Annotated in this window: 47 protein-coding genes (2 of these 47 running past the window's edge); 24 read left to right on the plus strand and 23 right to left on the minus strand. The window is 69.4% G+C overall.

The features are described 5' to 3' along the window. The 3 genes from CNE_RS28560 to CNE_RS28570 form a co-directional block, all read left to right on the plus strand. A protein-coding gene (locus CNE_RS28560) for an amino acid permease (RefSeq protein WP_013953774.1) crosses the window boundary here: on the plus strand, nt 1–309 show its 3' portion. It extends 1,071 nt beyond the left edge of the window; 309 of the gene's 1,380 nt are visible here — the last part of the coding sequence; its start codon lies off the left edge, out of view; it ends in the stop codon at nt 307–309. 81 nt (nt 310–390) lie between these two features. Then, nucleotides 391–1,380 (plus strand): hypothetical protein, encoded by a 990-nt coding sequence (locus tag CNE_RS28565; RefSeq protein ID WP_013953776.1) that lies wholly within the window; start codon nt 391–393, stop codon nt 1,378–1,380. A gap of 9 nt (nt 1,381–1,389) precedes the next feature. Beyond that, the gene (locus CNE_RS28570) at nt 1,390–2,532 is read left to right on the plus strand and encodes a glycosyltransferase (RefSeq protein ID WP_013953777.1); all 1,143 of its coding nucleotides are present in this window, start codon (nt 1,390–1,392) and stop codon (nt 2,530–2,532) included. A 15-nt stretch (nt 2,533–2,547) separates the two neighbouring features. Here the strand turns inward: CNE_RS28570 and hpnA are convergent, their stop codons facing one another. Further along, nucleotides 2,548–3,555, minus strand: coding sequence for a hopanoid-associated sugar epimerase (gene hpnA, locus CNE_RS28575; RefSeq protein WP_013953778.1), 1,008 nt, complete (start codon nt 3,553–3,555; stop codon nt 2,548–2,550). A 207-nt stretch (nt 3,556–3,762) separates the two neighbouring features. On the opposite strand from hpnA, the gene ispH reads away from it, so the two are divergent. The 6 genes from ispH to CNE_RS28605 are packed head-to-tail and all read left to right on the plus strand — an operon-like array spanning nt 3,763 to nt 10,410. Continuing rightward, nucleotides 3,763–4,776 carry a 4-hydroxy-3-methylbut-2-enyl diphosphate reductase gene (ispH, locus tag CNE_RS28580; protein WP_013953779.1) on the plus strand — a complete coding sequence of 338 codons (1,014 nt, stop codon included), beginning with the start codon at nt 3,763–3,765 and terminating at the stop codon, nt 4,774–4,776. Between the two features lie 21 nt (nt 4,777–4,797). Next, nucleotides 4,798–5,967: an adenosyl-hopene transferase HpnH gene (gene hpnH / locus CNE_RS28585; protein WP_013953780.1), complete on the plus strand. Its 1,170-nt coding sequence runs from the start codon at nt 4,798–4,800 to the stop codon at nt 5,965–5,967. An 11-nt stretch (nt 5,968–5,978) separates the two neighbouring features. Further along, entirely contained in the window at nt 5,979–7,133 is a 1,155-nt protein-coding gene (gene hpnI, locus CNE_RS28590) for a bacteriohopanetetrol glucosamine biosynthesis glycosyltransferase HpnI (RefSeq protein ID WP_013953781.1), read from the plus strand. Continuing rightward, on the plus strand, nt 7,130–8,554 hold the full coding sequence (hpnJ, locus tag CNE_RS28595; protein WP_013953782.1) for a hopanoid biosynthesis associated radical SAM protein HpnJ: 1,425 nt from the start codon (nt 7,130–7,132) through the stop codon (nt 8,552–8,554). The genes hpnI and hpnJ overlap by 4 nt, the downstream gene beginning before the upstream one ends. Before the next feature lie 38 nt (nt 8,555–8,592). After that, entirely contained in the window at nt 8,593–9,396 is an 804-nt protein-coding gene (gene hpnK / locus CNE_RS28600) for a hopanoid biosynthesis-associated protein HpnK (RefSeq protein ID WP_080569609.1), read from the plus strand. Between the two features lie 9 nt (nt 9,397–9,405). Further along, complete coding sequence (locus CNE_RS28605) at nt 9,406–10,410, plus strand: lysylphosphatidylglycerol synthase domain-containing protein (RefSeq protein WP_013953784.1); 1,005 nt, start codon at nt 9,406–9,408, stop codon at nt 10,408–10,410. A 13-nt stretch (nt 10,411–10,423) separates the two neighbouring features. Here CNE_RS28605 and CNE_RS28610 read toward each other — a convergent pair whose 3' ends face one another. Continuing rightward, entirely contained in the window at nt 10,424–11,068 is a 645-nt protein-coding gene (locus tag CNE_RS28610) for an MlaC/ttg2D family ABC transporter substrate-binding protein (RefSeq protein ID WP_013953785.1), read from the minus strand. Nucleotides 11,069–11,237: 169 nt separating this feature from the next. On the opposite strand from CNE_RS28610, the gene hpnN reads away from it, so the two are divergent. Then, on the plus strand, nt 11,238–13,874 hold the full coding sequence (hpnN, locus tag CNE_RS28615; RefSeq protein ID WP_041228716.1) for a hopanoid transporter HpnN: 2,637 nt from the start codon (nt 11,238–11,240) through the stop codon (nt 13,872–13,874). Between the two features lie 40 nt (nt 13,875–13,914). Next, nucleotides 13,915–14,709, plus strand: coding sequence for an MlaA family lipoprotein (locus tag CNE_RS28620; RefSeq protein ID WP_013953787.1), 795 nt, complete (start codon nt 13,915–13,917; stop codon nt 14,707–14,709). A 9-nt stretch (nt 14,710–14,718) separates the two neighbouring features. On the opposite strand, the gene CNE_RS28625 is transcribed toward CNE_RS28620, so the two are convergent. Continuing rightward, a complete protein-coding gene (locus CNE_RS28625) occupies nt 14,719–15,171 on the minus strand; it encodes an FKBP-type peptidyl-prolyl cis-trans isomerase (protein ID WP_013953788.1) in 453 nt (150 codons plus the stop codon). Between the two features lie 217 nt (nt 15,172–15,388). On the opposite strand from CNE_RS28625, the gene CNE_RS28630 reads away from it, so the two are divergent. From CNE_RS28630 to CNE_RS28640, 3 genes are all read left to right on the plus strand, one after another. Next, nucleotides 15,389–16,717 carry a tetratricopeptide repeat protein gene (locus CNE_RS28630; protein ID WP_013953789.1) on the plus strand — a complete coding sequence of 443 codons (1,329 nt, stop codon included), beginning with the start codon at nt 15,389–15,391 and terminating at the stop codon, nt 16,715–16,717. A gap of 61 nt (nt 16,718–16,778) precedes the next feature. After that, nucleotides 16,779–17,150 carry a DUF6152 family protein gene (locus tag CNE_RS28635; protein ID WP_013953790.1) on the plus strand — a complete coding sequence of 124 codons (372 nt, stop codon included), beginning with the start codon at nt 16,779–16,781 and terminating at the stop codon, nt 17,148–17,150. A 15-nt stretch (nt 17,151–17,165) separates the two neighbouring features. Beyond that, complete coding sequence (locus CNE_RS28640; RefSeq protein WP_013953791.1) at nt 17,166–17,678, plus strand: DUF6644 family protein; 513 nt, start codon at nt 17,166–17,168, stop codon at nt 17,676–17,678. An 11-nt stretch (nt 17,679–17,689) separates the two neighbouring features. On the opposite strand, the gene copD is transcribed toward CNE_RS28640, so the two are convergent. From copD to CNE_RS28660, 4 genes are read right to left on the minus strand one after another with little or no spacing between them, the layout of a single operon-like run. After that, nucleotides 17,690–18,622, minus strand: a complete 933-nt coding sequence (gene copD, locus CNE_RS28645) for a copper homeostasis membrane protein CopD (RefSeq protein WP_013953792.1) — start codon at nt 18,620–18,622, stop codon at nt 17,690–17,692. Further along, nucleotides 18,623–19,009 carry a copper homeostasis periplasmic binding protein CopC gene (copC, locus tag CNE_RS28650; protein ID WP_013953793.1) on the minus strand — a complete coding sequence of 129 codons (387 nt, stop codon included), beginning with the start codon at nt 19,007–19,009 and terminating at the stop codon, nt 18,623–18,625. 35 nt (nt 19,010–19,044) lie between these two features. Continuing rightward, a complete protein-coding gene (locus CNE_RS28655; protein ID WP_041228717.1) occupies nt 19,045–20,043 on the minus strand; it encodes a copper resistance protein B in 999 nt (332 codons plus the stop codon). A 26-nt stretch (nt 20,044–20,069) separates the two neighbouring features. Continuing rightward, nucleotides 20,070–21,905 carry a copper resistance system multicopper oxidase gene (locus CNE_RS28660; RefSeq protein ID WP_013953795.1) on the minus strand — a complete coding sequence of 612 codons (1,836 nt, stop codon included), beginning with the start codon at nt 21,903–21,905 and terminating at the stop codon, nt 20,070–20,072. A 165-nt stretch (nt 21,906–22,070) separates the two neighbouring features. Between CNE_RS28660 and CNE_RS28665 the strand changes: the two genes are divergently transcribed. Further along, nucleotides 22,071–22,766, plus strand: coding sequence for a heavy metal response regulator transcription factor (locus tag CNE_RS28665; RefSeq protein ID WP_013953796.1), 696 nt, complete (start codon nt 22,071–22,073; stop codon nt 22,764–22,766). Continuing rightward, a complete protein-coding gene (locus CNE_RS28670) occupies nt 22,763–24,136 on the plus strand; it encodes a heavy metal sensor histidine kinase (RefSeq protein WP_013953797.1) in 1,374 nt (457 codons plus the stop codon). Before CNE_RS28665 ends, CNE_RS28670 begins: the two co-directional genes overlap by 4 nt. Before the next feature lie 256 nt (nt 24,137–24,392). Here the strand turns inward: CNE_RS28670 and CNE_RS28675 are convergent, their stop codons facing one another. The 10 genes from CNE_RS28675 to CNE_RS28720 form a co-directional block, all read right to left on the minus strand. Then, the gene (locus CNE_RS28675) at nt 24,393–26,828 is read right to left on the minus strand and encodes a CHASE2 domain-containing protein (RefSeq protein ID WP_013953798.1); all 2,436 of its coding nucleotides are present in this window, start codon (nt 26,826–26,828) and stop codon (nt 24,393–24,395) included. Continuing rightward, a complete protein-coding gene (locus tag CNE_RS28680; RefSeq protein WP_013953799.1) occupies nt 26,803–28,494 on the minus strand; it encodes a FecR domain-containing protein in 1,692 nt (563 codons plus the stop codon). Before CNE_RS28680 ends, CNE_RS28675 begins: the two co-directional genes overlap by 26 nt. Continuing rightward, nucleotides 28,487–29,215: a response regulator transcription factor gene (locus CNE_RS28685; protein ID WP_013953800.1), complete on the minus strand. Its 729-nt coding sequence runs from the start codon at nt 29,213–29,215 to the stop codon at nt 28,487–28,489. The genes CNE_RS28680 and CNE_RS28685 overlap by 8 nt, the downstream gene beginning before the upstream one ends. 310 nt (nt 29,216–29,525) lie before the next feature. Beyond that, nucleotides 29,526–30,896, minus strand: a complete 1,371-nt coding sequence (gene pelG, locus CNE_RS28690) for an exopolysaccharide Pel transporter PelG (RefSeq protein WP_013953801.1) — start codon at nt 30,894–30,896, stop codon at nt 29,526–29,528. 2 nt (nt 30,897–30,898) lie between these two features. Next, a complete protein-coding gene (gene pelF / locus CNE_RS28695; RefSeq protein ID WP_013953802.1) occupies nt 30,899–32,497 on the minus strand; it encodes a GT4 family glycosyltransferase PelF in 1,599 nt (532 codons plus the stop codon). After that, nucleotides 32,494–33,480, minus strand: coding sequence for a tetratricopeptide repeat protein (locus CNE_RS28700; protein WP_013953803.1), 987 nt, complete (start codon nt 33,478–33,480; stop codon nt 32,494–32,496). Before CNE_RS28700 ends, pelF begins: the two co-directional genes overlap by 4 nt. Next, a complete protein-coding gene (locus tag CNE_RS28705; protein ID WP_013953804.1) occupies nt 33,473–34,912 on the minus strand; it encodes a PelD GGDEF domain-containing protein in 1,440 nt (479 codons plus the stop codon). Before CNE_RS28705 ends, CNE_RS28700 begins: the two co-directional genes overlap by 8 nt. Nucleotides 34,913–34,978: 66 nt before the next feature. Next, nucleotides 34,979–35,545, minus strand: coding sequence for a transporter (locus tag CNE_RS28710; RefSeq protein WP_041228943.1), 567 nt, complete (start codon nt 35,543–35,545; stop codon nt 34,979–34,981). A gap of 59 nt (nt 35,546–35,604) precedes the next feature. Continuing rightward, nucleotides 35,605–39,693 carry a tetratricopeptide repeat protein gene (locus tag CNE_RS28715; RefSeq protein ID WP_013953806.1) on the minus strand — a complete coding sequence of 1,363 codons (4,089 nt, stop codon included), beginning with the start codon at nt 39,691–39,693 and terminating at the stop codon, nt 35,605–35,607. After that, nucleotides 39,656–42,541, minus strand: a complete 2,886-nt coding sequence (locus tag CNE_RS28720) for a bifunctional glycoside hydrolase 114/ polysaccharide deacetylase family protein (RefSeq protein WP_013953807.1) — start codon at nt 42,539–42,541, stop codon at nt 39,656–39,658. The genes CNE_RS28715 and CNE_RS28720 overlap by 38 nt, the downstream gene beginning before the upstream one ends. A 1,042-nt stretch (nt 42,542–43,583) precedes the next feature. Between CNE_RS28720 and CNE_RS28725 the strand changes: the two genes are divergently transcribed. The 4 genes from CNE_RS28725 (at nt 43,584) to CNE_RS28740 (ending at nt 47,645) form a co-directional block, all read left to right on the plus strand. Continuing rightward, the gene (locus tag CNE_RS28725) at nt 43,584–43,787 is read left to right on the plus strand and encodes a cold-shock protein (protein WP_010810931.1); all 204 of its coding nucleotides are present in this window, start codon (nt 43,584–43,586) and stop codon (nt 43,785–43,787) included. A 227-nt stretch (nt 43,788–44,014) separates the two neighbouring features. Further along, nucleotides 44,015–44,884, plus strand: coding sequence for a presqualene diphosphate synthase HpnD (gene hpnD / locus CNE_RS28730; protein ID WP_013953808.1), 870 nt, complete (start codon nt 44,015–44,017; stop codon nt 44,882–44,884). A gap of 59 nt (nt 44,885–44,943) precedes the next feature. Further along, nucleotides 44,944–46,962 carry a squalene--hopene cyclase gene (gene shc, locus CNE_RS28735; protein WP_013953809.1) on the plus strand — a complete coding sequence of 673 codons (2,019 nt, stop codon included), beginning with the start codon at nt 44,944–44,946 and terminating at the stop codon, nt 46,960–46,962. Further along, entirely contained in the window at nt 46,959–47,645 is a 687-nt protein-coding gene (locus tag CNE_RS28740) for a phosphorylase (RefSeq protein ID WP_013953810.1), read from the plus strand. Before shc ends, CNE_RS28740 begins: the two co-directional genes overlap by 4 nt. 17 nt (nt 47,646–47,662) lie before the next feature. Here the strand turns inward: CNE_RS28740 and CNE_RS28745 are convergent, their stop codons facing one another. Further along, the gene (locus CNE_RS28745) at nt 47,663–48,922 is read right to left on the minus strand and encodes an Hsp70 family protein (RefSeq protein WP_013953811.1); all 1,260 of its coding nucleotides are present in this window, start codon (nt 48,920–48,922) and stop codon (nt 47,663–47,665) included. A 251-nt stretch (nt 48,923–49,173) separates the two neighbouring features. Here CNE_RS28745 and nfsB point away from each other — a divergent pair, with 251 nt between their 5' ends. From nfsB to CNE_RS28760, 3 genes are all read left to right on the plus strand, one after another. Then, entirely contained in the window at nt 49,174–49,818 is a 645-nt protein-coding gene (nfsB, locus tag CNE_RS28750) for an oxygen-insensitive NAD(P)H nitroreductase (RefSeq protein ID WP_041228718.1), read from the plus strand. A 145-nt stretch (nt 49,819–49,963) separates the two neighbouring features. Beyond that, nucleotides 49,964–51,163 carry a CaiB/BaiF CoA transferase family protein gene (locus tag CNE_RS28755; protein WP_013953813.1) on the plus strand — a complete coding sequence of 400 codons (1,200 nt, stop codon included), beginning with the start codon at nt 49,964–49,966 and terminating at the stop codon, nt 51,161–51,163. After that, nucleotides 51,160–52,044, plus strand: coding sequence for a citryl-CoA lyase (locus tag CNE_RS28760; protein ID WP_013953814.1), 885 nt, complete (start codon nt 51,160–51,162; stop codon nt 52,042–52,044). Before CNE_RS28755 ends, CNE_RS28760 begins: the two co-directional genes overlap by 4 nt. A 5-nt stretch (nt 52,045–52,049) precedes the next feature. Here the strand turns inward: CNE_RS28760 and CNE_RS28765 are convergent, their stop codons facing one another. Beyond that, nucleotides 52,050–53,303, minus strand: coding sequence for a GGDEF domain-containing protein (locus CNE_RS28765; RefSeq protein ID WP_013953815.1), 1,254 nt, complete (start codon nt 53,301–53,303; stop codon nt 52,050–52,052). 204 nt (nt 53,304–53,507) lie between these two features. Continuing rightward, entirely contained in the window at nt 53,508–54,257 is a 750-nt protein-coding gene (locus tag CNE_RS28770) for an IclR family transcriptional regulator (RefSeq protein WP_013953816.1), read from the minus strand. Between the two features lie 450 nt (nt 54,258–54,707). On the opposite strand from CNE_RS28770, the gene CNE_RS28775 reads away from it, so the two are divergent. After that, nucleotides 54,708–54,941: a hypothetical protein gene (locus CNE_RS28775; RefSeq protein WP_010810922.1), complete on the plus strand. Its 234-nt coding sequence runs from the start codon at nt 54,708–54,710 to the stop codon at nt 54,939–54,941. A gap of 276 nt (nt 54,942–55,217) precedes the next feature. Here the strand turns inward: CNE_RS28775 and CNE_RS28780 are convergent, their stop codons facing one another. The 3 genes from CNE_RS28780 to CNE_RS28790 all read right to left on the minus strand — a co-directional run. After that, nucleotides 55,218–55,988 (minus strand): class I SAM-dependent methyltransferase, encoded by a 771-nt coding sequence (locus tag CNE_RS28780; RefSeq protein WP_013953817.1) that lies wholly within the window; start codon nt 55,986–55,988, stop codon nt 55,218–55,220. Between the two features lie 67 nt (nt 55,989–56,055). Further along, entirely contained in the window at nt 56,056–56,937 is an 882-nt protein-coding gene (locus CNE_RS28785; protein WP_013953818.1) for an ABC transporter permease, read from the minus strand. 16 nt (nt 56,938–56,953) lie between these two features. Then, nucleotides 56,954–57,671: the 3' portion of an ABC transporter ATP-binding protein gene (locus CNE_RS28790; protein WP_013953819.1), read on the minus strand. Its footprint extends 119 nt past the window's final position; 718 of the gene's 837 nt are visible here — the last part of the coding sequence; its start codon lies beyond the right edge, outside the window; it ends in the stop codon at nt 56,954–56,956.

Below are 57,671 nucleotides of genomic sequence, written 5' to 3' on the forward strand. Positions count from 1 at the left end.
TTTGTCTGGGTGACGGCGATCTCCACCTTCGGCGCGGTCTGGACCTGGGCCATCATCCTGGTCACGCAGATCAACTTCCGCCGCAGCCTGTCGGCGGCCGAGCGCAAGGCGCTGGCCTTCCGCATGCCGTTCTGGCCGTATGGCTCCTACATCGCGCTGGCCTTCCTGGCGCTGGTGGTGGCGCTGATGGCCTACTTCCGGGAGACCCGCGTGGCGCTGTACGTGGGCCCGGGCTGGCTGGTCCTGCTGACGGTGTGCTACTACGCGCTGGACATGCGCTCGCGCGGGCCGGTCAGCTACCGCGCCTGACCTTGCCGTAGCCTGCGGGGTGCGCCGGCCGGCGCGCCTCGCTACAATGACCCCCGGGCAATCCAACGCCAGGGGGGCCGAATGTCCGAGACCACTGAGGTTGCTGGCAACGCGGCGGCCGCGCCGCCGCGCAACAGCGCCGCCGATGCCGAGGCCCGCGCCATCGCGGTTGCCGATACGGTCGCTCGCACTGCCGTCGAGCAGGCCGACCATACCATGCGCCACTGGACCGACCCCACCCCGGGGCCGGTGCGCATCGGCTCCCCGCAGCACCTGCAGATGTTCTGCAATATGCTGCTGCAGACCCACAATCCCTACAAACCCACCGTGATCGACTGGCCGAAGCTGTCGCCGGAGGCCCTGCACCGCGTCACCTCGCTGCCGATCTGGGACATCGCCGTGCAGACCGAGGGCCGCGCCTCGATCCGCGTCAAGACCTTTGCCGATACCGTCGGCGATCCGCTGCTGCGCAGCGCGCTGGAAATGGACGGCGGCGAGGAGGCGCGCCACAAGGTGGTGCTGTCGAAGCTGGTCGAGGCCTATGGCATCGCGCTCGCGCCCGAGCCTGACTACCCGCCACCTGACGATCCGGAATGGGGCTGGCTGGTCACCGGCTACAGCGAGTGCATCGACAGCTTTTTCGCCTTCGGCCTGTTCGCCGCGGCCAGGCGCTCGGGCTTCTTCCCCGCCGAGCTGGTCGAGACCTTCGAGCCGGTGATCCAGGAGGAAGGCCGCCATATCCTGTTCTTCGTCAACTGGGCCGCCTGGTACCGGCGCAACCTGCCGTGGTGGCGCCGCCCGCTGTTTGCGCTGAAGGTGGCGCGGGTGTGGGCCTTCCTGGTCTGGGAGCGCATCGGCATTGCGCGCGGCATCGACACCGACGGCGTGGCCCAGGACGCCAACTTCACCATGAACGGTTCCGCGGCGCTGGGCGAAGCCCTGACGCCGGGCGCGATGATCGACCTGTGCCTGGCCGAGAACGACCGGCGCATGGCCGGCTACGACGCGCGCCTGCTGCGCCCGGAAACCGTGCCGCGGCTGGCCCGGCTGGCGCGGCGCTTCGTCAAATAGGGCCGGCCCATGCACCTTGCGTTGGCGTTGTCACTGCTGTCGCTGGCGGTCTGGCTGGTGCTGATCTTTGCCCGTGCCGGCTTCTGGCGCGTGCGCAAGCCGGCTGCCGCACCGGATCCCGCGGCCTGGCCAGACGTGGTCGCGGTCATCCCAGCCCGCAACGAGGCCGAGGTGATCGGCCGCGCCGTGGCCGGCGTGCTGGGCCAGCGCTACCCGGGCCGGCTGGCGCTGGTGGTGGTGGACGACCACAGCCAGGACGGCACCGCCGATATCGCCCGCGCCGCCGCCGCGGCCACCGCGCGCCCGCGGGGGCTGACCGTGATCGGCGCCCGCGAGCTGCCGGCCGGCTGGAGCGGCAAGGTCTGGGCCCAATCCGAAGGGCTGGCCGCGGCCGACCGCATCGCCGCGCAGGCCCGCTACGTCTGGCTGACCGATGCCGATATCTGGCACGGCCCCGGCGTGCTGGCCGCGCTGGTGGCGCGCGCCGAGCACGAGCGGCGCGACCTGGTCTCGCTGATGGTGCGGCTGCGCTGCGAATCCGCCTGGGAACGGCTGATCGTGCCGGCCTTTGTCTTCTTCTTCGCCAAGCTCTACCCCTTCGCCCGCGTGCGCGATGGCCGCAGCCGCGTGGCCGCCGCGGCCGGGGGCTGCATGCTGGCCAGCCGGGCGGCGCTGGCGCGCATTGGCGGCTTTGCCGCCATCCGCGGCGAGCTGATCGACGACTGCAGCCTGGCCTCGCGCATCAAGCCCGGCGGCGCGATCCGCCTGGACCTGGCCGACGACAGCGTGTCGTTGCGGCCCTACAACGACTGGCGCAGCCTGTGGGACATGATCGCGCGCAGCGCCTACACCCAGCTGCGCTATTCGCCGCTGCTGCTGGGCGGCGCGGTGGCGGGCATGGCGCTGACCTACCTGGTGCCGCCGGTGCTGGCGCTCGGCTGGCGGCTGTGGCCGGCATGGCTGGCCTGGGGCGCGATGACCCTGGCCTACCTGCCGATGCTGCGCGAATACCGGCAGCCGGCGTGGCTGGCGCCGCTGCTGCCGGTCACGGCGCTGTTCTACCTGGGGGCGACCATCGACTCGGCACGGCGCTACTGGCTGCGGCGCGGCGGGCAGTGGAAGGGCCGGGCGCAGGCGCCGGTGCGGTCCTGAGCGTGCCGTACCAGCTTAGCGCTTGTCGAGATACCCCTGCGCCCGGAACCACTCCAGCGCGTCCCGCAAGCCCTCCTGGTATGGCCGCGGCTGATAGCCCAGCACCTTGCGCGCCTTGTCTGATGTAAAGAACATCCGGTACCGGGACATATTGAGTCCATCTACAGTGATGAACGGCTCCTTGCCGGTAAAGCGCGCCGCCGCCTCCGCCCCGTACGCCAGCGGGTACAGCGGCCAGCGCGGCAGCTGCATGGTCGGCGGGCGCCGGCCGCACATCTGCGCGATGTCGCGCAGCATCTGCTGCAGCATCACGTCCTGGCCGCCCAGGATGTAGCGCTCGCCGGCCTGGCCGCGTTCCAGCGCCAGGAAATGCCCTTCGGCCACGTCATCCACATGCGCCAGGTTCAGGCCGGTATCGACAAAGGCGGGGATCTTGCCCGTGGCGGCCTCGACGATGATGCGCCCGGTCGGCGTCGGCCGCACGTCGCGCGGGCCGATCGGGGTGGACGGGTTGACGATGACCGCCGGCAGGCCACGCTCGGCCACCAGCTTTTCGACCACGCGCTCGGCCAGCACCTTGCTGCGCTTGTAGGCGCCGATGGCCTCGTGCGGGCGCAGCGCCGCGGTCTCGTCCACCGGCGCCCGCGCGCCGGCCACGCGCAGCGTCGCCACGCTGCTGGTATAGACCACCCGCTCGACGCCGGCCTGCTGCGCAGCCTCCATCACGGCCAGGGTGCCGTCGACGTTGGTGCGCACGATGTCCTCGGGGTCCGGCGCCCACAGCCGGTAGTCGGCGGCCACATGGAACAGGTAGCACACGCCCTGCAGCGCGGCGGCCACCGCGCCGGCGTCGCGCATGTCGCCTTCCGCCACGGTCACCGGCAGCCCGGCCAGGTTGGTCCGCGGGCTCTGCGGGCGCACCAGCACGCGCACCCGGAAGCCGCGTGCCAGCGCCCTGCGCGCCACCGCCGAGCCCAGAAAGCCCGAGGCGCCTGTCACCAGCACGTCATCGTTTTTCGTCATAAACCCGTTTTCCCGTGAGGCGGAGTCGCCTTGGCCAGCCTCGCGCTGGCCAAGGCGACTCCAGACAAAGCCGGCGTGTCGGGTATATAGTAACCACCGTGCGACGGAAATGTGATCTGCGGTGGATCTCCGGTGGTTGCCGGTGCATTTCCCGTCCCGCCATCCCAAACACTGACACCCGTTGAAAAGGGTCGGGGGGCTTACTCTATGCAGGTGATTCTTGCTCAGCCCCGGGGCTTCTGCGCCGGCGTGGTGCGCGCGATCGAGATTGTCGACCGCGCCCTCGTCAAGCATGGCGCCCCGGTGTTCGTGCGACATGAGATCGTGCACAACAAGCACGTCGTAGAGGGACTGAAGGACAACGGGGCGCGCTTCGTCGAAGAACTCGACGAAGTCCCGACCGGCGCCGTGACCATCTTCAGCGCGCACGGGGTCTCGCGCGAGGTCATCGCCGATGCCAGCCAGCGCCAGCTGCATGCCATCGACGCCACCTGCCCGCTGGTGATCAAGGTCCATACCCAGGGCCGCCAGTACGCGGCCAGCGGCCGCACCGTGATCCTGATCGGCCATGCCGGCCACCCGGAGGTGGAAGGCACCATGGGCCAGATCCCGGGCAAGGTGATCCTGGTGCAGAACGAGGCCGAGGTCGCGCAGCTTGACCTGCCCGCCGACACCCCGGTCGCCTACGTCACGCAGACCACGCTGAGCGTGGACGACACCCGCAATATCATCGCCGCGCTCGGGCGCCGCTTCAGCAACCTGGTCGGTCCCGATACGCGCGACATCTGCTACGCCACGCAGAACCGCCAGAGCGCGGTGCGCGACCTGTGCAAGCTGGCTGACGTGATCCTGGTGATCGGCGCGACCAACAGCTCCAACTCCAACCGCCTGCGCGAGATCGGCACGGAAAGCGGCGTGCCCAGCTACCTGATCGCCGAGGGCAGTGAACTGGACCCCGCCTGGGTGCGCAACGCCAACGTGGTGGGCATCACCGCCGGCGCCTCCGCCCCCGAGGAAATGGTCGAGGACGTGATCAACGCCCTGCGCCGGCTGGGCCCGGTGGATGTCACCACCATGGCCGGGCGCGAGGAACATGCCGAGTTCCGGCTGCCGGCCGAGCTGGCCGACGTGAAGCCGAGACCGGCCCCGCGCAAGGCCGGCAAGGAAACCGCCGCAGCCGCGGCCGTACCTGCCACCGCCAACGAGAATATCGCCGGCTGAACCCAACCAGAGGAAGTTGCCTTGGCTATTCCGCTACTGCAGGTCGCCCGCGTGGGCGCCTACATCGTCGGCAAGCATCTGTCGCGACAGAAACGCTATCCGCTTGCCCTGATGCTGGAACCGCTGTTCCGCTGCAACCTGGCGTGTTCAGGCTGCGGCAAGATCGATTATCCGGACCCCATCCTGAACCAGCGCCTGTCGGTGCAGGAATGCCTCGGGGCGGTGGATGAATGCGGTGCCCCGGTGGTGTCCATCGCCGGCGGCGAGCCGCTGCTGCACAAGGACATGCCGGAGATCGTGCAAGGCATCATCGCGCGGCGCAAGTTTGTCTACCTGTGCACCAATGCGCTGCTGATGGAAAAGAAGCTGGACCAGTACCAGCCCAGCCCGTATTTCATCTGGTCGGTGCACCTGGACGGCGACCGCGAGATGCATGACCGCTCGGTGTGCCAGGAAGGCGTGTACGACCGCTGCGTCGAGGCGATCCGGCTGGCCAAGGAACGGGGTTTCCGCGTCAATATCAACTGCACGCTGTTCAACGATGCCCAGCCCGAGCGCGTGGCGAAGTTCTTCGACTCGGTCAAGGCGCTGGGCGTGGACGGCATCACCGTGTCGCCGGGCTATGCCTATGAACGCGCGCCGGACCAGCAGCACTTCCTGAACCGCGGCAAGACCCGCCAGCTGTTCCGCGACATCCTGAGCCGTGGCCGCGCCGGCAAGAACTGGGCCTTCAGCCAGTCGACGCTGTTCCTGGACTTCCTGGCCGGCAACCAGACCTACCACTGCACCCCGTGGGGCAACCCGGCGCGCACCGTATTCGGCTGGCAGCGTCCGTGCTATCTGGTGGGCGAGGGCTATGCCGCCACCTTCCGCGAGCTGATGGAAGAGACCGACTGGGACGCCTATGGCACCGGCAACTACGAGAAGTGCGCCGACTGCATGGTGCACAGCGGCTATGAGGCCACCGCCGTGGCGGACACCTTTGCCCATCCGCTCAAGGCGCTGGGCGTGAGCCTGCGCGGCGTGCGCACCAGCGGGCCGATGGCGCCCGATATTGCGCTGGACAAGCAGCGGCCGGCCGACTACGTGTTTTCGCGCCACGTCGAGATCAAGCTCGAGGAAATCCAGCGCGCGAAGCCGCCCGCCAACCGGCCGCGGCCGGCCAAGGCCAACGCCGCGGCCACGCACTGACTGCACTGCCGATGGCCGCCGAACTTGCCGCCACCCTCCCGGGCGCTGCGCTGACCTGCGTGTCGGCGGGCTATGCGCTGGCCGCCGCCTGGCTGTCGCGCCGCGCGCCTGCGGCAGGCGGCGGCGCGGCAACGACACCGGTCAGCGTGCTCAAGCCGCTGTGCGGCGCCGAGCCCCGGCTGTACGAGAACCTGGCCACGCTGTGCCGGCAGCGGCATCCGTCGTTCCAGCTGGTATTCGGCGTGCGTGCCGCAGACGATCCCGCCATCGCCGTGGTTGAACGGCTGCGCCGCGACTTCCCGGCGTGCGACATCGCGCTGGTGGTCGATCCGCAAGTGCACGGCACCAACCTGAAAGTCAGCAACCTGATCAACCTGTTCGCGCAGGCCAGGCACGATGTGCTGGTGATCGCCGACAGCGATATCGCCGTGCCGCCCGAATACCTGGCGCGCGTGACCGCGCCGCTGGCCGACGCCGGCGTGGGCGTGGTCACCTGCCTCTACCGCGGCAAACCGACTGGCGGGCTGTGGTCGCGCATTGGTGCGCAGTTTATCGACGACTGGTTCGCGCCGTCGGTGCGCATCGCCCACGCGGGCGGATCGCAACGCTTTGCCTTTGGCGCGACCATTGCGCTGCGCCGCAATGCGCTGGAAGCCATCGGCGGCCTCGCAGCCTTGTCCGGCCGGCTGGCCGACGACTACTGGCTGGGTGAGCTGACGCGGCAGCAAGGCTTGCGCACGGTGCTGTCGGAGGTGGTGGTCACGACCGACGTCACCGAGGACCATTTCACCGACCTGTGGCGACATGAGCTGCGCTGGCTACGCACGATCCGTTCGCTGAATCCACCGGGCTTTGCCTTTACCTTCATCACGTTCACCTGGCCGATGCTGGCGCTGGGTGTGCTGCTGGCACCGCTGCCGCTGGTACTTGCGGTGGCGGCCGCCGGCGCGCTGGCGCGCAGCGTGCTGGCAGGCAGCGTCGCCGCCGCACTGCGCGCACCGTTGCGCGATGCGCTGCTGCTGGCCGGCTGGGCATTTGCGCTGGCAGGCAAGCGCGTGCAGTGGCGCGAGCAGGTGCTGTCGGTGCGCGATGCCCTGCACACCAGTCCTGCGCTGACCCCGAACCAACCTTCATCCACCGGCATCCATCCCCAGAGGCCGCTATGAAAAAAACCCTTTTCCTCCAGGCCCCTTCCTTCGACGGCTTCGACGGCGGCGCGGGCTCGCGCTACCAGGCCAAGCGCGAGATCAAGTCGTTCTGGTACCCGACCTGGCTGGCGCAGCCCGCCGCGCTGGTGCCGGGCAGCCGCGTGCTGGACGCACCGGCCGACGGCCTGACCGTGCAGCAGTCGCTGGATATCGCCGCGGACTATGAACTGGTCATCATCCACACCAGCACGCCCTCGTTCCCCACCGACGCCAAGTTCGCCGAGGAACTGAAGAAGCGCAAGCCGGATGTGATGATCGGCATGGTCGGCGCCAAGCCCGCGGTCGATCCGGGCGGCACGCTGGGCGCGAGCGAGGCCATCGACTTCGTCTGCCGCGAGGAGTTCGACTACACCTGCCAGGACGTGGCCGCGGGCAAGCCGCTCCAGGACATCCTGGGCCTGTCCTACCGGCTGCCGGACGGCTCTCTCGAACACAACGGGCAGCGCCCGATGATCGAGAACATGGACGAGCTGCCCTTCGTGGCGCCGGTCTACCAGCGCGACCTGAAGATCGACAACTACTTCATCGGCTACCTGAAGCACCCCTATGTGTCGATCTACACCGGCCGCGGCTGCCGTTCGCGCTGCACCTTCTGCCTGTGGCCGCAGACCGTGGGCGGGCACCGCTACCGCACGCGCTCGGCCGAAAGCGTGATCGCCGAGGTCAAATGGATCAAGGAGAACATGCCCGAGGTCAAGGAGATCATGTTCGACGACGACACCTTCACCGACTTCAAGCCGCGCGTGGAAGAGATCGCGCGCGGGCTGGGCCAGCTGGGCGTGACGTGGTCATGCAATGCCAAGGCCAACGTGCCGTACAGCACGCTCAAGATCATGAAGGAGAACGGCCTGCGCCTGCTGCTGGTGGGCTATGAGTCCGGCGACGACCAGATCCTGCTGAACATCAAGAAAGGCCTGCGTACGGACATTGCGCGCCGCTTCACCGAGGACTGCCGCAAGCTGGGCATCCAGATCCACGGCACCTTTATCCTGGGCCTGCCGGGCGAGACGCGCGAGACCATCGAGAAGACCATCGAGTACGCCAAGGAAATCAACCCGCACACCATCCAGGTGTCGCTGGCCGCGCCCTACCCCGGCACCACGCTGTACCGGCAGGCGGTGGAGAACGGCTGGCTCGAGGAAAACAAGGTCATCAACCTGGTCAACGACCAGGGCGTGCAGCTGGCCGCGATTAGCTATCCGCACCTGTCCAAGGAAGACATCTACCACGGCGTGGAGACCTTCTATAAGCGCTTCTACTTCCGCCCCGGCAAAATCTGGGAAATCGTGCGCGAGATGCTGGGCAGCTGGGACATGATGAAGCGGCGCCTGCGTGAAGGCGTCGAGTTCTTCCGCTTCCTGCGCTCGCACGAGGCCTGATCCTGGCCCACGCGCTTTCCTGTGCCTCGCAACGCGCGCTGATCGTCACCGCCGACGACTTCGGGCTGCACCCCGCCGTCAATGAGGCGGTGGAGCTGGCCCACCGCGACGGCGTGCTCAGCGCCGCCAGCCTGATGGTGGGCGCGCCCGCCGTGGCGGACGCGGTCGAGCGCGCGCGCCGGCTGCCGTCGTTGCGCGTGGGGCTGCACGTGGTGCTGGCCGACGGCCCGGCCACGCTGCCGCGCGCGCAGATCCCCGACCTGGTCGACGCCGGAGGCCGCTTCGGCTCGGCCATGGCCCTGGACGGCTGCCGCTTCTTCTTCCTGCCGCGGGTGCGCCGCCAGCTGGCGGCGGAGATCCGCGCGCAGTTCGAAGCCTTTGCCGCCACCGGCCTTCCGCTGGACCACGTCAACACACACAAGCATTTCCACCTGCACCCGACGGTGCTGTCGCTGATCCTGTCGATCGGGCGCGACTACGGCCTGCGTGCGATGCGCCTGCCGCGCGAGCATGGCGCGCCGTTGCTGCTGCGCCCCTGGCTGGCGCTGCTGCGCCGGCGCCTGGACCGCGCCGGCATTGCGCACAATGACTACGTGGTTGGCATCGCGCGCAGCGGCCAGATGGACGAGGCAGCCCTGCTGCAGGCGCTGGCGCAGTTGCCCGCGGGCGTGGGCGAGATCTACCTGCACCCGGCCGTGGTCTCTGGCGAGGCCATCACCGCATCGATGCGCGGCTACCGCCACGCCGACGAACTGGCCGCGCTGCTGTCGCCGCGCGTGCGCGCCGCGCTGGAGCGCGCGGCCAACCGGCGCGGCGGCTTTGCCGACGTGCTGGTGCCCTGACTTTTCAACATGAAACGCATTGCTTACCTGACCGGCCTGATCGGGCTGCTGGCGCTCACCGCGCTGGTGATCCACCAGGGCGCCAGCGATATCGCCGCCATCGTGGCGCAGGGCGGCTGGCTGCTGCTGTTGCTGGTGCCCCTGCACGCACTGCCGCTGCTGCTCGACGCGCAAGGCTGGCGCGTCCTGCTGACCTCGGCCGACCCCGAGGAGAAGGCGGGGATCGGTTTCCTGTGGTGGGTCGCCACGGTGCGTGAAGCGGTCAACCGCCTGCTGCCAACGGTGGGGGTCGGCGGCGAACTGGTCGGCATCCGCCTGACGCGGCTGCGCATCCGCGACACCACCGCGGTGACTGCCAGCATTGTGGTCGAAGTGATGCTGACGCTGTTCTCGCAGTACCTGTTCTCGGCCATGGGGGTGCTGCTGCTGGTGGCCGCGCTGCAGGACAGCGGCGGGGCCTGGGTCATCTTGGCCGGGCTGTTGCTGTCATTGCCGGTGCCGGTGCTGTTCGCGATGTCGCTGCGGCATACCGCGATTTTCGAGAAACTGGAAGGCGCGGCGCGCAAGCTGTTTGGCGAAGATCACCGCATTGTCGCGATGATCGACGGCGCGCGGCTCGATGCCCATATCCGCGCGCTCAACCGGCGCCGGCGCGAGCTGCTGGCGGCGCTGGGCTGGCAACTGGCAGGGCTGGTCAGCGGCACGCTGGAGATCTGGCTGGCGCTGATGCTGCTGGGCCATCCGGTGCCTGTCTGGCAGGCGCTGGCGATCGAATCGCTGACCCAGGCCGCGCGCCAGGTGGCCTTCTTCGTGCCCGCCGGGCTGGGCGTGCAGGAAGCGGTGGTAATGCTGCTGGGGCAGGTGCTGGGGATCGATGCACAGGTCTCGCTGGCGCTGGCGCTGGTCAAGCGCGCGCGCGAGATCCTGTTCGGCGTGCCCGCGCTGCTGTCATGGCAATGGGTGGAGTTGCGCCACTGGCGGCGCAGCCGGGACACCGGTCACGCCGCGCCCTGATGGCGTGCGGCGCTCAGGCGTCAGACGCCTGGCGCGCGTTGTGGGTGGTCAGGTACTTCACCAGCCCGTCGACCCCGCTGCGCGCGACGATATCCGCAAACTGCTTGCGGTACACCTCGATCAGCCACGCCCCCATCATATTGATGTCATAGATCTTCCAGCCGTTGGCAGTGCGCTGCAGCCGGTAGTCGATCTGCATCTCGTCGGCATTGTTGATCACGCGCGTCTGCACCACCACGTCGGTGGCGCCGCTGCCGGACTTGACCGGCTGGTAGCGGAACTTGACGTTCTGCTCGCGCAGCTGCGCCAGCGACACCGCATAGCTGCGCACCAGCAGCATCTGGAACTGCTCATGGAGCTGTTGCTGCTGCTCCGGCGTGGCGGTGCGCCAGGCACTGCCCACCGCCAGCCGCGTGGTGCGCTGGAAATCCGTGTAAGGCAGGAACTGCTTCTGCACGACAGCGGTGATCTTGCCGAGGTCGCCGGCGCGGGTGTCGGGATTGGACTGGATAGTGCCGATCACGCCCTCCACCGCGGCCTGCACCAGCCGCTCGGGGCTGGCGCGCAGGTCGCCGGGCTGGACAGCCTGGGCGTGCGCTACGGAAACCATGGCCACCGCTGCAAGCGGCACCAGGGGAAGCAAACCGTGAATCGTCATGGATGTGAGAGCCAGGAAGGACTGTGAAGCGGCGCCGGCGCTGCAGCGCCGGCGCCAGGCTGACAGTTTATAGCGGATCGGCCTGAATCGCGGATGCCCGGGCCGCGCATGCCGCATGCGCCACGCTGCCAGCCGATATACTCGCGGTTCGTGCTCCTTGGATCCGCCCATGCTGACTTCGCTGCTGACACGCATTGTCCGGCTTGCCACCGCCTGGCCGTGGCGCGTCATCATTCTGGCGGCATTGCTGACCGCCGCCAGCGGCGTCTACGTGGCCCGCAACTTTGCGATCAACACCGATATCGGCCGCCTGCTGGAATCCGACGCCCCCTGGGCGGTGCGCGACGCCGCCATCGGCGACGCCTTTCCCCAGCGCAACCAGTTGATCCTGGCGGTGGTGCAGGCGCCCGCGACAGAGCTGGCCGACGCCGCCGCCGACGCGCTGGCCGAGGCGCTGCGCCGCCAGCCGGCACGCTTCACCGCGGTCAGCCAGCCCGGCGGCGGCCCGTTCTTCGCGCGCAACGGCTTGCTGTTCGCCAGCAACGATGAAGTGCGCCAGCTCACGCAGCAGCTCGTGCAGGCGCGTCCGCTGGTCAACGCGCTCGCGCATGACCCGACCCTGCGCGGCCTGTCCGATCTCCTCACCACCACGCTGACGCTGCCGCTGCAGATGGGGCAGGTAAAGCTGGGCGACATGGCCAGGCTGCTGGGCAGCAGTGCCCAGACACTGGACCAGGTGCTGGCCGGCAAGCCCGCCGCGCTGTCCTGGGCAGGGCTGCTTGACGACAGCCTCAAGCCTGGGCCCGATGGCCAGGTCTACAGCTACCTCGCGCTCAGCCCGGTGCTGGACTACAGCGACCTGCAGGCCGGGGCCGCCGCCTCGCGCGCGATCCGGCAGGCAGCGGCCGACCTGCAGCTGGCACAGCGCTACCAGGCCACGGTGCGCTTGACCGGCCCGCAGGCGCTGGCCGACGATGAATTCGCCTCGGTCAGCGACGGCGCCGTGCTCAACGGCGTGCTGACGGTGCTGGTGGTGGTCCTGATCCTGTGGCTGGCCTTGCGCTCGGCGCGGCTGATCGTGGCGGTGCTGGCCAGCCTGTTTGCCGGGCTGCTGATCACCGCGGCGCTGGGGCTGGCCATGGTCGGTTCGCTGAACATGATTTCGGTGGCGTTCGCGGTGCTGTTCGTCGGGCTGGGGGTGGATTTCGGCATCCAGTTCGGCGTGCGCTACCGCGCCGAGCGCCATGACCGCGACCATATCGTCGAAGCGCTGGGGCTGTCCGCGCGCGGCGTGGGCGCGCCGCTGGCCCTGGCCGCCGCGGCCACGGCGGCGGCATTCTTCTGCTTCCTGCCCACCGACTACCGCGGCGTGGCCGAACTGGGGCTGATCGCCGGCGTGGGCATGATGGTGGCATTCGCCACCACCTTCACGCTGCTGCCGGCGCTGATCTGCGTGCTCAAGCCCGGCGGCGAGCCCGAGGCGCCGGGCTTCGCGTGGCTGGCGCCCGCGGACCGGTTCTTCGACCGCTATCGCAAGCCGGTGCTGCTGGTCACCCTGCTCGCGATCCTGGCAGGCGCGCCGCTGCTGCCGCACCTGCGCTTTGACTTCGACCCGCTGCACCTGAAGGACCCCAAATCTGAATCGATGGCCACGCTGCTGGCGCTCAGGGACGCGCCGCAGGCCGGCACCGACGATGTCAGCGTGCTGGCGCCTTCGCTGCCGGCCGCACGCGATCTCGCCGGCAAGCTCGCGGCGCTGTCCGAGGTGGCACGCGCGGTCACGCTGCAGACCTTTATCCCCGGCGACCAGCCGCCCAAGCTGCAGGCCATCGGCCAGGCTTCGGCCGCGCTGATGCCGGCGCTGACGCAACCCACCGCCACGCCCGCCACCGACAGCGTGCGCGTCAATGCGCTGCGCAATGCCGCGCGGCAGCTGGCCATCGCCGCCGACGAGCATCCCGGTCCGGGTGCGGCTGAAGCCGCGCACCTGTCCGCCGCGCTGAAGAAGCTGGCCTCCGTCGACGCCGCCACGCGCGACCGCGCCGAGCGCGCCATCGCCGTGCCGCTGCAGCTGGCGCTGGCACGGCTGAAGCTGGCGCTGGACCCGCAGCCTGTCAGCCAGCAGACGCTGCCGCCCGAACTGGTGCGCGACTGGATCACGCCGGACGGGCGCGCGCTGGTCAGCGTCAGCCCGAAGCTGCCGCCGCCCGCCAGCGCGCAGCGCGAGGCCGCGCTGGACCGCTTCATCACCGCGGTGCAGCGCGTGGCGCCGACCGCCACCGGCGGGCCGATCGCGATCCGCGGCTCGGCCGATACCATCATGGCCGCCTTTACCCAGGCAGGCGCGTGGGCGGTGGTGTCGATCACCATCCTGCTGTGGATCACGCTGCGCCGTTTCGGCGACGTGCTGCGCACGCTGATACCGCTGCTGGTTTCGGCCATCGTCACGCTGGAGTTGTGCGTGCTGTTCGGCATTGCGCTGAACTTTGCCAACGTGATCGCGCTGCCGCTGTTGCTGGGCGTCGGCGTCGCGTTCAAGATCTATTACGTGATTGCCTGGCGGCACGGCAAGACCCAGCTGCTGCAGTCCAGCCTGACGCACGCCGTGCTGTACAGCGCGGCCACCACCGCCACCGCTTTCGGCAGCCTGTGGCTGTCGCAGCATCCCGGCACCGCCAGCATGGGCAAGCTGCTGGCGCTGGCGCTGGCGTGCACGCTGGTTGGGGCCGTGTTCTTCCAGCCGATCCTGATGGGCCGCCCGCGCGAAGGCGCCCATCACAAACATGACAAGGCTGCCCGGTCATAATCACAAACCCGACGCGGCCGACCCCGAACCCCTTCGTACGATGCCTTTACGCCAGCGCGCTACATCCGTTGCCACCACCGCCATTGCCGCCACCCTGCTCGCCGGCTGCGCCACCGGCCCGCAAGCCAATCCCGACGATCCGTTCGAGCCCATGAACCGCGCGGTCTTCACCGTCAACGACAAGCTCGACCAGTACGTGGCCGTGCCGGTGGCCAAGGGCTACAAGGCGGTCACGCCGGAGCCGGTGCGCACCGCGGTCACCAATTTCTATTCGAACATCGCGGACATCGGCAACTTTGCCAACAACCTGCTGCAAGGCAAGGGCGTTGAGGCCGCGGAGAGCTTCATGCGGGTCGCGATCAATTCCGTGCTGGGTATCGGCGGACTGATCGACATCGCCACGCCCGCCGGCCTGCAGAAGCATTCGCAGGATTTCGGCCTGACGCTGGGCACGTGGGGCGTGCCGTCGGGACCCTACCTGGTGCTGCCGCTGTTTGGCCCCAGCTCATTCCGCGACGGCGTGGGCCTGTATGTGAATTTCCAGTTCGACCCGACCACTTATGCCGAGCCGGCGGTGCGCAATTCGCTGTTCGGGATGAACGTGGTGGACGTGCGCACCAACCTGCTGGGCGCCACCGACCTGCTGAAGCTGGCGGCGCTGGACAAGTACACCTTTGTGCGCGATGCCTACGTGCAGCGGCGCCGCTACCTGCTGGGAGAGAGCACGTCGCTGCCGGACTACGACGAAAACGACGACAGCGGCGCGGCCGCAGCGCCCGCCGCGGAGGCGCCGGCGGGCACGCCTGCGCCCGCGCAGCCGCAGGCGCCGCGCTGATGCGGGCTCTTAGCCGCCGATCCCCAGCAGCACCACCTCGAAGGTAAGCGTGGCGTTCGGCGGGATCGTGCCCGGCACGCCGCGCGCGCCGTAGGCCGTGGCCGGCGGGCAGGTCAGCTTGGCCTTGCCGCCCACCTGCATCGCCTGCACCCCTTCGGTCCAGCACGGGATCACGCGGTTGAGCGGGAACGAGATCGGCTGGCCGCGCTTGTACGAGCTGTCAAACTCGGTGCCGTCGGCCAGCGTGCCGCGGTAGTGGACCTGCACCGAGTCGGTGGCCTTGGGCGAGGCGCCATTGCCCTTGATCAGGTGCTGGATGGTCATGCCCGACGCCAGCGTCTGCGGCGCCGCCGCGGGTGCGGCAGGGGCGGCCGGGGCGGCCGGGGCCGAGGCAGCCGGGGCGGCCGCGGATGCGGCGCAGGCGAAGGTCAGGGTGCCGAGGAAAAGCGCAAGTGTTTTCATGGGAAACCTGATGGTTAGGTCGTGATTGGGGATGCGGCAGTTTAACCGACACACGGCAACGATATGGCGGCAGCGGCATATAGCGCACAACGCACCCCGGCCATGCGCCTTGTGGCGGGCATGGTGCGGCGCACCCCGCCGCATCCGTTACACGGGGCGTTTTGCCGTCTACGATGGTTCGTGACAGCCCCGCTGCCGCGGGCGCACGGAGATTGCCATGGCACTCACGGATTCACGGGATCTTCCGGTCTCGACCCAGAACGCCCGCTCGGTCGAGCAGTATGAGACCGCCCTGCAACTGCTGAACAGCTACTACGGCAACCCGCTCGCCGCCATTGACACGGCGCTGGCCGCCGACCCCGGCTTCGCCATGGGCCACGCGCTGCGCGCCGCGCTGATGGTCACCTCTGGCGACGGCACCGCCGAGCCCATGCTGCGCCAGAGCGTCGAAGCCGGCGAAGCCCTGCACACCAGCGCCAACGACCGCGAGCGCCGCCATATTGCCGCGGCACGCGCCTGGCTGGACGGCGAGTTCGAGCGCTCGGTCCGGCTCTACGGCGATATCGTGATCGACTATCCACGCGACTTGCTGGCGATCCAGACCGCGCATCTCGAAGACTTCCTGCTGGGGCAGTCATCGATGCTGCGCGACCGCGTGGCGCAGGCGCTGCCGCACTGGGATGCCGGCATGCCGGGCTACGGCTACCTGCTCGGCATGCATGCCTTCGGCCTGGAGGAAACCCAGCTCTACGAGCGCGCCGAGGAAAGCGGCCGGCGCGCGCTGGAGCTCAATCCGCGCGACCCATGGGCCGTGCACGCGGTGGCGCACGTGATGGAGATGCAGGGCCGCCTGGCCGACGGCATCGCCTGGCTGGACGGGCGCCGCGACGACTGGTCCGACGACAATATGCTGGCCGTGCACAACTGGTGGCACCTGGCATTGTTCCAGCTGGAAGACGGCAGGACCGACGAGGTGCTGGCGCTGTACGACCGCTGTATCAAGCGCCCCGCGCCGGCGATCGCGCTGGACCTGGTGGATGCCTCAGCGCTGCTGTGGCGGCTGCACCTGCGCGGCGTGGATGTGGGCCGGCGCTGGCAGCCGGTGGCGGACGACTGGCTGGGCCGCGGCGCGGCCGGCTACTACGCCTTCAACGATGTCCATGCCGTGATGGCCAGCCTGGGCGCGCACCGGCCCGCGGCCGCCGACCAGGTCCGTGCCGCGCTGGAGCGCGCCGCCCTGGGCAACGGCACCAATGCCATGATGTCGCGCGATGTGGGGCTGCCGGTGGCCGATGCCCTGATCGCGTTCGACCAGGGCGATTACACCACTGCCATCGACCTGCTGACGCCGGTGCGCCTGATCGCCCACCGCTTCGGCGGCAGCCATGCGCAGCGCGACGTCATCAGCCTGACCCTGCTCGAGGCGGCGCTGCGCGGCGGCCGCAGCAACCTGGCGATTGCGCTCACGGCCGAACGCGCCGCGCTCAAGCCCATGAGCCCTAGCCTGCACCGGCTGGTGCAGCGCGCAGACTCGTGCCGCGCATAGGTCTCACTGCCACGGTCGGGATCGGCGCCTATACTGCACCTGTCCTGACCGGAGACCACCCATGCCCAGCATCCGCGCCCTGTTCCGCCCCGCCCTCTTTGCCGCCAGCGCCGCGCTGGCGCTGGCCGCAGTGCCGGCCATTGCCCATCACGGCTGGTCCACCTATGACGAGACCAGGCCGCTGACGCTGACCGGCAAGATCGTCGAAAGCCACTACGAGAACCCCCACGCGCATATCCGCATCGACGCCGGCGGCAAGCGCTGGCTGGCCGTGCTGGCACCGGTGTCGCGGATGGAGGCGCGCGGCGCCACCGCCGACAAGGTCGCCGTGGGGCGCGAGGTCACGCTGGTCGGCTATGCCAGCAAGGAAAAGGCCGACGAGCTGCGCGCCGAGCGCATCACCATGGACGGCAAGACCGTCGAGTTGCGCTGAGCCGGCTCGCGCCGCATGTCGGTGCTGTTCGCGCAATGGACGGAATGGGCCGGCGCGCTGGCGCGGCTGCCGTTCCCGATGGCCCTGCGCAGTTCGGCCTGGGCCTATCCCGCAGTGGAGATCGTCCACCTGGCCGGCATGGCGCTGCTGTTCGGCTCCATCTTCGTGGTCGACATGCGCCTGGCCGGACTCGGCCGGCGGCTGCCGGTGAGCCTGCTGTTGCGCCATGCGCTGCCCTTCACCGCCGGCGCCTTCGTCGCGGTCGCGGCCAGCGGCGTGCTGCTGTTCCTGGCCCATGCCGATGAGCTGGCCGTCAATCCTGCATTCCTGGCCAAGCTGTGCCTGATCGCGCTGGCGCTGGCCAATGTGCTGTGGTTCCACCTGGGGCCATATCGCAGCCTGCATGCCGGGCAACGGGGCTGGGACAGCGGCGTCGCGCCGCCAGCCGGCGCGCGGATCAGCGCCATTGTCTCGATGGTGACGTGGTCGCTGGTAATCTGTGCCGGGCGTCTGATTGCCTATGTCTGATCGCGCCGGCCTCATATCGGCGCCGGAGACAGCATCCCCAGCATGGCCACCAGGGCCATCACCAGCGCGGCGGCGCCGGCCTCCAGCAGCAGGCTGCGCCGCAACGCCAGCGCCGCCACCCGATGGTCCCCGGCCTGCACCGCCAACGCCAGCTGCGGGCTCAGGCGGAAGCGGTTCGCGGCAGCCATGCCAAGCATCGCCACGAACAGCGCGAGCTTGGCGGCCAGCAGCCCGCCATAGGACATCGGCGCAACATCGGGCAGCGCCGGGCCCACGATGAACCAGTAGTTGAGCACGCCGGTCAACAGCAGCGTGGCAACAATAATGGTGCCGACGCGGGCGAAGCCGTTCGAGGTGCGGCTCAGCAACGCCACGGCCGCCTGGTCCGATCCCGGCCGCGCCAGGGACAACAGCACGAACGCGGCCAACGCGCCAACCCATGCGCCGGCGGCCAGCAGGTGCGCCACGTCGGCGCTCAGGTGGACATAGCGCAAGGCGCCCTCATGCATCGCGCCGTGGCCGCCCCAGGCCAGCGTGGCCAGTGCAATCCCGCCGAACCCGGCCAGCGCAGCGCAGCGCGCGCCCGGCCGCCTGCGCCAGGACACGCCGGCCAGCACGCAAAGCAGCAGGGCCATCAGGCGCACCGACCAGGCCAAGCCGAAATCCGTGCCCGTGACGATCATCGCGAAGACGTGGCCCTGCAACGAAGCGTAGTCGGACACCCCCGTCATCGCCCGGGCCATCACGACGAGGGCGCCCAGCGAGAGCACGATGCCCGCTACGGCACAGCCCAGCGCAAGTGCCTGGCATCGCATGGCAAAGCGTGAGGCCCGTTCACCCCGATGCAGCGCATAGGTGCAGAACAGCGGCAGCCCGAACAGCAAGGCCAGGTCGACATAGAGCGCCAGGCGCAGCCCGGCGGCCACCCAGTCCGGTTGCGGCAATTACTTCACCGTGAAGGCGATATTGCCGTTGACGGGATGGGTATCGGATGACACCGCCCGCCAGTCCACCCGATAGCTGCCAGCCGGCAGCGGCTGCGCCGGCGTGATCACCATGGCCTTGGGGTCGTCGCTGCCGGAGACTTTCGCGGCCATTTTCATCGGCGCATGACTGGCCATGCCCGGCATGCCGGTCATCACCAGACTGGCGCCGGAAAACTGGGTGACCAGGGTCTCGGAGAACTGCAGTTCGATCTTCTGCGGCGCCGCCACTTCGGCCTTGTCCGCCGGCGTGGACGACACCAGCTTCGGGTGCGCGAAGGCGATGCTGCTGGCCAGCGCGGCGCTGGCGGCAAGCAGGGTCTGGATCAGGGGGCGATTGGCATGCATGGTTATCTCCGCTTGGGGATGATGAAGTTGTGGTGTCAGAACCAGACCCGGACACCGGCGACGAAACGCGTTTCGCCCGCCTTGCCGCCAGAGGTCCGGATCATGTCGGCGGTATTGCCGAAGGCCTGGTAGCGCTCCACGCCGATATACGGCGCAAACTGCCGGCTGAACTCATAGCGCAGCCGCAGCCCCACGGTGCCGTTGGACAAGCCGCTGCCGATGCCCACCTCCGGGTCGTTCTTGCCATAGAGGTTGGCTTCGATGCGTGGTTGCAGGATCAGGCGCTGCGTCAGCAGCAATTCGTATTCGGCGGACAGCCGCAGCGCGGTGCGGCCGCTGGTGCCGACATAGGCAGTGGCATCTACCTCGAACCAGTACGGCGCCAGCCCCTGCACGCCGAAGGCCAGCCAGTTGCGGGCCGGGCGGCCGCTGCCGGCGTCGTTGCGCAGGCCCAGCTGGGTATCCCAGTAGCTGGCCACGGCGTGGCCCCACAGCAGCTCGGTGCGGGCCTCGTGCATCTTGCCCTTCGACGCTTCGCCCTCGGCCTTGAGCACCAGCTTGTCGTAGCTGTTGCCGAACCATGCCTGCATCTCGTAGGCGGCGGCATTGCTGCCGTTGGCGTGGGCCCATTCGAGGCGGTCGACCAGCACCGAGGCGAACAAATGCTCGTCCGCCATCACTAGCTGGCGCTTGTCGCCGAGCGCGTACTTGCCGACGCCCAGCTGGTAGCCGCCGGAATAGGCATGCGGATCGCGGGCGTCGGGCGGCGCGCTGCCGCCCTGCATCTTCATGTCGCCGTGGTCCATGGCGGGGGCGGCCATGCCCTGCATGTCCGGCACCGGCGCGCCGCCACCGTCCATGGTCTGGATCCCGTCCTGCTCCATGCCCTGCATCTGGCCATGGTCCATGCCCTGCATGGCGGCCGGGGCATCGTGCTTGTGCGCATGGCCGGCATGCGGGTCCTGCGCTTGGGCTGCGCCGATTGCGGTCAAGGCCAGCGCCGCGGCCAGTATCGTCTTCGTGTGCCTGTGCATGGAGATTGCGAATTCAGGTTGAGCCATCACGCCACCACCACTTCGCGGAACATGCCCGCATCCATATGCAGCATCAGGTGGCAATGCCAGGCCCAGCGCCCCAGCGCATCGGCGGTGACCAGGAAGCTGATGCGCTGCGCCGGCTGCACGGGGATGGTGTGGCGCCGCGCCTGGAAGCTGCCGTCCGGCGCTTCCAACTCGCTCCACATGCCGTGCAGGTGCATGGGGTGGGTCATCATGGTGTCGTTGTGCAGAATCACGCGCAGCCGTTCGCCGTGCTTGAAGTAGATCGGCGTCGACTTGCCGAACTCGACGCCGTCGAAGGACCAGGTGTAGCGCTCCATATTGCCGGTCAGGTGCAGCTCGACCTCGCGCCCGGGGCCGCGCGCATCCATGGCGCCGCCGATGGTGTGCTGGTCGGCCAGGGTCAGCACGCGCCTGCCGTTGTTGCGCAGGCCGATGCCGGGATCGTCCAGGTTGGTGCGGGCCATGTCGACGCGCATGTCGGTGCCCGGACCGTATTCGGTGCGGGCGTGGCGGGCGGTCTTGCTGGGGACCTTGAGCGGATCGGCGGCGGCCATGGCGTGCTGGCTGTGATCCATGCCGGCGTGGTCCATGCCCTGCATCGGCATCGCGCCGTGCTGCATGCCACCGTGTCCGCCATGCCCGCCGTGGCCTGTCATCGCGCCCATCATGTCGGTCATGGTCAGCCATTCGGCCTGGTCGAGCGCGGGCACCGGCGCCGCCAGCCCTTCCCTGACCGCCAGCGAGCCGCGCGCATAGCCGGTACGGTCCATCGACTGCGCGAACAGGGTGTAGGCGTCGTCGCGCGGCTCGACGATGGCGTCGCAGGTCTCGCCGGGGCCGAAGCGGAATTCGTCGACCGTGACCGGGTCGATATTCTGGCCATCGACCTGCACCACCCGCAGCTTCAGTCCGGGGATGCGCACGTCATAGAAGGTGTTGCCCGAGCCGTTGATAAAGCGCAGCCGCACGGATTCGCCGCGCCGGAACAGCCCGGTCCAGTTGCCGGCCGGGGTGACGCCGTTGGCCAGGTGCGTCAGCGTGGCGCTGGACAGGTCCGCCAGGTCGGTCGGGCTCATCCGCATCTGGTTCCACATGCTGCGCTTGTCCAGCGCCTGCTTCAGCCCGTCGCGCGAGACGTCGCGGAAGAAGTCGACCACCGTCGGCTGGTTGTAGTTGTAGTAGTCGCCCTGGATCTTGAGCTTGGTCAGCACCCGCATCGGGTCTTCGTCGGTCCAGTCCGACAGCAGCACTGTGTGGTCGCGGTCGGCCCGCACGGTTTCCTGCCCAGAGGCCGGATCGATGACGATGCCGCCGTACACCCCGGTCATTTCCTGGAAGCCGGAATGCGAGTGGTACCAGTAGCTGCCGGTCTGCGCGACCTTGAAGCGGTAAGTGAAGGTCTCGCCGGGCGGAATGCCGGCAAAGCTGATGCCCGGCACGCCGTCCATCTCGTACGGCAGGATGATGCCGTGCCAGTGGATCGAGGTGGCCTCGCGCAAGCGGTTGGTCACGCGGATGGTGACCGTGTCGCCCTCGCGCCAGCGCAGCGTCGGGCCGGGCAGCATGCCGTTGATGGTGGTGGCGATGGCCGGCTTGCCGGTAAAGTTGACCAGCGACTCGCCGATCACCAGGTCGAACTCGGTGCCGCGCAGGACCGGCGCCGAGCCGGAGCCGGCCGGGGCAGCCTGCCCGGCGCGCTGGCCCGCATGCTGCGCCCACGCGCTGCCGCCAACGCCGGCAAGGCTGGCCACCACGCCGCCGGCAACCAGCCCTTGCACGAAGCGGCGGCGGGGTAAATCGGGCAGCACAAGGCCGGTACTGGGGTGGCGTCGCATGTCATCAGTCCTGGTTGAAAGCATGCCAAGCGTAGCGAAGGCCACCCTACGCACGTCTGACTGGAACATGACATTCCGGTAATCTTCCGGTCATGTTGGCGCCCGCGTTACCGGCGTAGAGTTGCCGGACCCTGCCCAAAGGGCCGATCGATCAAGGAAAGTGCTGTGAAACTGCTAGTGGTGGAGGACGAGTCCAAGACCGGCGAATACCTGCGCCAGGGGCTGACCGAGGCGGGCTTTGTCGTCGACCTGGTGGCCAACGGGCTGGACGGCCAGCATCTGGCGATGACCGAGCCCTATGACCTGGTCATCCTGGATGTGATGCTGCCGGACGTCGACGGCTGGCGCATCGTGCAGGCGCTGCGCGCCGCGGAGAACGCCGTGCCGGTGCTGTTCCTGACAGCGCGCGACAGCGTGGCCGACCGCGTCAAGGGGCTGGAGCTGGGTGCGGACGACTACCTGGTCAAGCCCTTCGCCTTTTCCGAGCTGCTCGCGCGGGTGCGCACGCTGCTGCGCCGGGGCACGGCACAGATGGCGCTGGACCGCATCCAGGTGGCCGACCTGATGCTGGACCTGGGCCGCCGCCGGGCCACGCGCGCCGGTCGCCGCATCACGCTGACCAGCAAGGAGTTCGCCTTGCTGGAACTGCTGGCACGCCGCCGCGGCGAAGTGCTGCCGCGCTCGCTGATCGCCTCGCAGGTGTGGGACATGAACTTCGACAGCGACAGCAATGTCATCGACGTCGCCATCCGGCGCCTGCGCGCAAAGATCGACGATGAGTTCGAGCCCAAGCTGATCCAGACCGTGCGCGGCATGGGCTATGTGCTGGAAGCCCCCGAGGCAGCGGAGGACGCTGAATGAAGGGCCGGATGTCGCTGACGGCACGGCTCACCATCCTGTTCTCGCTGTCGTCGGCCGCGGTGCTGCTGGGGCTGGGCGTGCTGATCTGGCTGGCGATCGACAATCATTTCGCCGACGAGGACTACGCCGTGCTGGGTGACAACGTGCGGCTGATCCAGAAGATCGCGGCCAAAGGCCCGGCAGCGTCGCTGCCGCAGCGCCTGGGCCCGGTGCTGGAACACCATGCCGGCTTCGTCGCCGAAGTGCGCGCCGCCGACGGCAGGCGCCTGTATGCCACGCAGGACTTCGACTTCGGCATCGCACTGGCTGCAGCCGCGCAACTGCCGGCGCAGCGGCATGCCTTCACCTGGGAACAGGGTGGCCAGACCTACCGCGGCATGCGTGCGCTGGCCCAGGTGGCGCCCGGGCAGCCGGGGCCGCTGCAGGTCGTGGTCGGCATGGACACGGCGCTGCATGCCCACTTCATGCACGCCTTCCGCCAGTCGCTGGCCTTCTACACCGCGCTGGCCGCGCTGGCGAGCGGGCTGCTGGGCTGGTGGGCCGCGCGCCGGGGGCTCTGGCCACTGCGCACCATGGCCTCGCGCGCGCGCGCCGTCACCGCGCACAAGCTGGACGAGCGCATGCCGGTCGATGCCGTGCCGGTGGAAATGGCCGACCTCGCCGCGACGCTCAACGCCATGCTGGAACGCCTGCAGCGCGATTTCGCGCGCCTGTCGGAGTTCTCATCGGACCTGGCGCACGAGCTGCGCACGCCGATCACCAACCTGATGACGCAGACCCAGGTGGTGCTCTCGCAGCCGCGCGATGCGGACAAGTACCGCGACGTGCTGGCGTCCAACGTGGAAGAGCTGCAGCGGCTGTCGCGCATGGTGTCGGACATGCTCTACCTGGCGAAGATGGAGCACGGCATCACCCTGCCGAACGCCGAGCCGATCGAGGTCGCTGATGAGGTGGCTGCGCTGTTCGATTTCTACGATGCGTTGGCCGAGGACAAGGGCGTGCGAATGGCCGTGCGCGGCAGTGGCCGCATCACCGGTGACCGGCTGATGCTGCGGCGGGCGTTGAGCAACCTGCTGTCGAATGCGCTGCGGCATACGCCGGCGGGCAAGGGCATTGTGGTGGAGATTTTGCGCTCGGCCGAAGGGGTGACGGTGGTCGTCGAGAACGAAGGCGACACCATCCGGCCGGAATTGCTGCCATCGCTGTTCGACCGGTTCTTCCGTGCCGACAAGTCGCGAGCGCGGCCCGAGTCCGATGGTGCAGGGCTGGGGCTGGCGATTACGCAGGCGATTGTGGCTGCGCATGGCGGGGGAATCGGGGTGGAGTCGGAGGGGGGAAGGACGCGCTTTGTCTTGACGTTCAGGGGATAGGCCGGGCTGCGTGTCTGTCGCTGCACCCGCACCTGTGCCGGCGAGAGAGCGCTCCGCGTTGTCGCGAAGCCGTACCCGCTGCCAACCCCAAAAAAAGCCGCCCACGCCAGTTACGGCCATTGGGGGAGCTGGCGTGGGCGCGAAAACCACCGGATGCGGCTCCAGCGGCGATCCGATGCTACGCAAATCCGCCTGTGACGACTGCCAACAATTGTGTCGGCGGCCGCAACACGCCTAGCGGCAATTTCCGTGCCGCTCAGGCCACAGGCAATTCGATGCGGAACACCGCCCCCGCGCCAGCCGCACTGCGCACGCTGGCCTTGCCGCCATGCCGCTCGGCCACGGCCCGCACCAGCACCAGCCCCAGGCCCGCGCCTTCCGGCGCGCCCTGCTGTCCCTCATGCAGGCGCGCGAACGGTTCGAACAATCGAGCCTGGTCGGCCTCGGCAATCCCCGGCCCGTGGTCCTGCACTGCAACGACAAAGCTGCCCGGCTCACGCGTGAGCGAGACCGTCACGGTCTCCCCTTGCGGGCTGAACTTGATCGCATTGCTGACCAGGTTGGCGATGGCGCGTGCCAGCAGCGTCGGTTCACCCTGCAGCACCGCGGGGTCGTCAGGCAGGTCGATCTGCAGCGTCACGTCGCGGGCCTTGGCCAGTGCCCAGAGCTGGTCCGTCGCATCCAGCACCAGGCCACCCAGTTCCACTTCCATGAACGCCAGGGTCTTCGACTCCGCGCGCGCGACGCTGATGAAGTCGTCGGCCAGCGTCATCGTGCGGCGTGCATGCGCGGCGATACGGGCCAGCACGCTGCTGTCCGTGGCGACATCGCCGGTGGCTGCGCCATCGCGCCGCGCGCGGCGCTCATGCAGCTCGATCAAGGCCAGGATCGAGGCCTGCGGCGAGCGCATGTCGTGCGACAGGAAGCGCAGCATCTGCTCGCGCTGGCGCTCGGCAATGCGGATCGCAGTGATGTCGATCACGCTGACGATCAGGCCGGCCACGGCGCCGGCCTCGGCATGCAGCGGCGCACCATGCAGCAGGTAGCGGCGGTCGCCGCGCCCGGCCACCTCGATGCCGCCGTCGGGGACCGGGGCCGGGGCGATGCGGGCGCCGGCGTGGCGGTCGTGCAGCGCCTGCCAGTACGCCAGGGCCGGTGCCGGCGCGGGAAAGAGCGCCTCGATCAGCGCGTGGATGGCCGGCCGCGGCGGCCCGGCCTCGCCCGGCGCGCGCGCGGGCTCGCCGTCCAGCACGGCGGGCGCCAGCGCCACGCAGCGCCGGTTGGCCAACATCACGCCGCCATCCAGGTCGCAGATCGCGGTGGCATCGGGCAGACTTTCCAGGCCATCGGACAGGAAGCGGCGCGTGCCGCGCAGCTGCGCGCTCATGCCGTAGACGGCGCGCATGCGGCTGTCGAGCGTGGCGCCGGTATGGCGCGGCGCGGCAATCAGGCCGGGCTCGCGTTCCAGCCGCGCCAGTTCGTCGGTAAGGAAGCGCAGGGCCGCCTCCTGGCGCAGCCAGCTCCACAGCGGGTAGAACAGCACGCAGCCCAGCGCCGCGGCGGCGGGCGCGAACCACAGCCGCGCCAGCGCCAGCAGCAACAGCGAGCCGCCCAGCAGGGCGGCCAGCAGCAGCCCGGTGGCCACCAGCGCGCCGCGCGGGGGCAGGCGCAGCGCGGCCAGTGCGGCCAGCAGCACCGCCAGCAGCGTGCCGCCGACCTGCCACGCGCGCGGCACCGCCACGATGGCGTCGCCGTCGGCCAGCGCCTGCACGGTATTGGCCAGGATCTCCACCCCGCTCATGCCGCGGCCATCGCGCGACACCGGCGTCGGCAGCACGTCGCCCATGCCGGTGGCCAGCGCGCCGATCAGCACGGCCTTGCCGGCGAAGATGGCGGGATTGGAGCGGCCGTCCAGCACGTCGCTCGCCGACACGCGGGCAAAGGTGCCGGGCGGGCCGGCATACGGGATGCGCAGGCGGCCGCTGCGCTCCCAGCCGTTGGCCTCGGTGATCCGGGCCGGCTCCTGGCGCGCGATGCCGGGCGGCTCTCCGGCGTGCCCGAACGCCGCCATCACCGCGGCCAGGTGCGGCACGCCGGCGGCGGCCACCGGATGAGGCCCCTCGCTCAGATAGACCTGGCGCGCCACGCCATCGGTGTCGACCACCATGTTGATATGGCCCACCGCGGCGCCCAGCCCGGCCAGCGGGTAGCGCACCAGCATGCCGGCGGGGCCGGATTCGGCCACCACCGGCAGCACCACGTTGCCGGCCTGGGCCAGGCTGCGGGCCAGCACGGCGTCGTCTTGCGGATAGCGGGTGTCGCGCTCGGACAGGATCACGTCCACGCCGATCACGCGCGGCCGGCCGGCGGCGATGCGCTCGACCAGTTGCGCCAGCACCGCGCGGCGCCAAGGCCAGCGGCCGATGGCGGTGATGCTGGCGTCATCGATGCCGACAATGACGATGTCGTCGCGGGCCGGATGGTGCTGCGCGCTGATGGCGATATCGTAGGCGGCCAGGTCGGCGCGCTCGGTCCAGCCATGGCGCGCGGCCAGCACCACCAGCGCCAGCACGGCCGCAAGCAGCAGGCACCATTCGATCCGCGTGCGCCGCCCGAAAGCCCGCCCGCCTGCCCGCGTAGGCGCGGCCGGTGGCGAGCCTGGCGCGTCAGTTGAGCCGGACGCGGCCACCACCGTCCGGCCGGTCGCCCGACCCGATCGCGCCGCCCTGCGAGTCGCGCAGGAAGGCAGAGACCTCGATGCGCTGCGGCGCGGAGAACGCCGCCGGGTCAGGCGTCACCCCCGGCGCCGCACGTGCCACGCGGATGAAATAGACGCCGGGCGCGGGGCGCGGCAGGTCAATGGTGTTGGTGGTGGTGTGCTCGTCGGCCAGCAGCGTGGCAAAGCCGGCATCGGCCGACACCTGAACCCGGTAGCCCGCGCCGGCACCACTGCCCTCGGGCCAGCCGATATGCAGCGCGCCGCCGTCGTCCTGCAGGGTCGGCACGGGCGGCTTGGGCTCGACGCTGAACGGGACCGCATCCGACCACGGGCCCGGCCGGCTCGCCGCATCGACGCTGCGCACGCGCCACCACCAGCGGCCCGGCACCAGCGCTTGCGCGGCGGCGGGCCCGGAGGCCGCCTGCACCACGGCATCGCGCGTAAAGGCGGGATCGGCGGCCAGCGCCAGTTCGTAGCGCGCAGCACTCGGCACGGTGGCCCATTCGAAGGCGACGGCGTCGGCATAGCGCACCGCATCCGCGGCAGGCTGCCGCGTGAACGGCGCCGGCGGGTTCAGCCGCACCGCCACCGGCGCCTGCGCGCCGTGCCCGGTCAGCTGGTGCTTGTCGATGGCGCTGACGCTCAGGTACAGCGTGCCCTCGGGCAGCCCGTCTACACGGGCGGTCGTGGCCTTGGCGCCACTGACGATGCCGGTCCAGGCCAGTTCGCTCAGCGCCGCATCGCGCGCCACCAGCACGCGGTAGGCGGTGGCGCCCGGCACCGGCTGCCAGGCGGCCTCGAAGGACGGGCCCAGCACGGTATCGGCCGGGGGCAGCAGGGCCGGCGCCGGCAGCAGCGCCACCGGCTGCGACAGCTTGCCGCCGGCCGACACGCCGATGCCATAGCCGGCACCGACCGAAGCCGCCGCGGTCATGGCGCGCTCCGCTGCCGGCCGGGCGCGGGCGCCCCGCGCCGCGCTGACGCCGACGCGCCCTTCCAGCACCTCGCTGCGGCTTCCCGCGGTGTCGGCCGAGACCCGGTAGCGGGTGCCGCGCACGCCGGTCACCATCATCGGCGTATGCAGCTCGAAGCGGCCGACGCCGCCGCCCGTGGGCGCCACGCGCGTATCGGCGGTGCCCTTGTCGATGCGGATCACGGTGTCGGTCAGGCCGCTGCGCGCGAACGTGCGCAGCCGGCTGACCGAGAGCCTGGTGGTCGGCGGCACCGTGACGCGGCTGCGGTCCGGCAGCTCCAGCGTGACCGAGCCGCCCGCGGGGGTCTCGATGCGCGCGGCTTCGTCCAGCGTCATGCCGGCCTGCACCGGCCGGCCATTGGCGCGGACCTCGCCGGCCACATAGACCACGCGCGCCGAGGCGGCCTGTTCGGGAATCTGGCTGAGCGGGATGCGCAGGCGCGAGCCGGGCACCAGCCGGTACGGATCGGCCACGCCGTTCAGGCGCTGCAGCGTGCGCCACCCCTGCTCGGACGCCATGTAGCGCGAGGCCAGGCCGATCAGCGTATCGCCCGGCTCCACCAGGTAGATAAAATCGGCGCCTTCCGCGCCCGCGGGCCCGGCGTGCGCCGGAACCGCCACGCCGGCCAGCAGGGCCAGCGCGACACCACCCATCACCTTACGCATCCGCCCCGGCCTCATCCGCTTCCGCGTCAGCCGCGGAAGCCTCTTCAAAGCGATAGCCGTGCGAATACACGGAGGTCAGCCGCACGCCGTTCTCGGGGCGCAGCGCCAGCTTCAGGCGCAGCCGCGAGATATGCGTATCCAGCGTGCGCGAGCCCGCCCCCATGGCGCGGCCCCAGACGGCCTGCTCCATCACCTCGCGCGCCAGCAGGCGCCCGGTATTGCGGAACAGGAACAGGGCCAGCTCATATTCGCGCGGCGACAGCAGCGCCGGCTCGCCGCCGACGGTGATGGTGCGCGCGTGGGTATCGACGGTGTAGTTGCCGCGCCGGATCAGCTCCACTTCCTGCGCGGCCTCGGGGTAGGCGCGGCGCAGCAGCGAGCGCACGCGGGCGATCAGCTCGCCGGCGCGGATAGGCTTGAGCATGTAGTCGTCGGCGCCCACCGTCAGGCCGTCGACGATATCGGATTCAGCGGTGCGGCTGGTGACGAACAGGATCGGCGGCATATTGCCGGACTTCTGCCGCACCCAGCTGACCAGCTCATAGCCGCTGGTGCCCGGCAGCTGCCAGTCGACCAGCAACAGGTCATAGGCGCGCTCGCGCAGCGCGCGCAGCAAGTCCGCACCGTTGGCGAAGGACTCGCACTCGAAGCCGGCTTCGCTCAATATCTGCCGGATCAGTTCGGCCTGATCCGGATCATCCTCCACGGAGGCAATACGCATACCTCTACATCCTTCTGCCAGCTTCCGACTGCAACTGCGGTCTCTGCCACGGCATGTCGACGGCTCGGCCGGCAAGTCATTCCTCATATTCACCCCCAGGGGGGCGCGGCCGTCGATCTGATCCGACGGGCCAGGCCGAAGCCCGCCGGCTGCCTCCATGTTACCCAATCGCGGGCCCATTCGTCGAGATGCCCCGACGAGGGGTGGCGGCGGTAACTGCGCCGATCCCTCCGCGATCGTCTTTCGATCTGCGCCCTCCTTGCCGCCATCGCGCTGCTCGGGGAGCCGGGCGGCGCGGCCCCGGCAGGACCTATTGCAGCATGTAGGTCTCGTACTCCAGCCGGTCCAGCTTGCGGTCCAGCAGGTACAGCGCCAGCGCCACCACCACCAGCAGCGACACCGCAAATCCGTAGCCGTACCACGCCGGTCCCAGGTGCAGCGTCAGCAGCGTCAGCGCGAAGTTCAGCACCACGAAGGTCGCGGTCAGCAGCAGCACCTCGCGGCGGCGGTCCAGGTAGAAGTAGATATTGAGCACCCCCAGCAGCACCACCTGCAGGCTGGCGCCGATCACGTCCACGTACAGCAGCGGCAGGTACAGCTCGGAAATGCCCAGCAGCCGCAGCACCCACACGCCCACCGCAAACAGCAGCAGCGCGGCGATGGCCTGCACCTTGACGATCTCGTACAAACCCAGCCGGATGGTCTGGACCATGGTGTTGCGCATGTCCTCGATATGCTCGAGCGAGCTGCCGCCGCGCACCGCGTTGTAGAACGCGTCGTAGTACTCGACGAAATCGGTCTCGATGCGCACCAGGAACACCGCCATGCCGGGGATGATCGCCAGGTAGGCCAGGAACACCGGGATGTCGTAGATGATCGACGCATGCAGCGGTCCGATCACCTGCTGCCCCGTGGAGGGCGCGTACCAGAACATGAACTTGTCGATCCAGATACCCAGGTTGTACAGCAGGCCGATCGCGACCAGGCTGGGGTAGGCATAGCGGCGCTGGAACACCTCGAACGACATGAACTGGCGGCTGGTGTAGTTGCGGTAGATCAGCGTCACCATGCCGGTCAGCAGGCACAGCTGGCCGGCGGCGAAACCGCCCAGCAGCCCTTCCAGCCCGTGGCCGCGCAGCGCCAGCGCGGCCCCGACCGAGATCGCATAGCCCAGCAGGAAGGTCCACACGATGGCCTTGTACTGCTTCATGCTCGACAGGAAGATCGCGGCAATCCAGATATTGCTCAGCACCACGAACCCCGCCACCATCAGCAGCCGGTACAGCACCGACTGCTCGCCGAAGCTGAACACTGCGCACGCCACGCCGATGCCGCCCGACAGCACCGTCGCCAGCAGCGCCACCGCGTGGTAGTTGCTCAGGACCAGGTGGTCGCGCTTCTCGAACAGCCGGTCCGAGGTGAAGCGCGTGAACGCCAGCTGCATCGGCCCGGTCAGGATCAGGCTGCCGGCGATCAGGTAGGTCACCGACACCTGGAACTGCGTGATCAGCGAGCCCGGCACCACGAAGGGCAGGCTCAGCATGCCGATCAGCAGGATGCCGACGATCGACAGGATCCACGGCCCGGAGCTGATGATGCCGGCATACGCGTAGGCGCTCAGCATGCCCGACAGGTTGTCCCGCCGCAGCATCTTGCGCAGCTCGAATCCAATGCCAGCCATGCTCAGGCTCCTCCGTGGACCGGGCAGCGCGCGGGGTTGCCGCCGCCCTGCCGCTCAGGTCCGCCATGCCCGGCGCCGTCTGGTTGCGCCATCAGCCGTTGATACAGTTCGCGGTAGCTGCCCACCATGCGGTCCTGGGTGTAGTAGCGCTCCACGCGCGCCACGCCGGCGGCCTGCGCCGCCTGCCAGCGCGCCGGGTCCTGCAGCAGCCCTAACGCCGCCGCGGCCAGTGCCGCAGGGTCGGCAATGCGCACCACCTCGCCGGCCGAGCCCAGCGCGGCATCCTCGCCGGGCAGGCCGAACAGCAGCTCGCGGCACGAGCCCACGTCGGTGGTCACGCACGGCACGCCGGCGGCAAAGCCTTCCAGCACCACCAGCGGCAGCGCCTCGCTGATCGAGCTCAGCACCAGCACGCCCACCTGCGGCAGCAGCGCGTCGATGCGCTGGAAGCCCAGGAACTTGACCTTCTGCCCCAGGCCCAGGCTTTCGGCCAGGCTGCGGCATTCGCGCGCGTAGTCGGGATCCTCGTCCTCGGGCCCGGCGATCCAGCCTTCTGCATCGGGGTACTCGCGCACCACCGTCAGCATGGCGCGGATAAAGGTCTTGACGTCCTTGATCGGCACCACCCGGCCGATCAGGCACAGCACCGGCGGCACGCCCGGCTTGCGGCGCGCGCGCAGCGGCGCCAGGCGCGGCAGGTCGATGCCGTTGGGGATGCTGCGCGTGCGCGCCTCAGGGGCGCCGTCCTGCACCTGGCGGCGGCGGTTGCCCTCGTACAGCGCGACGATGTCGTCGCCGGCGTCGTAGCAGACCCGGCCAATGGTCTCGAAGAAGCGCACCCACAGTTCGCGGAAGTAGCTGATCTGGGAGATGTCGCGTTCGAACACATTGCGGTTGTCGCGGATCCACTGGCTCTGGAACAGGTCGATCTTGCGTTCCTTGGTGTAGATGCCGTGCTCCGACACCAGCAGCGGGCGCTGGTTGCGGTGGCGCAGCAGCGCCCCGAGAAAGCCCGCATAGCCGGTGGAAACCGTGTGGTAGACGCGCGCCGGGATCAGGTTGTCGGCAATGCGCACCAGCTGCCACAGCGGCTTGTGCATAATGCGCACGGTCCAGAAATAGTCCGTGAACGACGGGTCCGTGCAGAAGCGCCGGTATTGCTCGGTGATGGTCTGCCAGGCGCGGCGGCTGTACAGGAAGGCGTCCTCGCCCAGCGCCCCGCCCTCGCGCAGCGTCGGCATCAGCTCGCGGATCATGGCGCCGGCCTCGGCCTCGCGGCCCGGGTCGCGCAGCAGCTCGTGCAGGCGGTCCGAGGCGTCGAACGCCCTGGCATCGCCGGTGCTGCCCTGGACCAGCGGCGGCGGCGGAAAGTCGTACAGGTAGTGCGTTTCCAGGTGCACCACGTTGGGCGGCAACTGGTAGGCCATGTCGCCATAGTCCTCGCGCCGGCTGCCGATAAAGACGATGCCGAAGCGCAGGTCCGGGAACGCGCGGATCATCTGGTTGACCCAGCTCGACACCCCTCCGCTCACATACGGGAAGGTGCCTTCGAGCAGCAGCATGACGTCGGCCGACGTCCCTTTCATCAAGATCTCGCTCATGATTGCCAGTACCGCAGCAGGGGCCGCACCAGCGGGAGCGGCGAGGGGCTGTCAAACGATGCCATCAGCTGGCGCACCGCGGCGTAGTCGCGTTCCAGGTAGGCGGCTTCGGCCAGGTGCGGCAGCACGCGCTCGCGCGCGAAGCCGAGGGATTCGGCGCGCTGCAGCCAGTCGCGCGCCTCGCGCGGGGCATTGCGCGCCAGCGCCAGGCGCCCGCGCATGTACCACAGCGAGGCATTGCTGTCGTCGTACTCCAGCGCCGCGCTGGCGTAGCGCTCGACCTGGCTGGCGGTGTAGCGGTAGACGTCGCCCTGCACCAGGTTCTGGTAGATCAGTTCCCAGTACAGGTCGGCCAGCCGCTTGCTGATCTCGGCGCGCTCGCTGGCGCTGTTGGCGCTCTCCAGCCGCGGCAGCTCGGCCAAAATCTGCTGGGTCAGCTGCTTCTCGGCGCCATCCAGCATGCCGTAGGCCAGCAGCCGCACGTCGTCGACGCTGTCGGCCAGCAGTTCGCGCAGCACCGGGCTGGCGGTGCGCGCCGGCATCGACTGCATCGCCACCAGCGCGGTCATGCGCTCGGGCAGCGGCGCGCGCGCATTGCCCAGCTGCGCACGCAGGCGCGCGCCGCCGCCGTGGGTGACGCGCGACATCAGGTGCGTGACGAACTCGGGCAAGCCCACGGTGCCGATGCCGCTGGTGTCCACGCGCCGCGGGAACAGCTTCGAGAACAGGTAGCTGCCCAGGCACACCAGCGCGCCGCCCAGCGGCACGAAGAAGCAGAACAGCGCGAGAAAGCCATAGCTCCACGCGAACGGCACGCGAAAGCGCCGCGGCAGCAGGCGCCACAGCAGCAGCGCCGTCAGCGCGGCAGCCGCCGCCTGCATGCCGAAGAAGGCCAGCAGCAGCGCAGTGCTGTTGCCGGCGCGCGCCAGCAGCGCCAGCGCGGCGATCTGGGCGGCGAGCCCGCTGGCGCCGAGCTTAAACATGGGGCGCTTCCCCGGCCGGCAGCGTGGCGGGGGCGATCGCGCCATCGACCTGGGCCCGGCGCAGCAGCTTGACCAGCGCGTCTTCCGAGCCGGCGCCGGGCACCGCCAGCGTATAGACGCCGATGCCCGCACTTGTGAAGTCGGTGCCGAACTGCGCGCGCAGCATGTCTTCGATGCGCACCAGGTAGGCCGCCACCGCCTGCGCATCGGACAGCGGCATCAGCGTCAGCATGGCACGGTGATGGGCGTTGACCACCGGCCACGCCACATCCAGCGCGCGCCGGCTGCGCACCACCTGCTCGAACAGCGCATCGCGCTCCGGATCCGCGTCGAACACCAGCGCCACCACCGAGCTTTCGATGCCGGTCTCGCGCCGCAGCCGCGACAGCCGCGCATAGTCCAGCGCAAACGGGTACGGGCAGGCCGGCAGCGCCGCCTGGATGGTGCGGGTGGCGCCGGCGTGCTCCACGCCGTCGGCGTAGTAGCCCAGCAGCACCATCAGCATCTGCAGGTTCTCGTAGGTCAGCGACAGGAACGGCATGCGCTCGACCACCAGCAGGCCGATCAGGTGGTCGGAGCCGGCCAGCACCGGCGCCACCGCCACGTAGCGCGTCTGCGCGCCATGCTGCAGGCCGTCGGCGCGCAGGTGCGCCAGCTGGCGCGTGTCCAGGCAGTGGCGCACCAGCGGGTCGGTGGTATCGAGCGTGAATTCCGGGCCGACGCTGGCGACAGGGGCACCGTCCACGTGCTCGCCATCGCAGGCATAGAGCGCGGCTGCCTCGAGCTGGCAGGCCTGCGCCACCACCTGCAGCATCGGTTGCGCGCCGGCCAGCACCTGGCCGGTGCGTGCCGCCTCGTCCAGCGCCACGCTGCGCAGCTGCGACAGCGTGTCGCGCAGCGTGGTGGGCCGCGCCAGCAGGTCGTTCTCCAGCCGCGCATGCGAGATGCGCAGCAGGTAGTGGTTCTTGGTCAGTGCCGCCAGGCGTTCGTCCAGGTAGCGGTTCACGGCGCGGGCACGCGCCAGGCGCGTGCCCCAGATATCGCCGAACTGCCCGGCCACCAGCACCAGCAGCAGCCCGCCGAGGAAGAACAGGCGCGGGAAAGGCCCTGCCATCACGCCGGTCTGCTGGTAGAAGTACCAGCCGCCCAGCAGCATCAGCACGCTGCCCACGCCGATCAGCGTGCCGTAGCGCAGCGCCAGGATCACCGGCAGCAGCCAGGCCCACGGAAAGCCCATGCCGAGCAGCAGCGGGTTCTGCGGCAGCGCCAGCCACGCCAGCCCCATTGCCGCCAGCATGGCCACCACCAGTTCCACCACGGCCGCGCGCCCGCTGACCGCCGGCGCCAGCAGGCGCGCATAGCGCCCACCCAGGCCGATGCCCTGTCCTTGCCGCGCGCGATATGTCTTGTCAGCCGTATTGGCCACGCTCATCCCCTTGCTTCAACCATTCCATCGCCGCATCGGTGTGCAGCCTCGTCCTGATGGCTTGCCGCCGCCTCAGCCCTGCATCAGCGGCGCCAGCAGGCGGCGCAGCAGCTTCTGCGCGGTACCCGACAGCGACGCGCGGCTCCAGCCGCTGTCGCTGCCGGTGGCCGACCACACCACTTCACCGCTGGCCACGTCCAGCAGCTGCAGCGAGATGCCGACCGCGGGCTCGCCGTCCACGCCCACCTTGTAGCGCCATTCCTGCACCGCGCCGGTCAGCGCGTAGCGGGCCTTCTCGGCACGCGCCCATTCCAGCGCCTTGCCCACGGCCTCGCGCTCGGCCGGCTCGAACAGCGTTTCCGGATTGAGGCTGGCCGGATAGCGCTTCAGGCTGGCCACGCCGCCGGTCTTCAGCAGGCTCTCGGCAATCGCCTCGGCGCGCAGGCCGGCCTGCGGCGTCTCGGTGTAGTTCACGATCGGCAGCACCGCGATGGTCTCGCCGCGGGCCAGCGCCGGCGCGCGGCCGACATCCGTCACCGCGCAACCCGCCAGCCACAGTGCCGCGCCCAGCGCGCCGCACCATGCCGCCAGCCGCCTGGCCACCGTCTTGCCCGTCACTGCCGTGGTTTGCTTGTTCATCTTCATCCCCTTTTCCATGTCCTGTTGTTACCCGATCCGTGCCATCCGCTGCCGCCGGCTCAGTACAGCCAGCGATAGCGCATTCCCAGTTCCGTCAGCGGCTTGCCACCGTTGCGCGCCGCGGTCTCATGCGAGATATACAGCGCCAGGTGGTCGTTGCCGAACACCGATCCGGCCAGCCCGCCCTGCACGCGGAAGTTCTGCCGTGCGCGCGTGTCGCGCAGCAGCCCCACTTCACCGAACGGCCGCCACTTGCGTGTGTACTCATCCAGCAGCTCAGTGCCGAAGCCGAACAGCACGCCGGCCTGCGTAAAGCCCTGCGGCATGTAGAACGCCGGCGTGGCTTCGTCGCCGACCGGCACCAGCGACGCCATGCGCGGCGTCAGGCTGCCGCCGTTGGCGCTGTAGTTGGCATGCGTGCCGACCACACGCACGGTGTAGTCCGGATACGAGGTGCGGATCCTGTAGCCGGCCTCGACGTCATAGACCATGCCATGCCCCAGCGCGCTGCGGTCCTGCCCGCGGAAGCTGCTGTACTCGATGCGCGCGCCGACGAACTCGCGCAGGCTGAAGCGCCAGGTTGCGCCCAGCCCCACCACGTCCTTGGCCCCGCCCACGCGCAGCGGCGCCGATTCATCGGCCGGCTGGTTCAGCCCGGCCAGGGTGCTGAACTGCAGCCGACCCTGCTGGTTCCACTCGCCGAAGAAGCGCGCGGTCGCCATCGTGTCCAGTCCCTCGCGGTAGCCTGCAGTGGCACGCCAGCGCTTGCTGTTGTCGCGATAACCCAGCGACAGGTCGGCGCGCCGGTCGGACGACGGCACGTTCACCAGCTGCTGGGGGTCGGTGCTGCGCTGGTCGCGCCAGGTGCCGCGCAGGTTCAGGTCATACCCGTCCCACAGGCGCACGCCACCCGCGAGGCTGCCTTCGGTATATTCCAGCGGCTTCTGGTGCATGAAGCTCACGCGCGGCTCGATCGCCTGGGCGTTGTAGAGCAGCGTCTCCTGCAAGGTGTCCTGCAGCGTGTCGTCGGAACGGGCCCGCTCCTGGGTCTCGAAGGCCAGCGTCTGCGCGGCGCCGATGCGGTTCAGTTGCTGGTTGGCCTCGATCTGGTTGGCCACCGGCACGCGGCCGGCCTGGCGCTCCAGGATGCGGTCCAGGCTGTTCATGTCCTGCTGGTCCAGCGCTATCGCCACCTCGGCATAGGCCGGGCGCTGCAGCCGGTTGACATACTGGCGGGCCAGCCAGCCGCGCGCCAGTTCGTTGGATTCCGCGGACATCGCCCAGGCCAAAGCGGCATCGCGACCGGCCGCGGACAGCGCGGCATCGCGGCGGGCCGCGTTGCGCACGACCTCCGCGGGCGCAGTTGCCGCCTCATGCAGCGGCGGCAGCCCGGCCACCTCGCCCAACTGCGACGGCGCGCCCGCCATCGGCAGCGCCAGTTCGCGCGCCGCGGTGGAAGCGCGGTCCGCGCGCAGCATCTGGATCACCAGCGCGCGCGAGACATCGCCCGAGGCAAAGATCTGCCCCAGCGCCACGGTCTGGCGGCGCAGGTCCGCGCGCGAAGGCGCGCCGGACTCGTTCTCGTACTCCTCGTCGCCGTCGGTGTTGTCGGGCCTCAGCCTGGCATAGCGCACCCCGCCCTGGGACCAGCCGTGGTGCAGGTCGATCCAGGCCTGGCGGCGCACGCGCCAGGCCATGTCGGTCTGGCCGATGGTTTCATAGGCATCGGCCATCAGGCTGAGCCAGAGCGGATCGGCGCTCTTGCCGTCATTGAGCCTGCGCAGGTAGTGCATGGCCGCGCGCCCGTCCTGGAAGCGCATATGGCCCGCGGCAAAGGCGCCCCACAGGTCGGGGTTGTCTTCCGCGTCGTCCTTCACCCGGCGCATCACCGCGCGCACCTCGGTAGCGCTGCCCTGGTCGACCAGCGTCCACAGCAGCGCCGCCAGGGTTTCGCTGTCGGCATCGCGCAGGCCAGCGGCGTGGCGCAGGTCGGCCAGAGCCAGGTCGCGCTGGCCGGTCACGCGGTAGTACTCCGCGCGCCGCATCAGGAAGCGGCTCGACTGCGCTGCCGCCTGGCGCTGCCCGGGCGTCATGTCCCGCAGCAGGCGTTCGATACGCGGGTAGGCATGGGCACGCGTGTAGTGGTACAGCGCCAGCTCCAGCGATGCCGGCTTGCCGCTGCGGCGCCAGTCGGCCTCGGCGATGCGCCCGGCGTCGATCGGGGTCTTGTCGTAGTAGGCGATCAGGTTGGAGAAATCCGCCTCCTGCGTGTCGCGGACCTCGTCCAGGCAGTCGTTGCGCGCCGGGCCCGCCGGCATCTGCAGGCAGTGTTCGTCCTGCGTCTGTGCCGCCGCCAGCATCAGCTGGCGATAGCCGTCCTTGAGCAGGTCGTCGCGCTGGTTCAGCCGCGCCAGCTCGGTAAAGGTGCGCCAGTAAAGGATGTCTTCCTTCCCGGCCGTGGCACGCGCCGGCAGCATGGCGTCCAGCGCCTGCGCCAGCTTGCCGCGCACATAGAGCAGGTTGGCGAGCTTGAGGGCATAGGCAGGGCGTGGGCCAAAGCGCTGCTGCAGCTGCGTATAGATCTGGAACGCGCGCTCGTCGTTGCCGGCGCGCTCGGCCAGCGCTGCGTGGCGCTCCATGATGTCGCGCGCCCTTGGGCCGTGGCTCAGGCCTTCGAGAAAGCGCATGGCCTCTTCCGGTTCGCCCAGGCGTTCGTAGGCCGCCACCACCTCGTCCACGGTCTTCAGGTCCGAGCCGCCCGCGCGGTGGCGCAGCGCGGCCAGGTAGGCGCGATCGTCGGACAGACCGGGGGCGAGCCGCATCACCGCATCCCACGCACGCTCGTCGTTGGTGGCGCGGGCATAGTCGAGCCAGCTCTTCAGGGCCACGGCGGGCTGGCGGTTCCATTCGGCCACCTGGGCCAGCCGTTCGCGCCAGATCGCCTCGCCCGGCAGCCGGCGCACCGCGGTCTCGGCCACGCGCTGCGCCTGGTCGAGCTTGCCGGCCGACAGGAACACGCGATAGGCGAGCTCGTAGTCGTCGGCGTTGAACGGCTTGTCGGCTGGCTCCGCCGGTGCTTGCGCGGGAGCAGCAGCTTGCGCCGCAATCTTGCGCGTACCCAGCTGGCCGGAAGCGGCCAGCGCTTCACGCAAGGCAAGGCCGCGCGGCCCGTCGAGGAAGACCAGGCCGCGCTCGGCCCAAGGCTGGCTGGCGGCGATGCGCCGCACCTCGGCCTGGCGCGCGGCCAACGCCATGTCCCCGGCATCGCGCATGCGCGCCGAGACCTTCAGCAGCCGCTCCACATAGCGGCTGGCCTGCTCCGGCTTGTTGGCCGCCAGCGCCAGCTTCGTCAGGTAGCGCAGCACCTCCGGATCGTCCAGCAGCTTGCCTCCGTGGCGCTCGGCCTGCGCCAGCGCTTCGTCCAGCAGGTTGCCTGACTGCAGCGTCTGCACCGCCTTCAGGAACAGCGCGCGCCGCTCGGCCAGCGTGGTGGCGGCCGCCTGTTGCGCGAACAAGGCGTTGGCGGCGTCGCGATAATCGCCGCCCGCGATCGCCATATCGGCCAGCTGGCGGTTCCAGAAGGCCGCGTTGTTACGGTCCTGGCTGGCCAGCGCCGCATAGAACTTGCGCATGGCGTCCTGGGCGCCCGCCTGGCTGGACTGCGTGGCCAGCGTTTGCAGGTCGGCCAGCCCCCAGCTGCGCCCGGCAGCCTGGTCCAGCAGGCTGCGCAGCTGCACCAGGTTCTGCTCGCGCTCAGGCGTATCCGGCAGCGCGGCCCAGGCGCGCTGCTGCGCGATCTCGATGCGGGTGCGCAGGATCTGGCCCGACAGGTCGGTGCCCTGCACCGCCTGCATGCGCGCCAGCATGGCCTGCGCCTCTTCCAGCCGGCCGGTGCGCGCGTATTGTTCGGCCAGCACGCCCATGAAAGCGGGGTCGTCGGGCGTGACCTTCCACCAGGCTTCGAGGTAGGCCATGGTCAGCCCGTCGATGGTGCGGCCCTGGCCCAGCAGGCGTTCGCGCAGGGTCTCGCGCGGGAACATCAACGCCAGGCCGATCCCCACCATCGCGGTGAAAGTCAGCACCAGCGCCGGCGGTAGCAGCCGCTCGCGCTCAACCGGCGCAGCGGACTTCGACTTGTTGCCTGGCATGGTTCGGATCGGTGACGGGTGCGGTGTCCACGCGCAGCGTGTCGCGCTCGCGGACGGCCTGTACGGGCTTGCCATCGACGCTCACACGGCAGTTGCCGGCGTTGGCAAGACGGAAGAATGGCTTGAAGTAGCCGCTGAAGGCGAAGCGCGTGACGCCATCGCGCTGCGACCAGTCGCGCACGATGCCGTTGGCTTCGGCCAGTTGCGGCGCGGCCGGGGCAGTGACGGTGTCGCGCACGGCAAAGCGCGCATCGCCGCCATCCAGGTGCAGGTAGACGCCGCCGCCCGGTGCCGGCGAGGTGCCGGTCACGCCGTGCGCCGCGCCCACGTCGGGCATGCCCGCGCCGCTCCAGCGCAGGTTGCGCAGGTTGCCGTCGCCGCGCACGATCCATTCGGCACCGGTGCTGCCCGGCCCGCCGTCGCCAACGTCCCGCGCCACGGCCATGTCCTGCCAGTCGAGCACCTTGCGCACGTAGTCGGTCGAGTGCAGCGGCAGCAGCGGCTGCGCCAGCACATAGTCATAGACCTTGCGCAGTGCCTTCAGCGACGCGGCCTTGGTGCCCGAATAGCTGTGGTAGTAGATATTGACCGGCTTGAAGCGATAAGGCTTGTCGGTCAGCTCGTAGGTCTCGATCACGCGTTCGAAGCCGTAGAATGGGCCGTGCCAGAGGTTGGTGTAGACGTTCTCGTTCTGGTTGGGCGCAAATACCTGGAAGGTGCCGCCGGGCTTGTTGATGCCCAGCGGCGCAATCGCGGTCCAGCTGGGATTGCTGCGCGTGATCAGCGTATCGCCGCCGTTCATGTTGAGCACGCGCGCCTTGTCGGTCAGGCGCAGCGCCTCGGCCGGCGGCTGGCAGTCGCCCGACCACAGCAGCATGCTGACCGGCTTGCCGGCCGGCGCCAGCGTGCGGTTGATGTAGTCGATGGAGCCGCCGATCTCGCGGTTCAGGTCCATGCTGTAGCCGGGGATGCTCAGGTGGAAGGCCTCGTCGCCCTCGACCACGGCGGCCCCGCTGGATTGCGCTGCCTGCCCTGGCGGTGCCGGCACCGTGCGCGACCATTCGAACGGATGCGAGAAGGTATGGCTGGCCACCTCGACATAAGGCTGCGCGAAGATCTTGCGCGCGATCGGCTCAAGCTCGGCGCTGAGCCTGGGGTACATGCCGTCCTTGCTGACTTCGCCCTGGATCACCGACATCGTCATCGGCAGCCGGTAGCGGTCGAAGATCTCGCGGAACAGCACCTCGCCGGAGAAACCGCCGCCGGGAATCTCGGCGCGCGAGGCAAAGCCGTCGCCGTCGATATGGATGGTCAGCAGGCGCCGGCCGTTCTCGGTGGTGACATCGGGCACGGGCATGGCGGGCAGGCGCAGCGCCTCGCGCAGGAAGTCCAGCGGCTGCACCACCCAGCGGCTCTGGGCGTTGCCGTTGCCGCTCTGGCGCACCGCATACGGCCCCAGCACATAGCCGCCCCACGGCGTGATCGCGGCGGCGTCATAGGTCAGCGTGCCCGAGCGCAGGCGCAGCAGCGAACGGTAGCCATCGCCGTCCGGCACCTGGATCGCTTCGGCCTGGGTGCGGTCGGGGGCCACCGGCATCTCGAATCCCATCATCCGGTCCTTGGCCAGCACCTCGACCGGGCCCGACACGCGGCCCTTGACGGTCTTCAGCCCGAAGCTGCGCGCCACCGCGCCGCTCACGTTGGTGCCGAAGTCGTTGAGGAACACCACCGGCATGCCCTGCGCCATGCGCGCCTGCACCCAGGTATAGAAGCGTCCCGGCTGCGCCGTGACATTGCCTGACAGGTACACCACCACGCCGGCGTAGCGGTCCGGCCCGATCTCGGGCAGGTCCTCGCTGGTCTCGGCGAAATCCACGCGATAGCCAAGGTAGTTGAGCGGCATCGAGACAAAGCGCACGCCCTCGGAATCATCGATCGACACGCCGGGGCGGCGCTCCTGCACCACCAGCACGCGCCGGGGCAGCACCTCGACCTTGCCGATGCCAACCGTCTGCAGCCCGGGATCGGCCACATAGGGCGTGATCCCCAGCGCGCGGATGCGCTGCGCGGTTTCGCGTGCGCAGCGGCGGTCCGCCGGCGGGCAATAGTCGATGGAGATTACCGGCAGGCGGTACTGCTCGCGGATGGTGCGCGCCTGCGCCAGCAGCCAGTCGCGGTCCGCCTGCGGCACATTGACATAGCGGCCCTGGGCCTGGTTCCAGCTGCGGAACAGCGATTCGAAGGCAACGGCATAGGCCAGGTCATGCACCTGCGGCAGGATCTCGAAGCCGCGGTTGAAGACCAGGCGCGCCTCGGGGTAGCGCGCCTTGATGGCGCGGATCACGCGCACCAGCCCGGCTTCCTGCCGCGCGCGCTCGGCGTCGGTCCTGGCGGCAAGCTGGTAGGAATCGAGGGTATCGAGGAAGAAGCCGCGGAAGCCGCGCTGCCACAGCGGCGCGATCACCTTGTCGACATAGAAGGCGGGCCAGCCGTCGGCTGCCTGGTCGATGACCGGGGCGTTCCAGGCGTCATTGCGCCCGACGAACCAGGCCTTGGGGATGTCCTTGAAGTAGGGGCGGCTCTCCAGCACCTCGCCCACGCTGACATAGGCAAACCAGGCGGTGGCCGGCGTCGCCGCCTGGCGCGGGTCGAAGCCGCTGTCGGGCTCGACCACGGCGATGTCGAAGGCCTGCAGGGCGTCAACCGGCGGCTTGGCGCCGTAGTGCAAGGCGATCGACGGCAAGGATGCCGTCTGCGCCGCGGGCACCGGCGCGGCCGCAGCCGTCGCCACCCCGAGGGCCAGCGCCAGCGCCAGCGCGATGCCTTGCACCCGCTGCGCCATGCGCATCCCTACCCACCCCGATCGGAACGGCATGCGACCGCCCCGGCTCCCTTGTGCTTCCTCCAGCTGCTTCACAGGCTTGCTTCCTCTTCTCTGCGCACGCCGGCAAGTGCCTCACGCACAACATTTCCTGATGCGGTCGTCGCCGCCTTGTGTCCGACTGTGGACCTCAGAATCGGAAAAATCCGATGGTATCCGGCAAACGAATGCTAGGACAGACGCATGGATCACATTGTCAACAATTGTCCCAACACTGAGACATTGAGCCGGCTCGCGCGTTAACGCGCGCCGCAGCGCCGCAGGGCGCGCGCCAGCCACGCTCGTGGTACGGGCGCACCGCGAGCGGCCCTCAGCTCAAATGCAAACAACGGAAACAGTCCAGGCCCCGTGCGCGACGGGTGGTGGGGCTGTCCGCAACCGCAATGCCGGACAGCTAGGTTTGAAACGCCATGATGGATTCCCCGTTCCGATCTTTTATGTATGGGCCCGCATACAGTGAGCGCGCTCATGTATGTCTGTGCATGACGCGAGCGCGGCCACCGGCCTGGCCTTTATTGCCTGCATAATGATATCTCCGGGCCGCGCCCGCTTCCCCCGAACGCGGTAGGCATTGGCTGCCGTAAGAATTTGTAAAAAAGATGGCACGCCCATGCACCGGACGGAAGCCATTATGCCCGGGGGCGTGGCATCGCGCTCGCTGACGGTGCACGCACAACCAAATCCGCCAATAGAAAATCAGGGAATTCACTGAACTGAAGCCGAAGTAGAAAACGCTAACATCTCCTATCGGAACCTCTCATCATGATTAGGCGCTTAGCCTGATTGACACGCCGGGAAAATTCGGCAGAATGATTCCCACTTGTGCAGCGCCCATGCGGTGTGTCTTTTGGTGTTGTCGTTCCGTGACGTTTTCGGTTGTCACGACAGCGACATATCGAAGTCATATGGAATGCGCTGGCGGGGAACATAAAAAGGATCCGCTGGGTGCGTTGCACACGGTGTATAACGAGCGTTTTCGCTCATTTTGAAATTCAAGGTTGAGATAGATATGGAAACCGGTACCGTTAAGTGGTTCAACGACGCCAAGGGCTTCGGCTTCATCACGCCGGATGAAGGTGGCAATGATCTGTTCGCGCACTTCTCCGCAATTGAAGGCAATGGCTTCAAGTCGTTGAAGGAAGGCCAGAAGGTACGCTACGTCAAGGCCATGGGCCAGAAGGGCGAGCAAGCCACCAAGATTCAGGCCCTCTGATACCGGTGGAGTCCGGGCCGGTCCAGCGGACCGGCCGGAAGGAAAGCCCCGCAGCTTCGGCGCGGGGCTTTTTTATTGGCGCGCCGGCACCGGGGCGGTGGAGACTGCGATCCTGCAACGGGTGAAATTGCTATAATCGGCCGACCCACAACCACCCTCCCGCCAGTGGGCGCGCACGGATGCTGCGCGGTCAGTGCGGGACGGTATGCAGCGTGTCGAGGAGTTACGTGGCCGGTACTCAAATCGCAACGCAAGACGCCCCTGTCGCCGCCGACCATGGCGGCCAGGCCGGCCCAGCGGCATCGGCCGGCAGTTCCTTCCATGCCGCGCTGCGCATCCTGCCGTCAGCGCAGCGCCAGGCCATGTTCGAGATCTATGCGTTCTGCCGCGCGGTCGACGACATCGCCGACGGCAACGCACCGCACGCCGAGCGCCTTGCCGCGCTCGATGCCTGGCGCCACGACATCGCCGCCTGCTACGCCGGCAATCCGCCTCGCGCCCTGCAGCCGCTGAGCGCGCAGATCCGGGCCTTCCACCTGCAGCAGCAGGATTTCCTCGCCGTGATCGACGGCATGACCATGGACGTGGTGCAGGACATCCGTGCCCCCGACGCGGCCACCCTCGACCTGTATTGCGATCGTGTCGCCAGCGCTGTCGGCCGGCTGGCGGTGCGCGTGTTCGGCCTGGAAGAAGCGTGCGGCATCGCGCTTGCGCACCACCTGGGCCGCGCGCTGCAGCTGACCAATATCCTGCGCGATATCGACGAAGACGCTGCCATCGGCCGGCTCTACCTGCCGGCGGAAGCGCTGGCCGCGGCCGGCATCGGGGCGGACACGCCCCAGGCCGTGGTGGCCCACCCCGCCGTCGGCCAGGCCTGCGCGGCCGTGGCGCGCGAGGCCCAGGCGCACTATGACCAGGCCTATGCCATCATGGCGCGCTGCCCATCCCGGCAGGTGCGCTCGCCGCGCATCATGGCCGAGGTCTACCACCGCATCCTGGCGCGGCTGCGCACGCAGGGCTGGCGCGCGCCGCGCCAGCGCGTGCGCCTGCCGCGCGCCCAATTGCTCTGGATCGTGCTGCGCCACGCCATTGGCTGAGCGCTGCACCCGATGCATGCCGGGCGCGGCCGCGCCGCGCACCGGCATAAGGAGTCTGCATGTCGATGAATGAGACCGCCTTTGCCACGGCAGTGCCACGGATCGCGCCGGCCAGCGCGGGCGACAGCCCCTCGCCGCGCGGCGCCGCGCAGGCACTGGACCACGGCATCGGCCGCGCGATCGACGCGCTGCTGCACCAGCAGCGCCCCGACGGCCACTGGGTCTATGAACTGGAAGCCGACGCCACCATTCCCGCCGAATACGTGCTGATGGTGCACTACCTCGGCGAAGCCCCGGACCTGGAGCTTGAAGCCCGCCTGGCCCGCTACCTGCGCCGCATCCAGAATCCCGATGGCGGCTGGCCGCTGTTCCATGAAGGCCGCTCCGACGTCAGCGCCAGCGTGAAGGCCTATTTCGCGCTGAAGATGGCCGGCGACGATCCCCAGGCCGCGCATATGCAGCGCGCGCGCCGGGCCATCCACGCGCTGGGCGGCGCCGAGGCCAGCAATGTATTCACGCGCACGCTGCTGGCCCTGTACGGCGTGATGCCGTGGTCGGCGGTGCCGATGATGCCGGTCGAGATCATGCTGCTGCCGCAGTGGTTCCCGTTCCACCTGTCCAAGGTCTCGTACTGGGCGCGCACGGTGATCGTGCCGCTGCTGGTGCTGAACAGCCTGCGCCCGCAGGCGCGCAACCCGCGCGGGGTCGGCATCAATGAGCTGTTCGTCGGCAATTGCCATACGGTGCGGCTGCCGCCGCGCGCGGCGCACCAGCACGCCGGCTGGTACACCGTGTTCCGCGGCCTGGACGCGCTGCTGCGCGTGGCCGAGCCGCTCGTCCCGCGCACGCTGCGCCGGCGCGCCATTGCCGCGGCGCAGGCCTTCGTGCGTGAGCGGCTCAACGGCGAGGACGGCCTGGGCGCCATCTTCCCGGCAATGGCCAACAGCGTGATGATGTTCGACGTGCTGGGCGTGCCGCCCGACGACCCGGCGCGCGCGGTGGCGCGGCAATCCATCGAGCGGCTGCTGGTCGAGCACGGCGACGAAGCCTATTGCCAGCCCTGCCTGTCGCCGGTGTGGGATACCGCGCTGGCCGCGCACGCGCTGCTGGAAACCGGCGAGGCGCGCGCAACCGCCGCGGCCGGGCGCGGCCTGGACTGGCTCAGGCCGCTGCAGGTGCTGGACGTGCGCGGCGACTGGATCGTGCGCCGCCCACGGGTGCGCCCCGGCGGCTGGGCCTTCCAGTACGCCAATCCCTATTACCCGGACGTGGACGACACTGCCGTGGTGGCCGCCGCGATGGACCGCTACATGCGCGCGCACGATGTGCCGGGCCGCTATGACGAAGCCGTGGCGCGCGCCGCCGAGTGGATCGTCGGCATGCAAAGCAGCGACGGCGGCTGGGGCGCGTTCGAGCCCGAGAACACGCATCTCTACCTGAACAACATCCCCTTTGCCGACCATGGCGCGCTGCTGGACCCGCCCACCGCGGACGTGTCCGCGCGCTGCCTGTCGATGCTGTGCCAGATCGGCGCCACGCCGGGCAAGAGCGAACCCGCCGCGCGCGCGCTGCGCTACCTGCTGGCCGAGCAGATGCCCGACGGCAGCTGGTTCGGCCGCTGGGGCACCAACTATATCTACGGCACCTGGAGCGCGCTGTGCGCGCTGAACGCCGCGGGCCTGGCCCCGGAAGCCCCCGAGATGCGCCGCGCCGTGGCCTGGCTCGAACAGATCCAGAACGCCGACGGCGGCTGGGGCGAGGACGGCAGCAGCTACCGGCTCGATTACCGCGGCTACGAGCCGGCGCCGAGCGTGGCCTCGCAGACCGCGTGGGCGCTGCTGGCGCTGATGGCAGCCGGCGCCGCGCGGCATCCGGCGGTGGCACGCGGCATCGACTACCTGCTGCGCACGCAGCAATCCGGCGGGCTGTGGCATGAGCCACGCTTTACCGCCGTGGGCTTTCCGCGCGTGTTCTACCTGCGCTATCACGGCTATGCGCGCTACTTCCCGCTGTGGGCGCTGGCGCGCTACCGCAACCTGCAGCGCGGCGGCGCGCACCAGGTGTCCTGGGGGCTATGACGGCACCGTTCGTGCTGGTCGTCACCGGCATGGCGTTCGAGGCGCGCATCGCCGCCGGCCCGCATTGCCGCGTGGTGCACGGCCTGCGCGGCCTTGCGCTGGAACAAGGCGTTTCCGCGATGGCGAGCCGGTACTGCATGGGCATTCTCAGCTTTGGCGTGGCGGGCGGGCTGGATCCCGCGCTGGCGCCGGGCGATCTCGTGCTGGCGGACTCGGTCTGCGCGGCAGGCGAACGCTACGACACCGACATGACCTGGACCCGGGCAATGCACGCGGCACTGCCGCATGCCAGGGTCGGGGTCCTTGCCGGCGCGGACCAGCCGGTGCTTTCGGTTGCCGCCAAGCAGATGCTGCACCGGGCCACGGGGGCGCTTTGCGTCGACATGGAATCACACCTCGCCGCGCGCATGGCGGCGGCTTGCCGGCTGCCGTTCGCGGCTTGCCGCGTGGTGATCGACCCGGCCAGCCGCGCGGTCCCGGCTGCCGCGGCGGCGGGCATGGGTGATGACGGCAAGACCGATGTGGGCGCGGTGCTGGGCAGGCTCTTGCGCGCGCCGTGGGAACTGCCGGCGCTATTGCGGCTGGCGGGCGATGCGGCGGCCGCGCGCGGCGCGCTGCGGGCGGCCCGGCTGGCGCTGGGGGATGAATACGGCTTGCGCGATATGCGAACGCTGGCCGGCTGAGGGGATCCCTGACGGCGTCAGCCGCCAAACTTCCGCACAGCATCCAGCGCCAGCCCGCTGCCGATGCTGCCAAACCGGTCCCCTTCCACGCAACGCGCTTCCGGCAACAGCGCCGCCAGCCGCTGCCGCAGCAGCGGCACGCTGCTGGAGCCGCCGGTGAAGAAGATGGTATCTACCGCGGCGCCATCCACGCCGGCGTCCACCAGCAGCTTCTGCACAGTCTGCTCGGTCTTCACCACCAGCTTGTCGATCGACGCATCGAACTCGTCGCGCGTGATGGTCAGCGTCAGCCCCTGCTCCAGCCGGTGCAGGTCCACGTCGGTGCTGCCGTCATCGGACAAGGCGATCTTGGCGGCTTCCATCTGGATGGCCAGCCAGTGCCCGGCACGCTCGCGGATCAGCCGCACCAGGCGGTCGAGCTTGACCGTATCCGCCGCGTCGCGGTAGTTGTCCATCACCAGCGACCACGCCTTGCGCGTATAGACCAGGTTGATGGTGTGCCAGCTGGCCAGGTCGAAATACTGGCTGGACGGCATCGCCTTGCCGTTGCGCAGCGCGCTGCCCAGGCCCAGCAGCGGCATTGCGCGCGCCAGGCTGAGCGCACGGTCAAAGTCGGTGCCGCCGATATGCACGCCGCCATTGGCCAGGATGTCGTCGCGCCGGTCGCTGCGCGCGGCGCGCTCGGGCGACAGCCGCACCAGCGAGAAGTCCGAGGTACCGCCGCCGATGTCGGCCACTAGCACCAGTTCCTCACGCGTGATCCGGGCCTCGTAGTCGAAGGCCGCGGCGATCGGCTCGTACTGGAACGCGATCTCGCCGAAGCCCGCGTCGCGCGCGATCTCGGCCAGGGTGTCTTCGGCGAGCTGGTCGGCGGCCGGGTTCTCGTCGATGAAGAATACCGGGCGGCCCAGCACGGCGCGCGAAAACTCCGTGCCGGCAGCCTGCTCGGCACGCGTCTTCAGCTCGCGGATGAAGTGCGCCAGCAGCTTGCGGAACGGCATCGCCTGGCCCATCACCTCGGTGCTGTCGTCCATCATCGAGGTGCCCAGCAGGCTCTTGAGCGAACGCATCAGCCGGCCTTCATAGCCAGCCAGGTAATCACCCAGCGCGGCGCGGCCATAGCTGACCAGCGGATCCTCCGCATGGAAGAAGATCACCGAGGGCAGCGTCACCTTGCCGTCCTCCAGCGGCAGCAGCGCCGCCGGCCGCTCCGGATGGCTCCAGCCGACCGTTGAATTGGACGTGCCGAAGTCCAGGCCGCATGCGTTTGACATCATCGATTCCGTTCCCTGCAAGACAAAGTAGCCCGCGCGGCGCAAGGCCGGCGCGGGCGGGGGCGTCATTGTAGGGCAGTCGCGCTGACCGTGGAGGCCCGAGGGGCAGACGATGTTGTCGGGAAGCTATTTTCAAACATGCATTGAAGGCAGTACTAATCAAATGTCTCTTTTTCAATGACATGGCAACTGGGACCATGGCGACCTCGGCGTGGTGCTCCCTGCATCACCCACTTTCCAACTGGAGCCTGGTCATGAATCTCTCCGACATCGTCGATACCCGCTATGCCACCAAAGCCTTCGAGGCAGGCCGCACCCTGCCCCAGGCCACCGTGGACCAGCTGCTCGCCGTGCTGCACAAGAGCCCGTCCTCGGTCAATTCCCAGCCGTGGCACTTCGTGGTTGCCGCCACGCCCGAAGGCCGGGCACGGATGACGCGCGCCACCGTCGACCGCCATCCCTACAACACGCAGAAGATCCAGGACGCCTCGCATGTGATCGCGCTGTGCGTGCGCACGGAAATGGATGCCGCCCACCTGGCCGGCATCCTGGCGGCCGAGCAGCGCGACGGGCGTTTTGCCGATGACGCTGCCCGCGCCGGCATGGACAAGATCCGCCGCGGCTTTGTCGACCTGCACCGCTACGACCTGCAGCACTGGATGACACACCAGGTCTACCTGGCGCTGGGCGGCCTGCTGATGGCCGCGGCCGCGCTGGGCGTGGACGCCACGCCGATGGAAGGCATCGATACCGGCCCGCTCGACCTCGAACTGGGCCTGCGCGAGCGCGGGCTGACCAGCGTGGCGCTGGTCAGCCTTGGCTACCGCAGCGCGCAGGACTTCAATGCCGCGCTGCCGAAGTCGCGGCTGTCGCGGGAAGAAGTGTTCACGTTCCTGTAATTCCGTTCCAGCAAGTCCGGCCCCGGCAGGGGCTGGCGCGTGCCTTGACACGCCAGCATGCGCCTCCTATGCTGCGTCTGTTCTTTATTAAAGACCATTGTTCTGTTCTACGGAACGTCAAGAACGTACGGCCGGACGTAGCCCCATGCAAAAGCCCCTGCGCCATATCCGCGTGCTCGACCTCACCAATGTGCTGGCCGGGCCGTTCTGCTGCCACCAGCTTGCCCACCTGGGCGCCGAAGTCATCAAGGTGGAAACCCCCGGCACCGGCGACCTGGCGCGCCAGCTGGGCGCCGATGCCGAGCTGAACCAGCGCCTGATGGGCGTGTCGTTCCTGGCCCAGAACCCCGGCAAGCAGTCGCTCACCCTGAACCTGAAGCACGCGCGCGGCAAGGAGGTGTTCCGCAAGCTGGTGCAAAGCGCCGACGTGCTGGTGGAGAACTTCCGCCCCGGCGTGATGGACCGGCTCGGGCTGGGCTACGAGACCCTGAAGCAGGACAACCCGCGCCTGATCTACTGCGCGATTTCCGGTTTCGGCCAGGACGGGCCGCTGGCCGGGCTGCCGGCCTATGACCAGATCATCCAGGGCATGGCCGGCGTGATGAGCATTACCGGCGATGCGCAGAGCGCACCGTTGCGGGTCGGCTATCCGGTCTCGGACACCATCGGCGGGCTGACCGCGGCGCTGGCGGTGTCGGCGGCGCTGGCGGACCACCAGCGCACCGAAGGCTATTTCATCGACGTATCGATGCTGGAAGCCACGCTGGCCACCATGGGCTGGGTGGTGTCCAACCACCTGATCGCCGGCAAGGTGCCGGCGCCGATGGGCAACGAGAACATGACCGCCAGCCCCTCGGGCACGTTCCGCACCGCGCACGGGCTGCTCAATATCGCCGCCAACAAGCAGGAACAGTTTGAAGCCGTGTGCCGCGTGCTGGGCCGTCCCGAGCTGGCCGCCGATGCGCGCTTCGCGCAGCGCCAGGCACGGCTGGCCAACCGGGGGGAACTGACACAGGCGCTGGAAGCAGAGCTGGCGAAGAAGCCGGCCACCGAATGGTGGCCGCTGCTGACCGAGGCCGGCGTGCCCGCCGGCCCGGTGCTGGACGTGCCGCAGACGCTGGCCCATCCGCAGGTGCGCGAGCGCGGCATGATCGGCGAATTTGCCGATGCGCCCGGCGTAGGCCGCGATATCCGCGTGGTGCGCACCGGCTTCAAGCTCAACCGCGAGGCCCCGGCCGTGGACACGCCGCCGCCGGAGCTGGGCCAGCATACGCGGCAGGTGCTGGCCAGCCTAGGCTACAGCAATGCGGACATCGACCAACTGAGCGAGGAGCGCGCGATATGAGCGGCATCGACACCAGCAGCCACCCCGGCCACACCCGGGATGACGCCATGGACCCGGGCCAGCGCCTGTCGCAGGACTGGTGGCGCACCGGCATCATCGACATGCGCCCGGGCGAGATCCGCTACCGCGGCTACCCCATCGAACAACTGATCGGCCGGGTCTCGTTTGCGCAGATGATCTGGCTGATGCTGCGCGGCGAGCTGCCCGGCCCCGGGCAGGGCGAGCTGCTGGACGCGGCGCTGATGGCCGCGGTCGACCACGGCCCGCAGGCGCCCAGCATTGCCATCGCACGCATGGCGGCCACCTGCGGCGTGGGGCTGAACAACGCCATGGCTTCCGCCGTCAACGTGCTGGGCGACGTGCATGGCGGCGCCGGTGAACAGGCGGTGGCGCTTTACCAGGACGTGGCGCAGCGGCTGGATGCGAGCAGCGCCATGGACGACGCCGTCGCCGCCGCGCTGCAGCACTACCGCGACCTGCACGGCAAGTTCATTGCCGGCTTTGGCCACCGTTTCCACCCGGTCGACCCGCGTGCGCCGCGGCTGCTGGCGCTGGTCGACCAGGCCGCGGCCAACGGCGTGGTCAGCGGGCGCTACGCGGGGATCGCGCGCGCGGTCGAGGCAGCGCTGGGTGCCGGCCGCGGCAAACCCATCCCAATGAATATCGATGGCGCCACCGCGGTGATCTATGCCGAACTGGGCTTTGCCGCACCGCTGGCGCGGGGGCTGTTCTGCCTGTCGCGCTCGGTCGGCATCCTGGCGCATGCCTGGGAACAGACCTGCGAGGGCGGGCGCAACAAGGGCCCGATGCCGCGCCAGTTCCTGTGGACCTACGACGGTGCGCCGCAGCGCGATGTGCCAGAGCCAGGCCGGCAGGCATAACGGGGTCAGCCGGCCAGGTCGGGCTCAGGCGCCAGCATTGACGCCGGCGATGCGCTCGCGGCCGCCGGCGCCACCATGGACGAGGCCAGCACGTAGCGGTCGCGCCCATGTTCCTTGGCGTGGTAGAGGGCGCGATCCGCATCGGCGAACAACAGGCGCCACAGCGCTTCCTTGCTGCCCGGGCCGCCGCGCAGCTGCGCCATGCCAATGCTGACGCTGGCATGGCCATGGCCGGCGGGCAGTTCGATCGCGCGCACCTTGCGCAGGATCCGGTTGGCCAGCGCCGAGGCCTGCTGCTCGTCGGTATGCGGGCACAACACGCAGAACTCCTCGCCGCCATAGCGCCCGGCCACGTCCGAGGCGCGGCGCGAATTGTCCAGCGCATGCGCAACCTCGCGCAGCACGGCGTCGCCGGCGTGGTGGCCGAAGGTATCGTTGACCTGCTTGAAATAATCGATGTCGATCACCAGGCAGGACAGCGCCTGCCCGTCGCGCTGCCAGCGCGCCACCAGCGACAGTGCCGACATCTCAAGCGCCCCGCGGTTGAGCAGCCCGGTCAGGGCATCCACGCGCGCGCCGCTTTCGTTGTGCGCGATGATCTGCTCCATCGCCATCATGGTGAAGCCGAACAGGCCCAGCAGCGTGGCGATCAGCGGCGCCAGCAGCCAGGCCGAGCCGGCCGGGCCGGCAAAGAACAGCGTCAGCGGCGCGGCGCCCGCACCGCCCGCCAAGGGCAGGTTCATGGCATGGCTGAAGCCGGCCAGCTGCGTGGCCAGATGCACCAGGCTGGCCACCAGCACCAGCGGCGCGCCGATGCTGCGGCGCCCGCGCCCGGCGCGCGCCAGCGTGGCAAAGGTGGCCAGCGACACCAGCGCCAGCAAGCCGTAGACGATGCGCAGCACCACCTGCTGCCCGTCGGGCATGCCGCTGGTGGCCGCGATCAGGCCAAGCACGATCACGCCCGCGGCGGCCAGCGCCGCGGGATGGGCCGGCACCCCGTAATAGACCCGCACGCCGCGGTAGATCAGCAGCCAGCCAGCCACGAACGCCAACGCACCCAGCGTGCCCAGATGGCCCGTGCCGCTGGCAGCGCTGATGGCCAGCGCCAGGCCCGCGGCCGACACCAGCACGTGCCCGAACGCCCACAGCCGCCCCGCCTCGCTCGCGCGCAGCGCGAACACCAGCCCCGCCGCAATAATCAGCGTGCTGCAGAAAAACACCATCATCACCACCGCAATGGTCTGCTGGTCCAGGTGCATGGGGATTTCCTCAAGGATGCCGTCTGCCGCGCCGTCAATATCGAGCAGCGGGCATCAGGCCACAGGGGCGCGAAGCAGGCATCTCCCGCACTTGTTTTCACAACATGTGACGTGCGTTGTTTTCAATGCCAGCCGCATGATAGCCCGCACATGCCGGGCCGTGGCACCCCCGACAAGCCGGGTCGGGCCGGCTGCACACGCAGCTCAGTCCGGGGTGGCCTTGTCCGCAATGCTGTCCGGAAAGGAGCCGCCCAGCGCCTGGGTCAGCACACGCGCCGCATGCAGCACATCGACGCGGAAGTCTTCCCGGTAGCGCGAGGCCGGGCAGGTCAGCGTCAGCGCGCCGCACAGCACATCGCCGGGACCGAACACCGGCGCCGACACCCCGGCAAGATCGGGGCTGCGGTCGCCCACCAGAGCCGCCACGCCCTCGTGCCGGATGCGCTCGTAGAGCGAGCCGGACTCGCCCGCAAAGGCGCGCAGCACGCGCGCGCCGGCGCCCCGGTCGCGCGGCAGCAGTTCGCCGGCGCGGACATGGTCGCGCACCGGCTGCGGCGAATCGACGCGGTACAGGCACAGTCGGTGCTCGCCCTGCTCGACATGGAAGGCCGCGCTTTCACGCGTGATGCGCACCAACTCGCGCAGCGCCGGCATCACCACCGCCTCCAATGAGAACGACGCCGCGTAGACGGCATTGAGCCGCGCCACCTCGGGACCCAGCCCATAGCGCCCGTCCGGCTGGCGCCGCACCAGCCCGGCGTGCTCGAGCGAGGCCAGCAAGCGCAGCAGCGTGCTCTTGTACAGGCCACTGCGCTGCGCCAGCTCGGCCAGCCCCAGCGCGGTATCGCCAAGGCGGAACACCGACAGCACGAACAGCGCCCGGTCCACGGCGATGGCGCCGCCCGCGGCGGCGTGCTTGTCGGCTTCTGAAACCTGTGCGGCTTTGCGTGGCATGGCGGACGGCGGCGATCCTGGCTGGACCGGATGACGGAACGATGCGCCAACGTATAGAACGCATCCCGGCTTGTCAATCCGCCCTGCTGCGTGTCAAGGAAGCAGCACACGTGCGGCGGAGCCGCGCAAACGACGCTGCACGCATTCATGGATCCGGGCGGCGGCGCGCTGGCGTTTTTCTGCAACACGTGGCCAGTGCCTCCTGCCGCCCAGGCCGTCGCCCAAGCGCCTTCGCCGGCCCCCCGGCTACCGCATGCGCCACATTGCGTGCGCGTACTCGCCACTCCCCAGTTTGCAAGTGGAATTAGAGGGAAAGTTACCTGCTTTTGATTAAGCAGCCGCTGCACGGCGTGGATAAAATCATGCGTTGCCTGACCTCTGCGCAATCCCTGCGCTGCTTTCCGTACCCTCGCTGCAATGTCTCACCGCCGTGCTTTTCCCGACCCTGGTATGACCGTTCCCGCCCTCTCGCTTGGCGCCATCCTGGATGACCTGCGTAGCGCCCCGCGCCCGCTGACCTCCGCGGAGTACACATACCTGGCCCACCTGCGGCAGCGTATCGTCACCGGCGACGCAGACCTGTGGACCACGCTCGAGACCGCGGGCGTGCCATGCAGGGAACGCCGCCTGTCGCCCGAAGTGGTGCAGGCGCTGACCGCTATCGGCCATTTGCCGATGCACTGAGCCCGGCTCGCACCACCCCGCATTGCAGAAATTTCCCGGGGTCATTTCGGAAAGCCGCACCCTCCAGCCAGCCTGCGTCCCGCTACGATCGATCCACTTTCGATTCGCCGGGCACCGTGCTTCCAGTCAAGCGCCAAGCATGCCCCGGCCACGGCCCAGGCATGGCTTACCCAAACAACCGGCGCGTCAGCTTCCCGCGACGGCCCGGAAACCCGAACCCGGCGCCGTTGCGCGCCACGGCGCCGCATTCTGGGTGCGGCAGGCGACGATGTAGCGTCAGGCCAGCCGTTCGCAGCAATAGGCCTCGGTGCGATAAGGGAAAGCAACCTCGGCTCGGCCCGCCAGCGCGGGATGCCCGTCGATAACCGCCTGCAGCCGTTCACGCACGCGGGCTTGCTCCGCCGCCGGCAGCGCGGCAATGAAGCTCACCGACATCACCCGGTCCACGATCACCTGCTGCGGCGCCCCTACATGCGTGTAGGGCAGGCGCTGCAGCGCCAGCGGCCCGAAGCCCTCGGCGGGAAAGACCCGCCTCCAGTCGCCCTTGTAGAAGCGCGGCGCGTCGCCTTCATACGGCGTCATGATGGCCGTCAGCTGCGCCACCCAGTCCACGCTTTCATCGCGCACGTTCCATACCAGCCCTAGCCGGCCGCCGGGGCGCAGCACGCGGCCGATTTCCGCCATCGCGCGCGCATTGGCAAACCAGTGGAAGGCCTGCGCGCAGACGACGGCGTCGACGCTGGCATCGGGCAGCGGGATGGCCTCGGCACTGCCTTCCAGCGCCTGCACTGACGGCAGCACCGTGGCCAGCTGTGCGCGCATCTGCGCCACCGGTTCGACCGCGATCACCGTCGCCCCCGTCTCCACCAGCCGGCGCGTGAACTTGCCGGTGCCCGCGCCCAGGTCCAGCACGGTGCGGCCCGCGCGCAGGCCCAGCGTGCCGCGCAGCCAGGTGTCGATTTCAGTGGGATACTCGGGACGTCCGCGCGCGTAGGTATCGGCCTGGCTGGCGAATCCCTGTGCGGCGGCCTGGTGGATGGCGGTCATGGGTGGGCTCCGGTTGCGTACCGGAGGCGTAGCCTACGCCCCATGCCGGCACACGGCAAGCGGGCGGCTACTGCTGCATGCCCCAGCGGCGCACCGTGAGCCGTTCCAGCGTGGTGAACACCAGCCCCTCCACCAGCAACCCGATCAGGATCACCGCGGCCAGCCCTGCAAAAACGCGGTCGGTGTAGAGCTCATTGCGGTTCTGGAAGATGAACCAGCCCAGCCCGCCCTGCCCCGACGACGCGCCGAACACCAGCTCGGCCGCGATCAGCGTGCGCCAGGCAAAGGCCCAGCCGATCTTCAGGCCCGACAGGATCGCCGGCAGCGCCGCCGGCACCAGCACCAGCGCGACATAGCGCAGCCCGCGCAGGCCGTAGTTGCGGCCCGCCATGCGCAGCGTCGGCGGAACTGACTGGAAGCCCGCGTACATGTTCAGCGCCAGCGGCCACAGCACCGAATGGACGAGCACGAAGACCAGGCTCCTGGTGCCCAGCCCGAACCACAGCAGCGCCAGCGGCAATAGCGCTATCGCCGGCAGCGGGTTGAACATGGCGGTGAGCGTATCCAGCACATCGCGCCCAAAGCGCGTGGACACGGCCAGCGAGGTCAGCACGAACGCCAGCACGATGCCGGCCGCATAGCCGCGCAGCAGCACCGACAGCGAAATCGCCGCCTTGCCCGGCAGCTCGCCGCTGCCCACCGCCTCGGCAAAGGCGCGCATCGTGGCCAGGCAGGACGGCAGCAGCAGGTCGTTGTCCTGCACGCGCGCCACCAGCTCCCAGATCAGCCCCAGCGCCAGCAGGATCACCGCCTTGCGCAGCCAGCCGTGTTGCCACAGGCGCTGGTGCCACGGCAGCGCGCGCGCAAGCGGGGCTTCGGTGAAGGGTTCAGGCTCGCGTTCGTATTCGGGCCGAAGCGTGTCGGCCAGTGTCAGTGTCGGTTGCGTCATGATGCGATGTCGCGGATCAGCGGCCCGCCGCGCTGCGCGCACGCGGCGCGGCCTCGGCGGCGGGCTCGTCGAACAGCAAGGTATGGATGCGTTGCGCGGCGGCCTGGAATTCGGCGCCGCCCTGGCTGGCCAGGCTGAACTGGTGGCTGTTGAGTTCCGCGCGCACGCGGCCCGGGTGCGGCGACAGCAGCAGGATGCGGCTGCCCACCACCAGCGCCTCTTCGATCGAATGCGTGACGAACAGCAAGGTGAAGGCTGCGTCGTCCCACAGCGCCAGCAGCTCTTCCTGCATGCGCCGGCGCGTGAGGGCGTCCAGCGCGGCAAAGGGCTCGTCCATCAGCAGCACCTTGGGGCGCATCGCCAGTGCGCGCGCGATCGCCACGCGCTGCTTCATGCCGCCCGACAGCGTATGTGGGTAGGCATCGGCAAAATCGGCCAGCCCCACCTTGTGCAGGCTGTCCAGCGCCAGCTCGCGCGCCTCTGCCCGCGACAGCTTGCGCGCTTGCCGCAGCGGGAACATCACGTTCTGCACCACCGTTTTCCACGGCGGCAGCTGGTCGAACTCCTGGAACACCACGATGCGGTCCGGGCCGGGCTGCAGCACACGCCGGCCTTCCAGCCGGATCTCGCCCTCGCTGGGCGGAACGAACCCGGCAACCGCCTTCAGCAGCGTGGACTTGCCGCAGCCGGACGGGCCCAGCAGCGCGAAGCGGTCGCCGGCATGCACGTCGAAG

Source organism: Cupriavidus necator N-1, from assembly GCF_000219215.1.
In the GTDB taxonomy this organism is placed as follows: domain Bacteria; phylum Pseudomonadota; class Gammaproteobacteria; order Burkholderiales; family Burkholderiaceae; genus Cupriavidus; species Cupriavidus necator.

Bases quoted from the DNA above. Each gene is read 5' to 3' on its own strand.
- CNE_RS28670 (WP_013953797.1), top strand. From the start codon at position 22,763: ATGAAGGGCCGGATGTCGCTGACGGCACGGCTCACCATCCTGTTCTCG.
- CNE_RS28770 (WP_013953816.1), bottom strand. From the start codon at position 54,257: ATGCCACGCAAAGCCGCACAGGTTTCAGAAGCCGACAAGCACGCCGCC.
- CNE_RS28660 (WP_013953795.1), bottom strand. From the start codon at position 21,905: ATGCGACGCCACCCCAGTACCGGCCTTGTGCTGCCCGATTTACCCCGC.
- CNE_RS28725 (WP_010810931.1), top strand. From the start codon at position 43,584: ATGGAAACCGGTACCGTTAAGTGGTTCAACGACGCCAAGGGCTTCGGC.
- CNE_RS28775 (WP_010810922.1), top strand. From the start codon at position 54,708: ATGACCGTTCCCGCCCTCTCGCTTGGCGCCATCCTGGATGACCTGCGT.
- CNE_RS28715 (WP_013953806.1), bottom strand. From the start codon at position 39,693: ATGCCAGGCAACAAGTCGAAGTCCGCTGCGCCGGTTGAGCGCGAGCGG.
- pelG (WP_013953801.1), bottom strand. From the start codon at position 30,896: ATGGCTGGCATTGGATTCGAGCTGCGCAAGATGCTGCGGCGGGACAAC.
- nfsB (WP_041228718.1), top strand. From the start codon at position 49,174: ATGAATCTCTCCGACATCGTCGATACCCGCTATGCCACCAAAGCCTTC.
- hpnI (WP_013953781.1), top strand. From the start codon at position 5,979: ATGGCCGCCGAACTTGCCGCCACCCTCCCGGGCGCTGCGCTGACCTGC.
- CNE_RS28630 (WP_013953789.1), top strand. From the start codon at position 15,389: ATGGCACTCACGGATTCACGGGATCTTCCGGTCTCGACCCAGAACGCC.
- CNE_RS28570 (WP_013953777.1), top strand. From the start codon at position 1,390: ATGCACCTTGCGTTGGCGTTGTCACTGCTGTCGCTGGCGGTCTGGCTG.
- CNE_RS28710 (WP_041228943.1), bottom strand. From the start codon at position 35,545: ATGAACAAGCAAACCACGGCAGTGACGGGCAAGACGGTGGCCAGGCGG.
- CNE_RS28755 (WP_013953813.1), top strand. From the start codon at position 49,964: ATGCAAAAGCCCCTGCGCCATATCCGCGTGCTCGACCTCACCAATGTG.
- CNE_RS28745 (WP_013953811.1), bottom strand. From the start codon at position 48,922: ATGATGTCAAACGCATGCGGCCTGGACTTCGGCACGTCCAATTCAACG.
- CNE_RS28655 (WP_041228717.1), bottom strand. From the start codon at position 20,043: ATGCACAGGCACACGAAGACGATACTGGCCGCGGCGCTGGCCTTGACC.
- CNE_RS28785 (WP_013953818.1), bottom strand. From the start codon at position 56,937: ATGACGCAACCGACACTGACACTGGCCGACACGCTTCGGCCCGAATAC.
- hpnN (WP_041228716.1), top strand. From the start codon at position 11,238: ATGCTGACTTCGCTGCTGACACGCATTGTCCGGCTTGCCACCGCCTGG.
- CNE_RS28765 (WP_013953815.1), bottom strand. From the start codon at position 53,303: ATGCACCTGGACCAGCAGACCATTGCGGTGGTGATGATGGTGTTTTTC.
- CNE_RS28605 (WP_013953784.1), top strand. From the start codon at position 9,406: ATGAAACGCATTGCTTACCTGACCGGCCTGATCGGGCTGCTGGCGCTC.
- copC (WP_013953793.1), bottom strand. From the start codon at position 19,009: ATGCATGCCAATCGCCCCCTGATCCAGACCCTGCTTGCCGCCAGCGCC.
- CNE_RS28760 (WP_013953814.1), top strand. From the start codon at position 51,160: ATGAGCGGCATCGACACCAGCAGCCACCCCGGCCACACCCGGGATGAC.
- CNE_RS28620 (WP_013953787.1), top strand. From the start codon at position 13,915: ATGCCTTTACGCCAGCGCGCTACATCCGTTGCCACCACCGCCATTGCC.
- CNE_RS28640 (WP_013953791.1), top strand. From the start codon at position 17,166: ATGTCGGTGCTGTTCGCGCAATGGACGGAATGGGCCGGCGCGCTGGCG.
- pelF (WP_013953802.1), bottom strand. From the start codon at position 32,497: ATGAGCGAGATCTTGATGAAAGGGACGTCGGCCGACGTCATGCTGCTG.
- CNE_RS28635 (WP_013953790.1), top strand. From the start codon at position 16,779: ATGCCCAGCATCCGCGCCCTGTTCCGCCCCGCCCTCTTTGCCGCCAGC.
- shc (WP_013953809.1), top strand. From the start codon at position 44,944: ATGTCGATGAATGAGACCGCCTTTGCCACGGCAGTGCCACGGATCGCG.
- ispH (WP_013953779.1), top strand. From the start codon at position 3,763: ATGCAGGTGATTCTTGCTCAGCCCCGGGGCTTCTGCGCCGGCGTGGTG.
- CNE_RS28680 (WP_013953799.1), bottom strand. From the start codon at position 28,494: ATGCGTAAGGTGATGGGTGGTGTCGCGCTGGCCCTGCTGGCCGGCGTG.
- hpnA (WP_013953778.1), bottom strand. From the start codon at position 3,555: ATGACGAAAAACGATGACGTGCTGGTGACAGGCGCCTCGGGCTTTCTG.
- CNE_RS28685 (WP_013953800.1), bottom strand. From the start codon at position 29,215: ATGCGTATTGCCTCCGTGGAGGATGATCCGGATCAGGCCGAACTGATC.
- CNE_RS28780 (WP_013953817.1), bottom strand. From the start codon at position 55,988: ATGACCGCCATCCACCAGGCCGCCGCACAGGGATTCGCCAGCCAGGCC.
- CNE_RS28700 (WP_013953803.1), bottom strand. From the start codon at position 33,480: ATGTTTAAGCTCGGCGCCAGCGGGCTCGCCGCCCAGATCGCCGCGCTG.
- CNE_RS28565 (WP_013953776.1), top strand. From the start codon at position 391: ATGTCCGAGACCACTGAGGTTGCTGGCAACGCGGCGGCCGCGCCGCCG.
- CNE_RS28705 (WP_013953804.1), bottom strand. From the start codon at position 34,912: ATGAGCGTGGCCAATACGGCTGACAAGACATATCGCGCGCGGCAAGGA.
- CNE_RS28610 (WP_013953785.1), bottom strand. From the start codon at position 11,068: ATGACGATTCACGGTTTGCTTCCCCTGGTGCCGCTTGCAGCGGTGGCC.
- CNE_RS28740 (WP_013953810.1), top strand. From the start codon at position 46,959: ATGACGGCACCGTTCGTGCTGGTCGTCACCGGCATGGCGTTCGAGGCG.
- hpnJ (WP_013953782.1), top strand. From the start codon at position 7,130: ATGAAAAAAACCCTTTTCCTCCAGGCCCCTTCCTTCGACGGCTTCGAC.
- CNE_RS28720 (WP_013953807.1), bottom strand. From the start codon at position 42,541: ATGCGCATGGCGCAGCGGGTGCAAGGCATCGCGCTGGCGCTGGCGCTG.
- CNE_RS28625 (WP_013953788.1), bottom strand. From the start codon at position 15,171: ATGAAAACACTTGCGCTTTTCCTCGGCACCCTGACCTTCGCCTGCGCC.